Here is a 56,217-nt window from a genome sequence, read left to right as displayed (position 1 = left end):
TCTGGCCGCGCCCGGTCACCGTGACGACCATCCGGGCGGGGACACCCGAGTCGTTGCGGTAGCAGTGCGGGGTGCCCGCCGGGACGAACACGGGGCCGTCCGACACGGACTCCTCCGACTCCCCGGCGACGATCGTGACCGTCCCCGCGACGACGTGGAAGAGCTTGTCCGCGGTGAGCGTGTGCCGGGGTGATCGCGCTCCGGGCCCGAGGCGGAGCTCGAACTGCTCCCAGGCCTCACGGGTGTCGTCCGCGGTGGCGAGGACGACCGCCTGGGCGCCCATCAGGGGGAAGCTGTCGAGGTTCTGGGTCATCATCATGTACTCCCGGTGAGAGATGGTGTGTCATCGACCTCTCGAAGGTAGTAAGGCGGAGGGTCTCGACCCCATCCCCAGTCCCAGGGGGGTACTCACCGTGATCGATCTCGATCCCGAGGGCGGGCACGTCGCCGTCCGCGACCGGGCGGCGGCCGCCCTCGCGGCCGAGGTCGGGCACGACCTCGCGGTCTGGGCGACGGTCGACCCGGCCACCGTGATGACGACGTCCTGCCGCCTCTACGGCGCCTCCCGCGACCGGGCCCTGGAGGCCGACGTCCTCGCCCACGAGTACGCGCCCGATCCCGACGTCCTCTGCTACGCCGACCTCGCGGCGGGACCCCTGGTCGGCACCGTGCACCGCGCCACCGCCGGCGACCCCGCCCGCAGCGCGCGGCACCGGGAGGTCCTCGCCCCCCGCGGCTTCACCGACCACCTGCGTCTCGTGCTCCACGACGGCCGCACCGCCTGGGGCGTGGTCGACCTCCTCCGGGCCGGCAGTGTCTTCGACGACCGGGAGGTCGCGACGGCGGTGGCGGCCGGCCGTCCGGTGGCGCTGGCCCTGCGGGCGGCGATGACGAGCGCCCGGGCGGCGGGTGCCCCGACGGACGCCGTGACCGCCGCGGTCGACGTCGAGGGCTCGGGCCTCGTGCTCTGCGACCGCGACGGGCGCGTGCTCGAGGTGAGCGCGGAGGCCCGCGAGCTGCTGGGCGCCGAGGACCTGCCGGCCGCGGTCACCGCGCTGGTCGCCGCCCGTCGGTCGCGCGCCCCGAGACCGCCGAGCCTGAGCGCCCCGACGGTGGCCGGGCGGTGGCTGACCTTCGCCGCGACCGATCTCGGCGCCGGTCACGTCGCCGTGGTCGTCGACCCGATCCGGCCGTCCCGCTTCGCCGACGTCGTGGCGCGGGCGCGCGGCCTGTCCGGCCGCGAGCAGGAGGTGCTCGCCGAGCTCGCCCGGGGGCGGTCGAACAAGCAGATCGCCCGGGCCCTGCGCCTGTCGGAGTGGACGGTGCAGGACCACGTCAAGGCGGTGCTCGGGAAGTTCGGCGTCTCCGGGCGCAGCGAGCTGCAGGCCGCCCTGTACTCGGGGCACTACGCCCCGCTGCACCCCTGAGCGGGGAGTGCTTCGACCGCACGGGGGAGTCGTTCGCGAACGGGCGACGACAATTCATCGTCAGTTGTTCGCAATCGGTCCAACCGTCGCGGGAATCGTGAGTAGCGGTATCCCGGGGCGGGTGCGGGCCGTAGTCTCGCGCGCACGGCGTCGAGGCCGACGACCGCGCGACGCGAGAGGACACGACGTGGCCAAGAAATCCGGCGACCGGACCGACGAGGTCCTCGAGGGACTGCAGCAATTGGTCGATGCCGGTCGCGTGGCCGAGGTCGAGGAAATGCTGACGACGATCGTCGAGACCGAGCCGGAGAAGGAACCGACCGCCAAGGAGCGGGAGACGCGGTCCTACGCCGAGGGGATGCGCGACGGGATCTCGCTCGCCCGCGGACTCTCGTCGTGAGCACGGCCACCGCCGAGGCCCCGACACGACGCACGAAGCCGTCCCGGCCGTCCAAGCCGTCGACGTCCGCCGGACCGACCACGTCGTCCGGCCCCCGGAAGGCGCAGACGCCGCCGGCACCCGAGGACGACGGCCGGGTGCACAGCGCGACGCTCTCGGAGAGCCTCCAGACGCTCGCGGCCACGGCCCTCGATCGCCTGGCGGGAGCCGCGGCCGACAAGGTCGAGGAGCTGGCGGGATCGCTGAGCAGCCTCGCCGCCGACCCCTCGAAGCTCCTCAGCGGGGCGCTCGGTGGCGCGCTGGGCGGTGGCGGCGTGCTCGGCAGCGCGGTCGTCGCGGGCGGCATGGCCAAGCTGCAGGGCAAGAACCCGGTGACGGCGGCCCTCAAGGCGGGCGTGGGCGCCATGAGCACGAAGACGAAGGTCATTGTCGGGCTCCTGCTGATCCTCACCGCCGTCCTCGCGCCGGTGGTGCTGCTCGTGGTCGCCCTCGGCTTCGTGATCGCGGCGATCGCGGGCGCGGTCTCGAGCTGACGGCGGTCGGCGTCCCCCCGGGGCGGTCAGCCGCCCCGGGGGCGTTCAGCGGTCCCGGGGCAGGAGCGGGCCGAGCGGCCCGAGGTCGAGGTTGAGGTCCTCGGGCGTGAGGTCGAACTGCTCGGTCAGCTCGTCCATGGCGTCCTGCAGGTGCATGAGCGCGTTCCCGAGGTCCTCCTCCTGGTCCTCGGTGAGGTCGCCCTGGTCGACGCGGCGGATGGCCTGGCGCTCCATGAGCTGGCGGAGCAACTCGACGATCGTGAGGACGAGCTTCATGAGGTCGCGGCGCACCGCGTCCTTGTCGATCTCCACGCGCCGCGACGGTCCCGCCGAGCGCGGCTCGTCCGGCTCAGCCATCCCCCGCCTCCAGGGCGGGCCGGTCGACCACGGCCGTGACGTCCCGCAGCGGGCCCGCCGTCGACTCGACGGGGGCGATCGAGGTGATGAGGGCCCGCAGCGACACCCGGACGAGGTCGACGCCCGCGAGCGAGATCGTCAGGTCGCCGACGAGGACGACGCCCCCGGCGAGCAGCCGGTCGAGGAGGTCGACGAGGGCGACCTCCTGGTCCCCGAACAGCGACGCCGGTCGGAACTCGTCCTCCCGGGGCGTCATGCCGACTCCCCCCAGCGGACGAACGAGTACGGCACCCAGGGCCCGGTGAGCTCCAGTCGGACGTCGTCGCGGCCCGCCCACGACTCCACGAGCTCGCGGAACGCCGCCGCGTCGGCCTCGGCGACGAGGTAGGCGCCGTTGAGGACCATCGGGTCGCTCGCGCCCGACAGCGACGCGTCCTGCAGGCGGTGCCGCCGCGAGTCGGAGGCCAGCGCCTCGGCCGCCTCGTGGAAGCGCTCCGCCGCGTGGATCGCCGCCTCCTGCGTGTCGTTCCCCTCGCGCAGCGCCCGGCGACGCGCCCGCAGGTACTCCGCGCCCGAGCGGGGCCGCTCCTCCCGTTGCGCGCGGCGGGCCGGCGCCGCGAAGGCCTTCACGCCCCACTCGCCGCGGCCGGCCAGGCGATCGAGGACGCGCTCGAACGCGGGACGACCCGCCTCCAGGACCTCCCGGACCCGGTCGTCGTCGAAATACACCGTGGCCAGGGCCAGCGGTGCCACGACGTGGACGTGCCCGACGGTGTCGACGACGTGGTGGTGGGCCCGCACCGTCGCCTCCAGCCAGACGAGGTCCTCCAGGTGCTCCTCGAGGGCGCGCGTCTCGAAGTCCGCCCGGTCGACGTCGGACGTGACGGCCTGCAGGTCGCCGGAGGCGACCAGCCGCACCGGGCCCCCGTCGATCCCGACGAGGCCGTCGAGCTGCGCCGGGTCGGCGCCGCGCGTGACGGCGTAGACGTAGCTGAGCGAGTCGCTCACGCGGACCCCCCGCCGGTGTCCCGCCGGGTCGACCGGCGGCGGCGCGGAGCCGGCTCGGGTTCGGGTTCCGGCTCGTCCTCGACGATGTCGGCGTCGTCGATGTCGGCCTCGTCGGGCTCCGCCGCCGGCTCCTCGACGTCCTCGACCTCGGGCTCGGCGTCGTCGAGCTGGGCGGCGGGCCGACCCTCCAGCGCCTCGAGCCGCTCGCGGAGGCGCCGGTTCTCCTTCTCCAGCTCGGAGTGGCCGGAGGACAGGGTGGGATCGCGCTCCCACCAGTCGATCCCCATCTCCTTGGCCTTGTCCACCGACGCGACGACGAGTCGCAGCTTGATGGTCAGCAGCTCGATGTCGAGGAGGTTGATCTGGACGTCGCCCGCGATGACGATGCCCTTGTCGAGGACGCGCTCGAGGATGTCGGCCAGGTTGGTGCCGCCCCCGCCGTTGCTGCTCGGGGCCGGCTGCTGCTGCTGGCGGGCCGACGGCATCCGGCCGTTGTAGCCCACGGGATCACTCATCGGACGTACCGCCTGCCCGGCCCTGTGGCCGCGTCATTCGTCGTCACTGCGTCCACGGACGTAGCGCTTGACCCGGCGGTAGCTGACCAGCTCACCCTCGGTGTCCATCTCCGCCTCGTAGACCGCCAGCATGTCGGTCGACGACGGCACGCGGCGCGCCTCGACCACCTCGAGGCCGACCGTCCAGCCCTCGTCCTCCCGGCGCACCGAGGTCACGCTCTCGGTCTCCTTGCCGGTCATCTCCATGACCTGCTCGGCCGCCCAGCGGGCCACCTTGCGGGCGGGGATGCGCTTCGGCGTCGGCTCGGGTTCCGGCTCGGGCTCGGGTTCCGGCTCCTCGTCCTCGGGCTCGCCGTCGTCGACGTCCTCGGGCTCGCCGTCGTCGACGTCCTCCTGCTCGACGACGTCGTCCTCCTGCTCGACGACGTCGTCCTCGGGCTCGTCCTCGAGGTCGTCGTCAACGTCCTCGGGCTCGTCGTCGACCGGGCGTTCGTCCTCGTCCGGGGCCTCGGCCGTCTCGTCGACGGGGCGACGTCGCCGGCGGGGGCGTTCCTGGTCGGTGGTGTCTTCCCCGTCGGAGGTCGCGGTGCGTCGGCGGCGGGGGCGTTCCTGGTCGGTGGTGTCTTCCCCGTCGGAGGTCGCGGTGCGTCGGCGGCGGGGGCGTTCCTGGTCGGTGGTGTCCTCGCCGTCGGAGGTCGCGGTGCGTCGGCGGCGGGGGCGTTCCTGGTCGGTGGTGTCCTCGCCGTCGGAGGTCGCGGTGCGTCGGCGGCGGGGGCGTTCCTGGTCGGTCGTGTCCTCGCCGTCCGAGGACGCGGCCCGACGGCGGCGCGGTGTCGCCGACCCGTTGCCGTTCGACGAGGCCGTGCGGCGTTGCCGCGGGCGTTCCCGGTCGTCGGCGGGGGAGGCGTCGGCAGTCGAGTCGTCGGCGGGGGAGGCGTCGTCGGGCCCGTCCTGCGGCGTCTCCGCCTCGTCCGTCGCGGCGGCCCGGCGGGCGCGTCGGGGACGTGCGGACTCACCCGAGGAGGCGCGTCGGCGTCGGGGCCGGTCGCGCTCGTCGGTCTCCTCGCTCTCCGTGGAGGCGCTCATCCCTGTCCTCCTCCGATGAGTCGGGACAGCAGGACCTCCTGCTGCTCGTCCCGCTCGTCCTCGGTGATCTCGCCGTTCTCGAAGGCCGTGTCGAGGGCGTCGATCTCGGCCCGGATCACGGCCGGGTCGTTGAGGCGGCGGTCGACCTCCCCCTCCACCTGTTCCGCGATCCAGACGACACCGCGGACCGGGGCGAGGGGGAGCAGGAGCAGCTCGGTGAAGAACCCCATGAGTTCAGCCGTCACCCCCGTCGGGCGCCTCGTACTCGGGCAGGAAGTCGAACGCGGCCGTGGGGCCGACGAGCCGCAGGGTGACCCGGCCCTCCCAGGCGTCGCCGAGGTCGTCGACGGCCCGCTCGAAGTCGGTCCGGTGGTCCTCGCGCACGAGGAACGCCACGTGCACGGCGCCGTTCTCGCCACCCGCCTCCTTGACCACGGTGGAGACGGCGAACCGCTCGAGCGCGTCGAGGGTGGCGTCGGCGTCCTGCTGGCGCAGGCTGTCGAACGCGTGCGAGATGGCCTCGCCGAGCTTGATGCGGTCGTAGTAGGCGGCGTCCTCGTCGACCCCGGCAATCTGCCGGCGGAGCCGGTCGATCTCCGGGTCCTCCTGCACGATGCGCGCGAGGACGGCCTCCTGCACGTAGTCGCCGCGCAGGTTGAACTGGGTCAGGCCCGTCATCTGCTCGAGCGCGCGCACGAAGTAGTCCTCGTGGGGCGCGAGGAGCTCGTCGGCCACGGCGTCGTCGTCGGCCACGACGGCCCCGAAGCGCATCGGGAGCACCGCCGAGTTCTGGGCGAGGGCGTTGAGGACCCGCTCGTGGGCGGTGAGGTCCTTGCGCGTCCCGAGCGGGCGGTCGGTCGCGACGTCACTGACGACCGCGGCGACCCGGCCCGACGTGACGAGGCCGAGACCCTCCTCGCCGTCGTGGGGGACGGGCTCGAGGTCCTCGGGCAGGCGGGTGCCGGCCGGGACGATCCCGTAGACGTAGGAGCCCACCGCCTCGGTGGTGGCTGCGGGCTGTTCCTCGGTGGTGGTGTCCATGTTCGCCTCCCCGCTCATCGACGGCTCTTCTGCGAGGTCTGCTTCTCGTCGTCGGTGCCGCGGATCTCGTCCCACTTCTCCTTGCCCGCGTCCAGCATCCCCTTGGTCTTCCCCTTCGCCCCGCCCTGGGTAACGCCCTGCGTCATGTCACCCATGAACTGGCCGAGGTCCTTGCCGCCCTTCTCGTGCAGATCGAGGCGGTTGGTCGCCTCGGCGAAGCGCAGGTAGGTGTCGACGCTGGCGACGACGATGCGGGCATCGATCGTGACCAGCTCGATCCCCACCAGCGAGATCTTCACGAAGATGTCGATCACCAGACCCTTGTCCAGGATCAGATCGAGAATCTCCGCCAACTGGCCGGACGGCTCCTTCTGGACGCCGCTCCCGCCCTGACGCTGGCTGACCGTCATCGGCTCTCCTCACGTTGCACGGACGACGGTCCGGGCCCGGCAGGATGCCGGACCCGGACCGGGGACGCCACCCCCGGAGGGGCGGCACGACACAGCTAGACCGCGGCCTTCGACCGCCGGCGTCCACGACGCGGGCGGGGCTCAGGCTCCTCCTCGGGGACGTCCTCGTCGACCGGCTCGTCCTCGGGCTCCGCCTCGTCCTCGGGCTCGTCGACCTCGTCGGCCGGCTCGTCCTCGTACTCGTCCTCGGCCTCGAGGGGCTCGCCGTCCTCGTCGACCGGCTCGTCCTCGTACTCCTCGTCCGCGTCGAGGGGCTCGCCGTCCTCGTCGTACTCGTCCTCGGCGAGCTCGTCGTCCTCGACCTCGTCCTCCGGGGCGAGCTCGTCCTCCTCGGACTCCTCGGACGACTCGAGGGCGGCCTGCTCCTCCTCCATGGCCTCCTCGTGGGTCTTGACGACCTCGCTGTCCCGGATCTCGCCGCGCCAGCCCTCGAGCTCGTCCCGGTTGATGAGGGTGTCCATCATGACGTGACGGCAGAAGTGCTTGAACTCGAGACGGGCCCGGCGCCCGACCGCGCGCCAGAGGTTGCCGGTCTTCTCGAAGAAGCCCTGCGGGTAGTACTCGAGGATCAGGATGATGCGCGTCATGTTCGACGCGAGCTCGTGGAACGAGACGAATCCGTCCGCGTAGCCCTTCGCGCCCGACGCGACCCAGAGGATGTGCGAATCGGGGACCTGCTCGCGGATCGTGGTGCTCCACGAACGACGCGACCAGAACACCTTCGCGGTCCAGGTCGACTTCTCGTCGGACTCCTGGTTCACGCTCTCGAGCCGCTTCATGAAGCTCGGGAAGTCGGCGAACTGCGTCCACTGGTCGTACGCGACCCGGATCGGCACGCCGACGTCCTGGGTCTCGTAGATGTTCATGAACTTGAACTTGCCGCGGGCCCCACCGGCCCCGCCGCCGCCGGACGAGCCGTCGCCGTCGCCGTCCGCGTCCTCGTCGTCGTCGTCGCTGCCGCTCATCCCGGGGATGACGTTGCCGATGGCGTCCTTGACCTTCGACGCGCCGGACTTCAGGGCGCCGCCGATGCCGCCACCGCCGCCGCCCTCCTCGTCGTCGTCGTCACCGCCGCCTCCGCCGAAGACGGAGCCGATCCCCTTGCCGCCGTTCTCGGCGACGTCGGTGAGCCGGTTGGTGAGCCCGTCGACCTGGTCGATCGCGGCACCGACCGCCTTCTGCGACGCGGCCTTGAGCAGCGTCCGGGCGGCGTCCTTCAGGCGGTCGACCGGCAGCGAGCTGCCGTTCTGGTTCTCCGTGGTCTCAGTCATCCGAGCGCGCACCCCCACGACGCCCGCCACCACTGGCGGCGGCGGTCCGCGAACCGGACCCGTTGGAGGTCGTCCGCGAACCGGACGACCCGTTCGACCCGGAGGTCCGGCCCGCCGTGCGCGAGCGCGAGGACCGGGTGGTGCCCGAGGACCGGCCCGAGGAGCGGGTGCCCGTGGACTTCGTGGACCCGCCGCCCTGCCGGCGGCGGGCCGGGGCCTCGTCGTCGGCGTCGTCGTCGTCCTCGGCGACGGGTGCCTCGTCGGCCTCCTCGGTCTCCGGGGCCTCCTCGTCGGCGCCCTCGGTCTCGTCGACCTCGTCGTCCGCGAGCTCGTCGTCCGCGAGCTCGTCGTCGGTCGGCTCGTCCTCGGCGACCTCGTCCTCGGGCTCCGGCTCCGGCTCGGGGGCCCGGCGCTTGCGGCCGGTCGCCTTCGAGGCGGCCCCACCGACGGCACGGCCCGCGCCACCCGCCACGTCACCGACGGCGCCGGCGGTCTCCCCGACCGCGTCGCCCGCCGCGCCGGCGGTCTGCCCGGCGGCCTGCCCGGCGGCGTCCGCGGCACCGGCCGCGGGCTTGCCGAGGTTCTCGACCCGGTCGACGAGGCTGTCGGTGAGCGACTCCAGGCGCGAGCTGGCGACGGCCAGCGCGGCGTCCTTGCCGGCCTCCAGGAGGCGCCCGCGCACCGCGTCGTTCAGGCGCTGCACCTCGGGCGACTGACCGGCGAGCTTGCCGACCATCGACAGCAGTTCCGCCGGGTCGGTGGAGATCTTCTTGCCGGCGAGCGCGCCACCGACCACGATGGCGAGCTTCAGTTTCTTGGTGCGTCCCAAGAAGTATCCGGCGACGATCGCAGCGGCCAGTTTCGGCGCATTCATGTCTCGTTCCTCCGTCCGTCGACCGTCCTTCGACCGCCGCTCGGTGCTGTGCGTCCGACCGGCGTACCTGGGGTAGGGACCGCCGACGAAACTCATGATCCACATGTGCGGCGGACCACAGTCCGCCGCAGTGCGGGGCGGACACTACCTCTGTGGAGTGACGATGGCGCGAGGTGCAAAAAGATCAATGTGCGCATTACGTCATGTGGCCCACGAGGCCACGCATTCGGCTTCTTAATCGGCGCGAACGGCCGTCGGGAATCGTGTGGCAGCCGTGGGCCGGAAGGCGAAATCCCGGGGCATCCGGACGTACGGGCCTCTCCGGGAGGAACTGTTCCGCGTCGAGTCAAGGTAGCAGGATTAGGCCGTTCGGGGGAACCCCTGAGAGGCTTCGAATCGCGCGCCTGGGCCGTCCGGGCAGGCGACCCGTCCCGGCGGCCGCATCGGACCCCCGGGAGCGGCCACGTCATTCGGAGTCGTTCAGCGCGATCACGCCGTCGACCGCACGCGCGAACGTCCGCCACTGCCGGACGCGCGCGTCGACGGCGCGTCGGCCGGCCTCGGTGAGGGCGTAGCGCGGTCCGCCGCGGGGTCCCGGGGCGACCCGGCGCAGGAGCCGGTTGCGGGTCAGCCGGTGCAGCGTGGTGTACATCGTGCGCTCGGGGGCCTCGAGGGTCCCCCCGCTGCCCGCGTGCAGCCGCTCGATGATGCCGCGGGCGTGGTTCGGGCCGGGTACGAGAGCGGTCAGCACGAGGAAGTCCACGTGCTCCCGCGAGGTCACGCGTGCCATGCCCCACCTCCGGTTTCCGGTCGACCCGCGGGTCGGCGCCTTCGATCCGCCGGTCGACGGACGCGCCGGGGTGGCGACGCGTGCGGCCGGGGGTGCCGCGGGCCTGGTGCGGGAGGGGCTGTCGCCCGGCGGGGTCCCGTCGGGGGTGGTGCCGCGCGCGGTCGTCGCCCGGTGCATGCGCGGCGCGTCGTCGTCGGGCGGGGACGTGGCGTCCCCGGGGGGCGGCGGGGCGGGGTCCGGGCCGTCGTCGGTCTCGCGTCCACGCCGCGGGAGCAGCCCCCGCAGACGCGCGCTGGCGGGCTCGCCGAAGGCGGCGGACAGGTCGAGGGTCATGGTGCGACCTCCGTGGCAGTGCGTTGCTCCGGGATGGCGTCCGGCCCGGGGGCCTCCGTCGCGTCCTCGGTCTCGCGCAGGGCGGTGAGCAGCTCGACGGCCAGGTCGCGGTAGTCCTCCGCGACGCCGGCGGCGGTGGGCGAGACGCGGGGGCCGGTGGTGCCGCCCTCCCGCAGCGCCGCCCACCAGGCCGGTTGGGCCGCGACCTCCCGCTCGAGTTCGTGGGCGAGCTTGCCGAGTCGTCGCGCGTCCTGGGCCGTGCGCTCGGCGTGGCGGATCGCGGTGTCGAACAGGGGCGAGTGGCCGCCGAAGGCCCGCTCGACGGCGTTCCGGACCTCGGCGTGCACCGCGCGCGAGCGGCTGCCGGTCCCGAAGAGCACCGCCCCCAGGAGTCCGAGGCGCGGGTTGAGCTCCCGGGCGAGGGTGAACCGCTCGCTCACCAGTCGCATCCCGAGCAGGCCGGCCACGTCGGAGCGCGTCGGCATGAGGACCCAGCGCGCGGCGGCCAGCGCCAGGTCGGTGAGGATCGTCGACTCCGGGGGGCAGTCGACGAAGACGATGTCGTAGTCGGGCGCGACGGGGGCCAGCGCGGCGGCGAGGGCGAGGAACGCCGGACGGCCCTCGTCCTGCAGCCGCCCGACCATGAGCGGCACCAGGTCGGAGAGCCGGGCCCCGCCGGGCACCACGTCGAGCCCCGGGCGCACGTCGGGCACGGGGACGAGGGCGGACCGCCCGACGAGGCTCATGAGGAGGCCCGCGCCGTGGTCGTCGCGGTCGTCGTCGCGGAACCCCAGGTCGTCGGCGAGGTTCGCCTGCCGGTTCAGGTCGACGAGCAGGCAGCGGTAGTCGGCGGCCGCGAGCTGGCCGGCGAGGTTCGCGACGAGCGAGGTCTTCCCGACGCCGCCCTTGTCGTTGACCATCGCGATGACCCGTCCGAGGGCGTCCGGTGGAGGGTCGGCGGCACCATCACGGTCGGGCACGGGCGGGAGCGTGACAACCGCGTCGGCACCGACACAAGGTCGCCACGCATTCACACCCGGGATTGGACCGACCGCCGGGGTCGCTACTCCCCGGTGGCCGTTCTGTACTGTTCCGTTCGGCGTAGTTGACGGGCGAATGCGTCAACGCGGTTTCGCCGCCGCCTTGCTGATGTATTTCTCGACGACCTCGCGCGCCTCGTAGATCGTGCGCGCGCCGCCCCACACCGAGACCTCCAACGGGTTGTGCGTCCAGCCGCCGGGAGGCATCCGCGTCCCGAGCGTCAGACGACCGACCTGGCGGTCCCACAGGATTTCGGCCTGGAGCCCGCGCGGGTCGTCCCAGCGCCACGAATAGCCGTATTCCTCGTTCTCCTCGAGAACCTCGAGACCGTCGATGTCCATCCGTGCTCCTCGGTGTCCTCGGCGACCTGACGCCCTAGGATCGGCCCGCGCCGCGACCGGGAGTGTGCACCGATCGGCCCATTTCTCCTCGCGGGCAGCCCAACGTCGAACCGTCGATCAGAGGAACTCCGTGACGACGTACGTCCATGTGGCCCAGATTCCCCTGACACTCAAGTTCGAGGAGCCGCACGACGCGGTGCTCGACCATTTCCGTGAGCTGATCACCGACGGGGCCGTCCACCGCTACGAGGTCGGGCCCCGGAGCTCCGTGGTCGTCAACTACGGCGTCGTCGCGGCCGTCACCGTCACCGAGGGCCACCGCGCGCTCGACGTCTCCGAGCTGCACCGCGGGCTCCCCGCGACCATCGGCGACGACGACCCGGGCGCCCCCGACCGCGTCGAGACCTGACCGCCGGGACCCGACCGCGCCGGGGTTGATCTCGGGAGACCGGACGCCGGGCGAGGGATACGATGGACCCACGCGCCCCGGCGATCGCCGGGGCGCGTTTCTCGTCGACGAGAGAACGGGTGAGCACGGTGCCGACCGGCAAGGTCAAGTGGTACGACGCCGAGAAGGGGTTCGGCTTCCTCTCCCAGGAGGAGGGGGCCGACGTCTACGTCCCCAAGGGGTCGCTGCCGCGCGAGGTGGAGGCCCTGCGGGCGGGCCAGCGCGTCGAGTTCGGGATCGCCGAGGGCCGCCGCGGGCCGCAGGCCCTGCAGGTCCGTCTCGTCGACCCGCTGCCCTCGGTCGCCGAGGCCAAGCGCCGCTCGCCCGACGAGCTCCACGGGCTCATCGAGGACATGATCAAGCTCCTCGAGGTGAAGGTGCAGCCCGACCTGCGGCGCGGCCGCTACCCCGACCGGCGGAGCACCAAGAACCTCGCCGAGGTGGTCCGCGCCGTGGCCCGCGAGCTCGAGGGGTAGCTCACGCCGGCCCGGACGGGTGGCTCACGCCAGGGCGGTGAGCACCCAGGTCGAGCGGGTGGAGAACAGGGAGCCCTGCGCCGTGGCGACCTGCGCGGCCCCGAACTGCTGGACCTCGACGCGCTGCAGGCGCCAGCGGTCGTCGGGAAGGGTCAGCCGGAAGGTCGCCCGGGCGCCGGGGGCGAACACCTGGCTCCGCCCGCTCTGCTGGGCGCCGTTCTCGTCGAGGTAGGCGAAGGCCACCTGCCACGGGGTGGCGAGGACGGCGTCGGGCACGGTCACGTCGACCGTGGCCCCCGCCGGCAGCGGCAGCCCGGCCACCGCGGAGGGCTCGGTGGTGCAGTCGGTGACCTGGAGGTCGCAGTAGACGGTGGGCTCGGCCTCGATCGAGGCCCCGGCCACCGCGAAGGTGACGTCCCCGGGGGAGTCGGGGCCCGAGGTGACGACGAGGACGGTCACCGTCACCGCGACCACCACGACGATCGCCACCACGGCGAGCCACACCCACCGCGGGACCGCCCGGAGCCTCGTGATCACGCGGCGGACCGCCGGCGGGGGACGAGGGAGCGGCCGCGCGAGGTGAGCACGGTCTGCACGGTACCGACCGCCAGCACCGCGCTGATCACGGTGAACCCGATCCACCACGTGGGCGGCAGCAGGACCCCGAGCGCGCCGCCGAACACCCACGACAGCTGCAGGATCGTCTCCGACCGCCCGAAGGCCGACGCCCGGGCGGACTCCGGCATGTCGCGCTGCACCACGGCGTCCAGGCAGACCTTGAGCAGGGCCGACGAGGTCGCCCCCACCAGCCCGACGACGGCCGCGGTCGCGAGCCCGACGACGACGGCCGCGGTCACCGTCGCGGCCAGCGTGGCGACGAGCGCCGTGATCAGCAGCACGTCGGGGCGCTCGAAGGTGCGGCGGGCCCCGAGCGCGTTGCCGAGGAAGCCGCCCGCCCCGGCCGCCGCCCCGACGACGCCGAGGAGCAGCAGCTGGCGTCCGGGCGTGCCCTCCGTGGCGGCCTTGACGACGAAGGCGGCGAAGAGCGTGAGGAACCCCGTGAGGCTGCGGATGGTGCCGTTGGCCCACAGCGCCGTGACCACCTGCGAGCTCATCGGGACGCGGGGCCGGCGGGCCCGGCGGGTCCCCGGCCGCCGCACGAGCACGGTCTCCGTCTCGCCCTCGGTGACCTCCACCCAGCGCGGGATCCGCAGGCACAGCCACACCCCGACCCCGCAGATCGCCGCGGTGAGCCACGCGGCGCCCGGCGAGCCGAACAGGTAGGAGACGCCGGCCGCCAGCGCGCCGAACACCCCGGAGGCGACGAGCCCGAAGACGGTGAGGCGGGAGTTCGTCGTGACCAGCGTGATCCCCGGCGGGAGCACCCGGGGGGTCACGGCTGCCTTCAGCACCCCGAACGACTTCGAGAGCACCATGATCCCGAGCGCCGCCGGGTAGAGCGCCCAGGTGTCCATGTACAGGGCGAGGACCACCGCGAGCACGCCCTGACCTGCGGTGGAGAGCGCGAGGGCGAGGCGGCGGCCGCGCTGGATCCGGTCGAGCAGCGGGCCGATGACCGGGGCGACGAGGGCGAAGGGTGCGACGGTGATGAGCAGGTAGAGCGCGACCTTGTCCTTGGACTCCGCGCTCGCCGCGGAGAAGAACAGCGTGTTGGCCAGGGCGACGGCGAGGGTGGCGTCCGAGGCGTAGTTGGCCATCCAGGCGTAGGTCAGCGCGGTCAGCCCGGAGCGGTCGGCGCCGTCGGCGGACGCGGCCCGGTGGAAGGCGCGGACCCCGGCCCGGGTGAGGGTGCGGGCGCGCCACGCCGCGACGCGGGTGACGGTGATCTTGCGGGGGCCGGGGTCGTCGTCGTCCTGGCCGGTCAGCCGCCGGGTGGTCGTGTCGGCGTCGTCGTCGGTGTCCGCGGTGGCACCTTGCCGACCCTCGGTGTCCGCGGTGGCACCTCGCTGCCAGGAGGTGTCCGCACTGCGGCCATGCTGACGCCCGGTGTCACGATCGCCGCCACCACGGCCGCGCCGCCGCCCCGCCGACCAGCCGGGGCGGGCGTCGTCCGGGGCGGGATCGGAGCGGGCCACCGGCCCATCGTCGCCCACGGGCCCCCGGCCCGGGGAAGCCCGGAGACCGTCGGGGTGTTCTCGTAGACTGGCAAGTGATTCCTCCCCGCCTTTCCCAGGATGTGGCTCTCGGGTGTCCTCCCCCGCTCTTCTGTCCGGTCTGACCACCGCGCTCCTCGCCGACCCCGGGCTGCGCCAGGTCGTCGACGCCGCGGGACGCGACGCCGCCGTGGAGGGGCCCACCGCGCTGCGCCCGCTGCTGGCGGCGGCGCTGGCCGACACCGACGCGGGGGCCGGGCGCACCGTCCTGGTCGTCTGCGCCACCGAGCGGGAGGCCGACGACCTCGCGACCTCGGTCGGCGAGCTGATCGGCGAGGAGTCGGTCGCCTACCTGCCGAGCTGGGAGACGCTGCCGCACGAGCGGCTGTCCCCGCGGGCCGACACCGTCGGGCGCCGCGTCGCGATCATGCGCCGCCTCACCCACCCCGGGGCCGAGGCCGGGGCGCCGTTGCGGGTCGTCACGGCCGCCACCCGCAGCCTCATCCAGCCGCTGGTCCCCGGGCTGGGCGACCTCGAGCCCGTGGTGCTGCGCGAGGGCGTCGAGATCGAGCTGGGCGACCTCGCCGAGCGGCTGGTCGACCTCGCCTACGCACGGGTCGAGATGGTCGAGAAGCGCGGCGAGTTCGCCGTGCGCGGCGGCATCGTCGACCTGTTCCCGCCCACCGCCGACTCCCCGGTGCGCATCGAGTTCTGGGGCGACGAGGTCTCGGAGATGCGCTGCTTCTCCGTGGCCGACCAGCGTTCGCTGCCCGACACCGCCGCGCGCCCCACCGAGGTCGTCGCCCCGCCGTGCCGCGAGCTGCTGCTCACCGCCGCGGTGCGGGAGCGGGCTGCGGCGCTGCAGGCCGTGCACGGCACCGACCAGGCGCTCGGCGAGCTGCTCGGCAAGGTGGCCGCGGGCATCCCGGCCGAGGGCATGGAGTCGCTGATCCCCGCCCTGCTGCCGGGCGAGCTGCAGCTGCTCCCGGAGCTCCTGCCCGCCGACGGGCACGTCGTCCTCTGCCACCCCGAGCGCGTCGAGCGCCGCGCCTCCGACCTGGTGCGCACCGGCCAGGAGTTCCTCGAGGCGAGCTGGCTCGTGGCGGCCGACTCGACCGACGGCCGCGCCCCGATCGACCTCGGGGCCTCCGCCTACCGCGACCTCGCGGAGGTCCGGGCGGGCACCCGTGCCGCCGGCCACCCGTGGTGGACCCTCTCCAGCCTCGCCACCGATCCCGACATCGAGGACGACTCCCACACCCGCGACGGCGTGCGCGTGGTGCGCACCGGGATCGCGGGCGTCGACTCCTACCGGGGCGACTGGGAGAAGGCGGCCGTCGACCTGCGCGCCCACGCGGCCACCGGCGGCGCGGCGCTCGTCGTCGTGCCGGCCGCGGGCACCGCCGAGCGCGCCGTCGAGCAGCTGCGCGAGTTCGTCGGCGAGGAGGTCCCCGTCGTGGCGGGGACCGCGGAGCCGCGGCCCGGCAGCATCGTCGTGACCCGCGGGCGCCTCGGCGACGGCTTCGTCGCCGAGCAGTCCCGCCTCGTCGTCGTCACCGAGGCCGACCTCACCGGCGCCCGCGCCACCCACGGCGACACCCCCACGAAGCGCGCAGCGGTCAAGCGGCGCAACGCCGTCGACCCGCTGACGCTGCACCCGGGCGACCACGTGGTCCACGCCCAGCACGGCATCGGCAAGTTCGTCGAGATGACCCAGCGGACCACCGGCACCGGCAAGGCCGCGACCACGCGCGAGTACCTCGTGCTGGAGTACTCGAGCTCGAAGCGCGGCCAGGCGAGCGACCGGCTGTTCGTGCCCACCGACCAGCTCGACCAGATCAGCCGCTACGTCGGCGGCGAGCTGCCGACGCTGAACAAGCTCGGCGGCTCCGACTGGTCGAAGACGAAGTCGAAGGCCCGCAAGGCCGTCAAGGACATCGCCGCGAGCCTCGTGCAGCTCTACGCCGCCCGCCAGGCCGCGCCCGGGCACGCGTTCGCGCCCGACAGCCCCTGGCAGCGCGAGATGGAGGACGCCTTCCCGTTCACCGAGACGCCCGACCAGGCCTCGGCGATCGACGAGGTGAAGGCCGACATGGAGAAGGCCGTCCCGATGGACCGGGTCATCTCCGGCGACGTCGGCTACGGCAAGACCGAGATCGGCGTGCGCGCGGCGTTCAAGGCCGTGCAGGACGGCAAGCAGGTCGCGGTCCTCGTCCCGACGACGCTGCTGGCCCAGCAGCACCTGCAGACGTTCACCGAGCGGATGCGCAACTTCCCGGTGACCGTGAAGGGCCTGTCCCGGTTCACGCCGGCCAAGGAGGCCGACGCGACGATCCGCGGGCTCGCCGACGGGAGCGTCGACGTGGTCGTCGGCACCCACCGGCTGCTGCAGACCGGGGTCACCTGGAAGGACCTCGGGCTGGTGATCATCGACGAGGAGCAGCGCTTCGGCGTCGAGCACAAGGAGCACATCACCGGGCTGCGGGCCCACGTCGACATGCTGTCGATGTCGGCGACGCCCATCCCGCGCACCCTGGAGATGAGCCTCGCCGGCATCCGCGAGATGTCGACGATCCTCACCCCGCCCGAGGAGCGGCACCCGACGCTGACCTACGTCGGGGCCTATGACGAGAAGCAGGTCGCCGCGGCGATCCGGCGCGAGCTGCTGCGCGACGGGCAGGTCTTCTACATCCACAACCGCGTCAACTCGATCGACGACTCGGCCGCGAAGCTGCGCCGGCTCGTCCCCGAGGCCCGCATCGCCACCGCCCACGGGCAGATGCCCGAGGAGCGCCTGGAGCGCACCGTCAACGAGTTCTGGGAGCGCGAGCACGACGTCCTGGTCTGCACGACGATCGTCGAGAACGGCCTGGACATCTCCAACGCCAACACGCTGATCGTCGAACGGGCCGACGCCCTCGGCCTCTCGCAGCTCCACCAGCTGCGCGGCCGGGTGGGCCGCGGCCGGGAGCGCGGCTACGCCTACTTCCTCTACCCCACCGACAAGCCGCTGTCGGAGACCAGCCACGAGCGCCTCGCGACGATCGCGCAGCACTCGGAGCTCGGGGCGGGGACCGCGGTCGCGATGAAGGACCTCGAGATCCGGGGCGCGGGCAACATCCTGGGCGCCGAGCAGTCGGGCCACATCGCGGGCGTCGGGTTCGACCTCTACGTCCGGCTGGTGGGGGAGGCCGTGGAGGCGTTCAAGTCCCACACCGGCGCGGGCTCGGAGGCCGACGAGCCGCTCGCCGAGGTGCGGGTCGACCTCCCGATCGACGCGCACGTCCCGCACGACTACGTCGACACCGAGCGGCTGCGCCTCGACGCCTACCGCAAGATCGCCGAGGCGGCCGACGGCGCGGCGCTCGACGCCGTGCGTGAGGAGCTCGTCGACCGCTTCGGCGAGCCGCCGACGCCGGTCGACAACCTGCTCGCGGTCGCCGCCTTCCGCCAGGCGTGCCGTCGCTACGGCATCACCGAGGTGTCGGGGCAGGGCAACCTGATCCGGTTCGCACCGGTCGAGCTGTTCGACTCCCAGCAGATGCGGCTCAAGCGGCTGCACCCGCGCGCCCAGCTCAAGACGGCGTCGCGGACGTTGTCGCTGCCGAGGCCGACGGAGGGTCAGTCCGGGGGCGGCGGGCAGAAGGGCCCGGTGCGCATGGGCGCGGCCCCGATGCGCGACCTGGAGCTGCTGGCCTGGTGCGAGCAGCTGTTCGTCGCGCTCTTCGGGGAGCGTCCGGCGCCCGAGCGGGTCCCGGCCCGGGTCTAGCCGAGGAGCGGGAACAGCAGGAGGAGCACCGTCCCGGTGGTCTGACCGTTCCCGCCGCCCCCGGTGGCGGACGCGGACATGTAGAGGACCACGCCGAGGATCACCAGCACGACGAAGAAGAGACCGGCGATCACGCCGACGGCGAGTCGGCTGCGGCCCCCGGAGGGCTTGGTCGGGGCGCTTCCCGGCTTCTCGAACGGGGTCTGGTCCTTGTCGGTCGTCACCTGGACGGCTACCCGTCGCGCCGCCGCGCACGCCCTAGGGTCGCCGAACGTGACCATCGCCCTGCTCGCCACCGGCGGGACCATCGCCACCCGCGCCACCGACCGGGGCCGGGCCGTCGGGGCGGACGCCGCCGACCTGCTCGCCTCCGTCGGCGACCCGGCCGGCGTCACCGGGGTCGACGCCGCCGGCCGGTTGAGCTTCGCCGCCACCCCCGACGACCTCGCGACCCTCGCCCGCACCGTGCGCGAGCACTGCCGCATCCACGACGGGGTCGTCCTCACCCACGGCACGGACACGCTGGAGGAGACCGCCGCGCTGCTCGCGCTGACCCACGACGGCGCCACCCCGGTGGTGCTCACCGGGGCGCAGCGCCCGTTCGACGACCCGGCGCCCGACGGCCCGACGAACCTCGCCGCGGCCCTGGCGTGGGCGACGCTGGGGCGGCCCGGGGTGACGGTCGTCTTCGACGGGCGGGTCCTGCCCGCGATCGGCGTCCGCAAGGTGCACACCTCGGCCCTCACCGCCTTCGCCGCCCCGGGACGGGGCCCGCTCGCGAGCATCGACGGCGGCGGCGTCCGGGAGCACGCGACCGCGCCGCCCACCGGTCTCGCCGACCCGCCGGAGCGGCTCCCGCGGGTCGACGTCGTCGCCCAGTACGTCGGGGCCGACGCCCACGCGATCGACGCGGCGGCCGCGGCGGGCGCCGAGGGGATCGTCATCGCGGCGTTCGGCGCGGGCAACGCGACTCCGCCCGTGGTCGCCGCGGCCGAGGCGCTGATCGGGCGCGGCGTGCCGGTGGCGGTGGCGAGCCGGACGGGGGAGGGCGCGGTCGAGGGGCTCTACGCGGGCGGGGGAGCCGACCTCGCCCGGGCGGGGGCCCTGTTCGCCGGGGACCTCTCCCCGTGGCAGGCGCGCCTGCTGCTGGCCGTGGCGATCGCGGGCCACCCCGACGACCCGGTGGGCGCCGCGCGGGAGTGGCTGGGCCGGGTCGGGGCCACCGGGTAGGTGACGGCGGTGGTGCGGCCGGGGGTGTGACGTACGCACGTGAGAAGGTGTCGCGCGTGCTGCGCCGGATCGTTCCCGCCCTGCTCGCGGGGCTCACCCTCCTCACCGCCTGCTCCACGGCGACCGGGCCGCAGGTCGGGCCCGGGGTGGCGGCGGTCGTCGGGAACCAGGTGATCCCGTCGGAGCTGATCGACCAGCGCCTGCGCACCGCGGCGCCGCAGATCGGCGAGGCCCTCGCGCAGCAGGCGCAGGAGCAGGGTCGGCCGAGCACGGGCATCGACGCGAGCACCCTCGCCGACCAGAGCCGCGAGCTGCTGACCGCCGCGATCCTGCACGCCGTGATCGTCGAGGCCGGGCGCCGCGAGGGCGTCGTCGCCGACCCCGCGCAGATCGAGCAGCGCCTGCAGGCCGCCGGCGGGGAGCAGGCCGCCGCGGGCTCGGGGTACGACCTCGCGACCCTGCGCGAGCGCTTCGCCGACCAGCTCGTGGTCGCCGAGATCGGCCGCCGGCAATTCGACCGGCTCCAGGCCACCGTGGACGTCGGGACGTACCCCGACAAGGCGGCCGCCCAGCGCGCGGCCGCGCAGCTCGCCGCCGACCCCGGGGTCGGGCCGCTCGCGGCGCTGCCGGAGGACGCGCGGCTCCTCGCCACCACCCTGCGGCCGGGCGCGGTGCAGCCCGGTGAGCAGGTGCGGACGGCCTCGTCGCTGCTGTTCGGCCTCCCGGGGCGCACCGTGAGCATCTCCGCGCCGCAGCCCGAGGCCACCCCCGGCGCCCCGAAGCCCGACCCGAGCACCGAGCCCTGGACCGTCGTCCGCGTGCGCGACCGCTCGCTGACCGCGCCGCCGCCCGGCGGGAACACCGTGCCGGCCGCGCTCGTCGACGCCCGCACGCTGACCCAGTTCGGGCTGCGCGCCGTCCAGCCGCTCGCCACCGAGCTGGCCGTGCAGGTCAACCCCCGCTACGGCACCTGGGACCCGACCCAGGTCAGCGTGGTCGCCCCGCCGGCGACGGCCGGGACCGTGACGCCGCTGGCGCCCACGGTGACCTTCGCCCCGGCCGCGACCCCCGCCCCGGCCCCCGCTCCCGGGCCCGCCCCGGCCCCCGCCCCGTGAGCGCTCCGATCCCGGTGGTCGTCGACCCCCGGCTCGGGGCGGTCCTGCCCGCGGGCGCGGTGCGGGTCGTGGCGGCGGCGCCGGTGGTGCTGCTCGACCCGGCGCTGCCCGACCCGGTGGCCCGCCGGTTCGCCGACGAGCTCGGCGCCCGGCCCGCGGGTCCCGACGAGCCGCCCCCCGGTGCGGTCGTGCTCGTCCCCGGCCGCGACCTGCAGGCCCCGTCGGGCACGGAGCTGCTCGCGGCGGTCGCGGTGATGGACCGGCTCCGCTCCCCGGGCGGCTGCCCGTGGGACGCCGAGCAGACCCACGAGAGTCTGCTGCGCTTCCTCGTCGAGGAGACCTACGAGCTCTACGACGCCCTCGCCGACGGCGACGTCGACGCCACGCGGGAGGAGCTCGGCGACGTCCTGCTGCAGGTGCTCTTCCACGCGCGGGTCGCGGCCGAGTCCGAGGGCTTCGACGTGGACGACGTCGCGGGGGAGCTGGTCGCGAAGCTCGTCGGGCGCCACCCCCACGTCTTCGCGGGCGGCGAGGCCGTCGCGACCGCCTCGGACCAGGACCGGCGGTGGGAGGAGCTCAAGGCCGCGGAGAAGCAGCGGGCCTCGATCCTCGACGGGGTCGCGCTCGCGCAGCCCGGGGCGGCGCTGCTCGCGAAGTACGTCAGCCGCGCGCGGCGCGCGGGGGTCCCCGACGACGTGCTGGGAGACCTGGCGGCCGACCTGCCGGCCCTGCCCGCGGCGGTGGTGGCGGCGCCGAAGGGCGCCGACCCGGAGGGGGAGCTGCGCTCCGCGGCCACCCTCCTCGCCGCCCGCCTGCGGGCCCTCGAGACGGCCGGGGCGTCCGTTTCGGGCGATTCGTCCCGGGGCGAGCAGTTCTGGCGCGACGCAGCGCGACGGAGCGACTCCGGGGCGTGATCCCGGGGCCCGACGCTTCCACCGGCGGGAGGCGAAGGCTAGCCTCACCTCACCTTCGAGGAATGAGGACGGGACATGCTGGGTAACGCGCTCATCGGGCTGCGGGAGGGCCTCGAGGCCTCCCTGGTCGTGAGCATCCTCGTGGCCTTCCTCGTCCAGACCGACCGACGCCGCGAGCTGCCCCGCGTGTGGGCCGGCGTCGCGCTCGCCGTGGCGGTCAGCGTCGGCGTCGTCCTCGTGCTGACGCTCACCGAGCAGGCGCTCACGTTCGAGGCCCAGGAGGCCTTCGGCGGCGGGCTCTCGATCGTCGCCGTCGGGTTCGTCACCTGGATGATCTTCTGGATGCGCAAGGCCGGCCGGTCGATCTCCGCGCAGCTGCGCGGCGGCCTGGAGCGCGCGGTCTCGATGGGCCCGGTGGCGGTCGTCGTGATGGCCGCCTTGGCCGTCGGCCGCGAGGGCCTCGAGACGGCGATCTTCTTCTTCGCCGCGGTCCAGGCGGCGGGCTCCACGACGGGGCCGCTCATCGGCTTCCTGCTCGGGATCGCCCTCGCGGTCCTCATCGCCTACCTGATCTACCGGGGCGCGCTCAGCCTGAACATGGGCCGCTTCTTCACCGTCACCGGCGTCCTGCTGATCTTCGTCGCGGCCGGCATCCTCGCCTACGGGGTGCACGACCTGCAGGAGGCGCGGATCCTGCCCGGCCTCTACACGCTGGCCTTCGACGTCAGCGGCGCCATCCCCGCCGACTCCTGGTACGGGACGCTGCTCAAGGGCGTCTTCAACTTCTCCCCGCAGACCACCGTGTTCGAGGCGGTCGTCTGGGTGGCCTACGTGGCCGTCGTCCTCACCCTGTTCCTCAAGCCCGCGCGTCGCACCGAGGCCCCGCCCCGCGACGCCGCGGCCCCGGCCTCCAGCACCGCCTAGTCAGCCCCCCGAACCCGCTTCGACAGGAGACCTGTGTCCGCCCGTCCCGTTCTCGCCGCGCTCGCCGCGACCATCGCCGCCGGCTTCCTCGCCGGCTGCACGAGCACCGCCCCGACGGCGTCGGCCCCCGGCGCGCCCGGGCCGGTCACCGTCACCGCGTCCGACACCGCCTGCGACCTGTCGGCCACCTCGGCCCCCGCCGGCACCGTGTCCTTCAGCATCCGCAACGCGGGCAGCAAGGTCACCGAGTTCTACGTCTACGGCGCCGGCGACCGGATCATCGGCGAGGTCGAGAACATCGGCCCGGGCCTCACCCGCCCGCTGTCGGTCGAGATCCCGCAGGGCGGCACCTACACGACCGCGTGCAAGCCCGGCATGGTCGGCGACGGCCTCCGCGCGCCGTTCACGGTCACCGGCAACGCCGCCGCCGCGGTCGAGGGCGACGCCGCCCTGGCCGCCGCCGTCACCGGCTACCAGCGCTACACCAACTCGCAGATCGAGGCCCTCGTCGCGAAGACCGGGGAGTTCTCCGAGGCCGTCAAGCGCGGCGACGTCCCGGCCGCCCAGGCCCTCTTCCCGGTGAGCCGCACCTACTGGGAGCGCGTCGAGCCCGTCGCCGAGTCCTTCGGCGACATCGACCCGAAGATCGACGGCCGCGAGGACGACGAGCGCGACCCGGGCGTCGAGTTCACCGGCTACCACCGCCTCGAGAAGGACCTCTGGGTCACGGGGCTGCAGCCCGACTCGGCCGCCATGGCCGACCGCCTCATGGCCGACGTCCGCGACCTGCAGGCCCGCACGGCGGGTGTGCAGCTGACGCCGCTGCAGCTCGCGAACGGCGCCAAGGAGCTCCTCGACGAGGTCGCCACCGGCAAGATCACGGGCGAGGAGGACCGCTACTCGCACACCGACCTGTGGGACTTCCGCGCCAACGTCGACGGGTCGCAGGCCGCCATCTCGGCCCTGCGCCCCGTGATCGACGAGCGCGACCCGGTGCTCGGCCAGACCCTCGACGCGCGCTTCGCCGAGCTCGACCGGCTCCTCGAGACCTACCGCCAGGGCGACGGGTTCAAGCTCTACACGCAGCTCACCCCCGACGACACGCGGAAGATGACCGAGTCCGTCGACGCCGTCAGCGAGCCCGTCAGCCAGGTCGCGGGGATCATCGCGGCATGAGTTTCCGCGGTTTCACCCGGCGCCGGCTGCTCGGTGCAGCCGGCGCCGGCACGGCCCTGATCGGCGCCGGGGCGGCGGGCGGGTACCTCGCGGCGTCCTCGGAGTCCGAGGCGCCCGGCCCCGCCGAGGCCGTCGTGCCCTTCCGCGGGGTGCGGCAGGCCGGGATCGTGACGCCGGCCCAGGACCGGCTGCACTTCGTGGCGCTCGACGTCACCGCGACCGGGCCGATCGTCCGGGCCGCGGTGGTCGCCCTGCTCAAGCGGTGGACGACCGCCGCGGAGCGGATGACGGCGGGCGCCGAGGCCGCTCCCGGCGGCGCGGTCAACCGCAACCCGGCGGCCCCGCCCACCGACACGGGCGAGGCGCTCGGGCTCCCCGCCGCGTCGCTGACCCTCACCTTCGGGATCGGGGGCACGCTGCTCGACAAGCTCGGCATCCCCCGCCCGCCGGGCCTGGCCGACCTGCCGCCCTTCCAGCGCGACCAGATCGACCCGGCCCTGTCCGGCGGCGACCTCTGCATCCAGGCCTGCGCCGACGACCCGCAGGTCGCCGTGCACGCCGTGCGCAACCTCGTCCGGATGGGCTTCGGGACCACCGCGGTGCGCTGGTCGCAGCTCGGCTTCGGGCGGACGTCGTCGACCTCCACCACGCAGCAGACCCACCGCAACCTCTTCGGCTTCAAGGACGGCACCAACAACCTCAAGGCCGAGGACGCCGCGGGTCTCGACGAGCACGTCTGGGTGCCGGCGAGCGAGGGTCCGGCGTGGCTCGCCGGCGGCACCTACCTGGTGGCCCGGCGGATCCGGATGCACGTCGAGACCTGGGACCGGACGTCGCTGACGGAGCAGGAGTCGCTCACCGGCCGGCTCAAGGGCAGCGGCGCGCCGATCGGGGCGACCGACGAGTTCACGCCCGTCGACCTCGCCGCCCCGGGCCCGGACGGGACGCCGGCGATCGCCGAGGACGCGCACATCCGCCTCGCGTCCGCGTCCAACCTGGGCGGGGTGAAGATCCTGCGCCGCGGCTACAACTTCGTCGACGGCAGCGACGGCGCCGGCCACCTCAACGCAGGGCTGTTCTTCGTCGCCTTCATGCGCGACCCGCAGCGGCAGTTCGTCCCCATGCAGAGCGCGCTCGCCCGGCGCGACCGCCTGATGGAGTACATCGAGCACACGGGCTCCGCGGTCTTCGCCTGCCCGCCCGGACTCGCCGACGGCGCCTACTGGGGTCAGTCGCTGCTCGAGGGCTGAGGGGCGGGCCGGGCGGGGGCCGGAGTGACCGGCCCGTAACCTGCTTCCCGATGAGCACGAGCGTCGACTCCCACATCGGAGCGGGCCCGTCCGGCGAGGACGGCGAGCCCGACGACGTGACGAGCCCGCTCCGCCGTCCCGAGCCCGACGACACGAGCACCGAGCGCTTCCCCGCCCCCGGGCGCGAGGAGGTTCCCGACGAGGCCCCTGCCGCCGCGCCCGCCCGGCCGCGCCGGCGCTCGCGCGGTCTGCGGGTCCCGTCGGCCCCGGCGGCTCCGCCCGTCCTTCCCGACGACGAGGCCGCCGGTTCCCGCGCGGAGGCGCCGGCCCCGGCCACCGCGTCGACCAGCACGATCGACATCGGTGGGGCGGAAGCGGGCGGGGACCGGACGGTCCGGCACACCGAGGTCGATCACGGCCCGGACGAGGCCGCCGACACCACCGCGGTGACCGTCGCGCCGCCGGTGTCCCCAGCGCCGATGTCCCCGGCGCCGGTGTCCCCGGCGCCCGCGCCCCCGACCGTCGCGTCCCCGAGCCCGACGCCCCGCCCGCGCCCCACCCCGAGGCCCCGCCCCGCCGCGGCGCCCGGGACCGCCGGCCCGCCCGTCGCCGGCCCGCCCGTCGGCGGCCCGCCCCCGTCGACGGCCGTGAAGGAGCCGCCGAAGAAGCACACCGCGGCCCTCGGTCGGCTGGCACTGGTGCTCGTGCTGGTCGCCGCGGTCGTCGGGACGGTGGTGGTGCTCCAGCAGCGCAGCCAGTTCGGGCGCACCGACGCGGGCCCCGAGGAGATCCCCGCCCTCGAGGTGGCGCCCGCGCAGGTCGACCTGAACACCGTGGGCCAGCCGAACGCGATCGCCCCGCCCTCGGCGCTCCTGCCGGGCACGGCGACCGCCCCTCAGCCCGGCCGCGCGCCGACCATCTCCGCCTGGGCGAGCGGGTTGGCCCCGAAGACGAACATCCCGGCGGTCGCGCTGCAGGCCTACGGCATGGCGGACCTCTCGATGCGCCAGGTCGACCCGGGCTGTCACCTGAGCTGGGTGACGATCGCGGGGTTGGCCCGCATCGAGTCGAACCACGGCCGCTACCGCGGCGCGCAGGTGCTGCCCAGCGGCGACGTGACCCCGCGCATCATCGGCGTGCCCCTCGACGGCACGAGCGGCAACCGGACGATCACCGACACCGACGGCGGCGCCCTCGACGGCGACCCGACCCTCGACCGCGCCGTCGGCCCGCTCCAGTTCATCCCGTCGACCTGGGCGAGGTGGCGCTCGGACGGCAACGGCGACGGGCGCGCCGACCCCAACAACGTCTTCGACGTGGCCCTCGCCGCCGGCCGCTACCTCTGCGCGGGCGGCCGCGACCTCGCGACGGGCGAGGGCTGGCGCAGCGCGGTGCTCTCCTACAACTACTCGGACGACTACGGCCGCCGCGTCTACGCCGCCGCCCAGGCCTACGCCAACAGCACGACGCCCTAGCCCGGGCTCAGGCGCCGGGGCGCAGGGCGATGGCGGCGAGCACCTCGCCGAGGGCCTCCTGGTACTCCGGGCGCGGGTCCATGGCGGCGGCCATCCGCAGCTGGGTCCGCGCCTCGGAGAGCCGCGACTGCCGCTGCAGGCACCGCCCGAGCGCGAAGCGCGCGTAGTGGTCGGCCGGGTCGAGCTCGAGGACCCGCAGGAATCCCGCCTCGGCCCGCCGCAGCTGGGCCGACGCGAGGTACGCGCGGGCCGCCAGGAGCTGCACCGAGGCGGCCTCGCTCTCGGTCTCCACCAGCGGGCCGAGGGCCTTGAGCGCGTCGAGCGGCCGGCGTTTCTCGAGCAGCTGCTCGGCGCGCCGGAAGGCGCCGACCCCGGAATCGTCGGGCCGGTGCTCGGAGGCTGATCGCGGCGACGACATTCCCGCACGGTAGGACGGAGTCGCCCGCGACGCGAGACCAGCCACTCGGGTGGCAGTCCCCACCCGGGACCGTGACGCTGCGTGGCGCGGCCCGATCACGCTGGCGATGCGGTTAGCATCGGCGCCCGTCCAACGTGCACAACCCAGGAGGCGGAGCCCGTGGCGGTCATCGAGCAGGTCGGCGCTCGGGAGATCCTCGATTCACGAGGCACCCCGACGGTCGAGGTGGAGGTGGCGCTCGACGACGGCACCCTCACGCGCGCCGCCGTCCCCAGCGGGGCGAGCACCGGTGAGCACGAGGCCGTGGAGCTCCGGGACGGCGACAAGGGCCGGTACCTCGGCAAGGGCGTGGAGCGCGCGGTCGGCGGCGTGCTCGACGAGATCGGCCCCGGCATCGTCGGGATGGACGCCACCGAGCAGCGGGTGGTCGACCAGAAGCTGATCGACCTCGACGGCACCCCCGACAAGTCCCGCCTCGGCGCCAACGCGCTGCTGGGCGTGAGCCTCGCCGTGGCGCGCGCGGCGGCCGAGTCGGCCGAGCTCGACCTGTTCCGCTACATCGGCGGGCCGAACGCGCACGTGCTGCCGGTGCCGATGATGAACATCCTCAACGGCGGCGCGCACGCCGACTCCGGGGTCGACATCCAGGAGTTCATGATCGCGCCGATCGGCGCCGACACCTTCCGCGAGGCCCTGCGCTGGGGCGCCGAGGTGTACCAGGCGCTGAAGTCGGTGCTCAAGCAGAAGGGCCTCTCCACGGGCCTCGGCGACGAGGGCGGGTTCGCGCCGGCGCTGCCGAACAACCGGGAGGCGCTCGACCTCATCTCGACCGCGGTCGGGCAGGCCGGGCTCACCCTCGGGCGCGACGTGGTCCTCGCCCTCGACGTGGCCGCGAGCGAGTTCTTCTCCGACGGCACCTACACCTTCGAGGGGCAGAAGCGGTCGTCCGCGCAGATGAGCTCCTACTACTCGGAGCTGCTCGACGCCTACCCGCTGGTCTCCATCGAGGACCCGCTCGGGGAGAACGACTGGGAGGGCTGGACGCGGATGACCGCCGACGTGGGCGACCGCGTGCAGATCGTCGGCGACGACCTCTTCGTCACGAACATCGAGCGCCTCGAGGAGGGCATCGAGCGCCGGGCCGCGAACGCGCTGCTGGTGAAGGTCAACCAGATCGGCACGCTCTCGGAGACCCTCGACGCGATGAGCCTCGCCGGCCAGTACGGCTACCGCTCGATGATGAGCCACCGCTCCGGCGAGACCGAGGACACGACGATCGCCGACCTCGCCGTCGCGACGAACTGCGGCCAGATCAAGACGGGCGCGCCGGCCCGGTCCGAGCGCGTGGCGAAGTACAACCAGCTCCTGCGCATCGAGGAGGCCCTCGGGGACGCCGCGCGCTACGCCGGCGACCTCGCGTTCCCGCGCTTCGACCCGGAGAGCTGAGCCGGGCGGTGCCCAGAACCAGCTCGGAGCCCGGCGACCCGGCGGCCGGCCCCCCGGCCGCCGGGTCGAAGGTCGCGGGCGCCAAGGCCGGGGCCCAGAAGGCCGGGGCGAGCGCGTCCGGCTCGAGGACGACGGGGCGCAGCCGGGTCCGCGCCCGGCAGGGCCCGCGGCGCGACCCGCAGCGGGTCGTCCTGCGCCGCCACCCGCTCTCGGGCCGGCGCGCCGGCACCACCCCGGCCGCGGCCCAGGCGGCGGCCCGGGCGGTCCAGGCCACCCGCGGCGCCCTCGGGCTCTCGACGGCCCGGCGGGCGGCGCTGCTCGCCGTCGTCGTCTGTGCGCTGGCCCTGACCGTGGCCGTGCCCCTGCGCAACTACGTCTCCCAGCGCCACGAGCTCGCCGCGGTCGCCACGCAGCAGCAGCGGCTCGATTCCGAGGCGGCCCAGCTGCGGACCGAGCGGGCCGCGATGGACGACCCCGCCCACGTCGAGGCGCTCGCCCGCGCCCGCCTCGGGTACGCCCGGCCCGGCGAGACGCCCTACCGGGTCGAGCTGCCCGGCGACGCCACGGCCGTCCCCGAGGTCGACCCCGACCTCGCGCCGTCGGCGGCCGAGCTGCCCTGGTACACCCGCGTGGCCCGCGGCACCCTGGGCACGGCGCCGTGACGACGGAGACGCCCCACCCCCCGGAACCGCTGCGCGAGGGCGACCGCGAGGCGGTGGCCGCCCAGATCGGGCGGAACCCGCGCGGGCTGCGGGCCGTCGCGCACCGCTGCCCGTGCGGGCTGCCCTCGACGGTGCAGACCGCCCCGCGCCTCGAGGACGGCACGCCGTTCCCCACGCTCTACTACGCGACCTGCCCGCGCCTGACGTCGCGCATCGGCACGCTCGAGGCCGACGGGCTGATGCGCGAGCAGACCGACCGGCTCGCGACCGACCCGGAGTTCGCCGCGCGGTACGCCGAGGCCCACCGCGCCTACCTGGCCGAGCGCGACGCGATCGACCCGCTCGGGACCGACGTGAGCGCCGGGGGGATGCCCGACCGGGTGAAGTGTCTGCACGTGCACGTCGCCCACACCCTCGCCCACGGGCCCGGGATCAACCCCGTGGGCGACGAGGCCCTGGCACAGCTGCCCGAGTGGTGGCACGCCGGACCGTGCGTGACGCCCTGAAGATCCCCGTTCCGTGCGTGGGGGGACGAACTTCTCGGACACCCTGACGGACACCCAGCGTGGCGAGGGCTCCCGGGTGGGGTGATCCCGCACCACGGGTTGGTGTCGGTACCGGTTCCGGATTGCCCTGCGGGCAACGCGCAGGTCACCATTGACCCGTCGCCGGGAGGATTCCCGACGACCTCGGTTCCCCGGTGGTGCGGACGGCCCACCGGCGACCGTGGGGTCCTCCGCCGGATTCCACGGACGCGAGGACCGGCTACCGGGCGGCGGCACCCGCCGTCCGCCGCTCGGTAGCCCGTCCCCGGCCGACTAGTAGCGTGCGTGGGCGAAGCTTCCCCACCACCCCAGGAGCGCCCATGCCGCGCGTCGCGGCCATCGACTGCGGGACGAACTCGATCCGGCTCCTCGTCGCCGACGTCACCGTCCGCGAGGACGGATCGCAGTGGCTGCGCGACGTGCACCGCGAGATGCGCGTCAACCGGCTCGGCCAGGGTGTCGACGCCACCGGGCGCCTCGCGCCCGAGTCGCTCGCGCGCACCCGGGAGGCCCTCTACGCCTACGGCGAGATGCTGCGCCGCACGTCGACGAGCACGGTCCGGCTCTGCGCCACCTCCGCGACGCGGGACGCGGAGAACCGCGAGGAGTTCTTCGGGATGGTCCGCGACATCCTGGGGATCGACGCCGAGGTGATCACCGGCGACGCCGAGGCCCGGCTGTCCTTCGCCGGGGCCGTCGCCGACCTCGACCCCGACGAGGGCCCGTTCGTGGTCGCCGACGTCGGCGGCGGCTCGACCGAGCTCGTCACGGGCACCTGGGACGCGGTGCACGCCGACGTCGCGGCGGCCTACTCGTCGAACGTGGGCTGCGTGCGGCTCACCGAGAAGATCCTGCACGACGACCCCCCGGGCCCCGACCAGATCCGCGAGGCGGAGGACTTCACCCGCGCCACGCTCGCCGCGGCCTTCGACGCCGTCGACGTCGAGCAGGCGCAGACGTGGGTGGCCGTCGCCGGGACCGCCACGACGATCGCCGCCGTGGCGATGGGCCTGCGCTCCTACGACGCCGACCGCATCCACCTCGCGCGCCTCGGGCTCGACGAGGTCCGCGAGACCTGCCGGCGGCTGGAGTCCATGCCCCGCGCGGAGCGCGCCGACCTCGGCCCGATGCACCCCGGGCGGGTCGACGTCATCGGCGCCGGCTCCCTGGTGATCCGGGTGCTCGCCGACGAGCTCGCCGAACGGGCCGGGGTGACGGAGCTGGTGATCAGCGAGCACGACATCCTCGACGGCATCGCCCGGGAGGCCGCCCGCCCGCCGCAGGCCGACCCGGAGCCCGCCCCGGACGAGGAGCCGGACCCGGAGGCGTGACCGCTCTCGGGGAACTCGACGCCGAGATCACCGCCTGCCGCGCCTGCCCCCGCCTGGTGGCCTGGCGCGAGCAGGTGGCGCGCGAGAAGCGGGCCGCGTTCCGCGACCAGACCTACTGGGGCCGGCCCGTGCCCGGGTTCGGCCCCGCGGACGCGTCGCTGGTGATCGTCGGGCTCGCGCCCGCCGCGCACGGCGCCAACCGGACCGGCCGGATGTTCACCGGCGACCGCAGCGGGGACGTCCTCTACGCCGCCCTGCACGCCGTGGGGCTGGCCTCGCAGCCCACCGCCACCCACGCCGGTGATGGGCTGGAGCTCCTCGGCACCCGCATCGTCTCGCCGGTGCGGTGCGCGCCGCCGGAGAACAAGCCGACCCCGGCCGAGCGGGACACCTGCCGGCCCTTCCTCGAGCGCGAGCTCGGGCTGCTCGGGGCGGCCCGGGCGGTCGTCGTGCTCGGCGGGTTCGGGTGGCAGGCGCTGCTCCCGGTCCTCGACGACTCCTGGGTGGTCCCGCGGCCCCGGCCGGCCTTCGGGCACGGGGCCCACGTGGCGCTCGCGCCGCGCGCCCGGCGGGCGCCGCTGCAGCTGTTCGGCTGCTACCACGTCAGCCAGCAGAACACCTTCACCGGCCGGCTGACCCCCGCGATGCTCGAGGAGGTCCTGGCCGCGGCCGCGCGGGCGGCGGGGCTCCCCGCGCGCGAGGAGCCCCGGTAGCGTCGCCCCGGGCAGCCCCTGTAGCCCAATCGGCAGAGGCAGGCGACTTAAAATCGCCGCAGTGTGGGTTCGAGTCCCACCGGGGGCACGTCGTCCGTCGTTCACCTGCCGGCCGCCCCGTGTGGGGCGGGCCGTCGTCGCCCGGACGCCGGATCGTCGCTCCGCCGTGGGGTCGCGGTCGGGCCGCCCTCATCCGGGTGCGCGACGCTGGTGCGGACGGAAACGATGCAGGTGGCAGTCCGTGACCGTTCGCGTCGTGACCCGAACCGTTCGGCGTTGTCGCCTCGTTGCTGCTCCGAACGGGCGAGGTCCGTGGTCCAGAATCTCGACGGGGAGGTGAGCGAGGTGGCTGACTTCGACGGCGCGGTCGGTGCCGAGCACCGGCCGGACGCGGCCGGATCCGCGGCGGTCCGTCCGCCGTGGCAGGAGCTCGAGTCCCTGCGTCCCCTCACCCTGCGGTCGTGCCGCCGGATCGTCGTGGTGGCACCCCATCCGCGCGACGAGATCCGCGCGGCGGGCGGCCTGCTGCGCCGCCTCGGGTCGCGGCACGCCGAGGTCGACGTCCTGAGCCTCACCGAGCGGCCGACCCGCTCCTGCCCCGTCCCGTCGTACGACGGGGACGACCCGGCCGGGCGCGGGTTCACCCTCGCCGACCTCATGGCCGGCGCCCTCGACGACCTCCCCGAGCCCGACGACGCGGCGGGCGACGCCGGCGACGACGCCCCGTCCGACGATCCCGACGAAGCCGCGGCCGAGGCGGCCTACCGGGCGCTCGGGCTCTCGGTCGTGCGGCGACACCGGCTCGGGCTGCCCGACGGCGGGGTCGCGCAGGCCGAGGCGGACGTCGTCGCGGCCATCAGCGAGATCGTCGGGTTCGCCGACGACCCCGAGGGCCTCTGCGTCCTCGCGCCCTGGTCGGGCGACGGCGACGACGACCACGAGGCCGCCGGCCGGGCCGCCGAGGTGGTCACGGCCGCCTACCGCGTCCGCCTGGTGCGCTGGCTCGACCGGGCGTGGACCTGGGCGGGCCCCGACTCGTCGGAGGTGCCCTGGCGGCGCGCCCGCCAGGTCCTGCTCACCGACACCGTGATCGCGCGCAAGCACGCCGCGAGCGCGGCCTTCGCCGCCGCGCTCGGCCGCACGACGCCGGAGGGCCACGACGACGACCTCCCGGAGGGCTGGGCGCCCGGTCCGCGCGAGGTCTTCCTCGTCTGAGGGGCGCCCCACGATCCGAGGGATGTCGGGCCGGAGGGGCGGGGATTGACTAGGCTGCTCCCGATGACCGGGAGGGCGAACGGCGACAGTGCGGTGCACGCCACCGGCCCGGCTGCCGTCGACCACGGGCAGCCGACGCGACACGGGACGGTCCCGACCGCGCACGGGATCGAAGGAGTGGATGCGGTGGGGGCAGGGGCGGAGACGGGCTACGACGACGCCCCGATGGCCGAGGAGGCCGCGCGGGTCCGCGACACGGTCACGGTGCAGTCGGCCGGGTCCGACCTCCCTCAGGTCCTGCACACCGCGCCCGCCGCGGTGGCGCTGATCGACCTCGACGCCGGCACCGTGACCTACGCGAACGGCTCGGCCCAGGAGCTCACCGGGGGCCGGGCGACGCTCCCGCTCGACGTCGACGCGTGGAGCGAGGCCGCGGGCCTCACCGACCTCTCCGGGCGGCCGATGCGCGACACGGCGTCGCCGCTCTCGCGCGTCGCCCAGGGCATGCCCGTCTCCGGCGAGCCGGTGGCCGTGTCCGACGCCGCCCGCAAGGGGTCGGAGGCCACGCTCGAGGAGCGCGAGGAGGCCGAGGGCCGCCTGCTCTGGGTCACCGGGTTCCCGCTCTCCGAGGCCACCGACGTCATCGGCGGCGACCTCGTCGACGACGACCACCCCGCGCCCGACCGGCTCGCCCTCGTCGTGTTCCTGCAGCTCTCCGGGGCCGGCGCCCAGCGCCACCTCGAGATGATGCGCGACCGCGCGGTCGTCGCCACCGAGCTCTCGTTCACGATCTCCGACCCGGCGCGCGGCCAGAACCCGCTGGTGTGGGTCAACCCGGCCTTCACCCGCCTCACGGGGTACGACCTCGACGAGGTCCTCGGCCGCAACTGCCGCTTCCTGCAGGGCCCGAACACCGACCCGACGTCGATCTCGCGCATCCGCAGCGCGCTGGCCGACGAGCGCCCGATCACCGAGGTGCTGCTCAACTACCGCCGCGACGGCACCGCCTTCTGGAACCAGGTGTCGATCTCCCCGGTGTTCGACGGCGGCGGCCGCGTCGTCAACTTCGTCGGGGTCCAGGCCGACGTCACCGAGCGGGTCATGGTGGAGAACGAGCGCCGGGCCGCGCTCGCCGCCGCCGAGGAGACCCGCGAGCAGCTGCGGCTGCTCACCGACTCCACGGCCGCGATGACGGCGTCGCTCGACTCGGGCGGCGCCGCGCGGGCCCTCGCCCGCATCGTCGTGCCGGCCCTCGCCGACTACTGCTGCGTCGACCTCCTCGACGAGGTCGGCGACCCGGCGTCGTCGACCCGGGTGGCCGTGAACCACCGCGACGACTCCAAGACCGACACCGTCGCCGCCCTCGGCCGCTGGATCACGCCCACCGAGGACGGCGACCCCGTCGACCGCGTGCTCGGCGGCGGGAACCCCTCGCTGCTGCCCGAGCTGCCGGTGCGCCCGGAGGGTCTGCGCGGCGACTCCGACCTGCTCGCCCGCTACGAGCAGCTCCGGCCGCGCTCGGCCATCGTCGTGCCGCTGCGCGCCCGCGGGCAGGTGCTCGGTGCGCTCACCCTGGGCACCGAACTGCCCTACGGCCGGCGCTACTCCCAGCGCGACCTGTACCTGGCGAGCGACCTCGCGGCCCGCGCCGGCCTGGCCGTGGACAACGCCCGGCTCTACGCCCGCGAGCACGGGGCGGCGGAGACGCTGCAGCGCAGCCTCCTGCCCGCCGTCCCCGACGTACCCGGGCTGACCGTCGCCTCGCGCTACCTCGCGGCGACCGACGGGGCCCAGGTCGGCGGCGACTGGTACGACCTGCTGCCCCTGCCCGACGGCGCCGTCGGGGTCGCGGTCGGCGACGTCGTCGGCCACGACCTGCGGGCGGCGGCGGCGATGGGGGAGCTGCGCGGGGTGCTGCGCTCCTACGCCTGGGAGGGCCTCGGCCCCGACACCGTGATCGACCGCTGCAACGACCTCGTCCAGGGGCTCGGGATGGCCGCGATGGCCACCGCGATCTTCGGGCGCCTGGTGCGCGACGACGACCGCAACGGCTGGCTGCTCGGCTACTGCAACGCGGGGCACCCGCCGCCCCTGCTGCGCCGCGGCGACGGCACGGTCGAGCTGCTCACCGGCAACCTGTCGCCGCTGATCGGGGCCACCCGCGAGGTGGAGCGCGACTGCACGGAGGTGCACTGCCTGCCGGGAGACCTGCTGGTGCTGCACACCGACGGCCTGATCGAGGGCCCGAACATGGACCCCGACGAGCGCACCGACCTGCTCGTCCGCACGCTGGCCGAGCAGACCGACGTCGAGGACGTGGGCGCCATCTGCGACCGCATCCTCGAGGTGCTCGGGGCGGACGGGCTGCGCGACGACGCGGTGCTGCTCGCGATCCGCCTGGGCTAGACAGCAGAACGGCCGACGCCCCGGGTGGGGCGCCGGCCGTGGATCACTGCTGCGGCGGGGGCGGCGGGGCCTGCTCGCCGGCGGGCGGCGGGGGCGGGGCCTCACCGGGCGGCGGCGGGGCCTGCTCGCCCTGGGGCCCGTGCAGGTAGTCCTTGGCCTTGTTGCCGAACTGGTCCACCTGCGACTCGTGGCCGGCGAACCGGCTGTTGACCGCGGCCTCGCCCTTCTCGACGAATCCGTCGGCCTTCTCGGGGTTCTGCCCCGCCCACTCCTTGGCCTTGTTCACCATGTCGCCGAGTCCTGCCACGACGAACCTCCCGTACCGATCGGGGACGCACTCCGGACAGGGGCAGAGTGACCCGGCCCCCGGGGTTCCATGCACCGACGGGCCCGACGAGGGACACCGATTCGCCCGTACGCTTGAGTAGGTCACGCAGTGCAGCGACCCGGTGCCCGGATCGTCCGGTCCTCGGCAAAAATTCTTTTACCCGCCCGGGAACCGGGAGCCGGGGTCGCGCGTTGGACCAGATGGAGAGCGGTCGACCGCCGCAGGGGAACCACCTGCGGTCGGGCCCACGGCAGGGCGGCCGCCTCCCGCACGTGGAGGAGGACGAGTGCGCACCAGCAGCAACCCGGCGTTCCGCAACCTGCCGACGTCACCCGGTGGGTACGCGCGGTTCGGCGACGCACCGGCCGGCCTGGGTGGCGGCTTCGGCGCCGGCCCCGGTCAGGGCCCGGTCGCGGGTGCTTCCGACCGGCCGCTCACCGTCGACGACGTCGTCCAGAAGACCGCGCTCAACGCCGTCGTCACCATCGGCGCCGGCGTGCTCACCGCGATCAGCGGCATGTACTGGCTCGGGATCCCCGGCTTCATCGTCGGCCTCGTGGTCTCGCTGATCATCATCTTCAAGCAGAGCTCCAACCCGGCGCTCGTGCTCACCTACTCGGTGGCGCAGGGCATGGCGCTCGGTGCCATCACCGGGCTGCTCGAGTCGTCGAGCTCCAGCTACGCGGGCATCGGCTTCCAGGCCATCGTCGGCGTGGTCGGCGTCTTCATCGGCATGCTCGTGGTCTACAAGACCGGGGCCATCCGGGTCACGCCGCGCCTCACCAAGATGGTCATCGGCGCCGCCATCGGCGTCGTCATCCTGATGCTGGTCAACCTCGTCGTCGGCTTCTTCACCACCGGCGGCATCGGCCTGCGCGACGGCAGCCCGCTGGCGATCATCTTCTCGCTGGCCTGCATCGCGATCGGCGCGTTCATGCTGCTGCTCGACTTCGACCAGGCCGACCAGGCCGTCAAGGCGGGCGTCCCGGCGAAGTTCGCCTGGTACCTGGCCTTCGGGTTCATGACGACGCTGGTCTGGCTCTACATCGAGATCCTGCGCCTGCTGAGCTACTTCCGCGGCGACTAGGTCCGAGCTGCACGACGAGGGGCCGTCCCGGAGCGATCCGGGGCGGCCCCTCGTGCTGTCCGGGGGCAGTCCGGGGTCAGGAGAGGCGCTCGAGCACCATCGCCATGCCCTGCCCGCCGCCGACGCACATCGTCTCGAGCCCGATGGTGCCGTCGGTGGCCCGCAGCCCGTTGAGCAGCGTCGTCGCGATGCGCGCGCCGGTCATGCCGAACGGGTGGCCGACGGCGATCGACCCGCCGTGCACGTTGAGCTTGGCCTCCATCGCCGAGTCCGACATCCCGATCCCGTGCGCCGACGGGATCACCTGCGCCGCGAACGCCTCGTTGATCTCGACGAGGTCGACGTCGTCGATGCCCAGCCCGGCGCGGCGCAGCGCCTGCTCCGACGCCCCGATCGGGCCGAGCCCCATGATCTCGGGCGAGAGCCCGGTGACCCCCGTGGAGACGATCCGGGCGAGCGGCGTGATCCCGAGGTCGGCCGCCCGCGTGGAGGACATCACGACGAGGGCCGCCGCGCCGTCGTTGAGCGGGCAGGCGTTGCCGGCCGTGATGCGCCCGTCGGGCCGGAACACCGGCTTGAGGTCGGCGATCGCCTCGTAGGTGGTGCCGGCGCGCGGGGAGTCGTCGGCGGACATCACCGAGCCGTCGGGGAGCGTCACCGGAGTGATCTCGCGGGCCCAGAAGCCGTCGCGCTGCGACTGCTCGGCGAGGTTCTGCGAGCGGACCGCGAACCGGTCCATGGCCTCGCGGGAGACGCCCTCGGCGAGCGCCACGTTCTCGGCGGTCTGGCCCATGGAGATGTAGGCGTCGGGGAGCAGGCCGTCGGCGCGCGGGTCGTGCCACTCGTCGGCGCCGGCCGCCGCGACCTCGGCGGTGCGGGCCTGGGCCTCGTCGAACAGCGGGTTCTGGGTGCCCGGCAGCCCGTCGGAGCTGCCCTTGTCGAACCGCGACACGGTCTCGACCCCGGCGGCGACGAACACGTCACCCTCGCCGGCGCGGATCGCGTGGGCGGCCATCCGCACCGTCTGCAGCGACGACGAGCAGTAGCGGGTGATCGTCGTGCCGGGCACGGTGTCGAGGCCGAGCTGGACCGCGACGATGCGGCCCATGTTGTAGCCCTGCTCGCCGCCGGGCAGGCCGCAGCCGAGCATGAGGTCCTCGACCTCGGCGGGCGGCAGCGACGGCACGGCGTCGAGGGCGGCGCGGACCATCTGGGTGGCGAGGTCGTCGGGACGCATCCCGGCGAGCGTCCCCTTGCGGGCGCGGCCGATGGGGGAGCGGACGGCGGACACGATCACGGCGTCGGGAGTGGCCATGAGGGCACGATAGGCGGGTGGTGGGGTCCCGGTCGGCGGTGATTCGCACGACAGCCGCGTCCTGGCCGACCGCTCCGGGCAGGATGGACGCATGCAGTACGCCGAACATGTCGCCGACCTCGTCGGCCACACCCCCCTGGTGAAGCTCAACAAGGTCGTGCCGACGGGGCCGGACGCGCCCCTCGTCCTCGCCAAGGTGGAGTACTTCAACCCCGGCGGCAGCGTGAAGGACCGCATCGCCGAGCGGATGATCGACGCCGCCGAGGCCTCGGGCGAGCTGAAGCCGGGCGGGACCATCGTCGAGCCGACCTCGGGCAACACCGGGATCGGGCTCGCCATCGTCGCCCAGCAGCGCGGGTACCACTGCATCTTCGTGTGCACCGACAAGGTCTCGCCCGCCAAGCGCGACGCGCTGCGGGCCTACGGGGCCGAGGTCGTCGTGTGTCCCGCGGCCGTGGAGCCGGACGACCCCGAGTCGTACTACATGGTGTCCGACCGGCTGGCCCGCGAGACCGAGGGCGGCTGGAAGCCCAACCAGTACGCGAACCCGGCCAACCCGGCGTCGCACGTGGCGTCCACCGGCCCGGAGATCTGGGAGCAGACCGAGGGGCGGATCACGCACTTCGTCGCGGGCGTCGGCACCGGCGGCACCATCTCGGGCACCGGGAAGTACCTCAAGGAGGTCTCCGACGGGCGGGTGCAGATCATCGGCGCCGACCCCCTCGGCTCGGTCTACTCCGGCGGCGACGGGCGCCCCTACCTCGTCGAGGGCGTCGGCGAGGACTTCTGGCCCACCACCTACGACCGCGAGATCGCCGACCGCATCGTCGCGGTCTCCGACGGCGACTCCTTCCACATGACCCGCCGCCTGGGCCGGGAGGAGGCCCTGCTCGTCGGGGGGTCGTGCGGGATGGCGACGGTCGCGGCCGCGAGGATCGCGGCGGAGCTCGGTCCCGACGACGTCGTGGTCGTCCTGCTGCCCGACGGTGGCCGCGGGTACCTCTCGACGGTCTTCAACGACCAGTGGATGCAGTCCTACGGGTTCCTGCAGGCCGACACCTCCGAGTACACCGTCGGCGACGTCCTGCGCGGCAAGGACGGGTCGATCCCCGACCTCGTGCACGGCCACCCCAACGAGACGGTCTCCGACATCGTCGGGATCATGCGGGAGTTCGGCGTCTCGCAGATGCCGATCGTCAAGGCCGAGCCGCCGGTGATGATGGCCGAGGTGCGCGGCGCCGTGACCGAGCGCGACCTGCTCGACCGGCTGTTCACCGGCAAGGCCCAGCTCACCGACAAGGTCGCCGACCACGTGGCGCCCGCGCTGCCCTCGGTCGGCATCACCGAACCGCTGTCCGAGGCGATGGAGAAGCTGCAGGGCGGCGACGGCCTGCTCGTCATCTCCGACGGACGCCCCGCCGGCATCGTCAGCCGGGCCGACGTGCTCGCGTTCCTCGCCGGACGGTAGGAGACGCAGCGGAGCGGAGCTCGACCATCGGTATAGAGGAGACTTCAGAATCGTGACTGGTTTCGCCACCCGCGCCATCCACTCCGGGCAGGAGCCCGACCCCCTCACGGGGTCGGTCGTCGTCCCCGTCCACGCGACCTCGACGTTCGCGCAGGACGGGGTCGGCAACCTGCGATCGGGCTACGAGTACGCCCGCACCGGCAACCCCACGCGCACCGCGCTCGAGGCCCAGCTGGCCGCGCTCGAGGGCGCGCGCTTCTGCCGGGCGTTCGCCTCGGGCATGGCCGCCGAGGACACGCTGTTCCGCGCGCTGCTGCGCCCGGACGACCACGTCGTCATCCCCATCGACGCCTACGGCGGCACGTTCCGGCTGGTCTCGACGGTGCTGGCCGACTGGGGCGTGCGCTTCAGCGCCGTCGACCTCTCCGACCTCGACGCCGTCCGGGCCGCGATCCTGCCCGAGACGAAGCTCCTGTGGTGCGAGACGCCGACCAACCCGCTGCTCTCCATCGCCGACGTGTCGGCGCTCGCGTCGATCGCCGACGAGGCCGGCGTGCGCCTCGCGGTCGACAACACCTTCGCGTCGCCCTACCTGCAGCAGCCGCTGTCGCTGGGTGCCTCCGTCGTCGTCCACTCGACGACGAAGTACCTCGGCGGGCACTCCGACGTGGTCGGGGGCGCCGTGGTCACCTCGGACGAGGAGCTCGCCGCCGACCTCGCCCGCCTGCAGAACGGCATGGGCGCCGTGCCCTCGCCGTTCGACTGCTTCCTGACGAGCCGCGGGATCAAGACCCTCGCGGTGCGCATGGAGCGCCACTGCGACAACGCCGAGCGGGTCGTCGAGGCGCTGGAGTCGCACAGCGCGGTGAGCTCCGTGCTCTACCCCGGGCTCCCCGCCCACGCGAACCACGAGGTCGCCGCGAAGCAGATGCGCCGCTTCGGCGGGATGGTGTCGGTGCGCCTCGCCGGGGGCGAGGAGGCCGCGCGCGCCCTGTGCGCCGCGACGAAGGTGTTCATCCTCGCGGAGTCGCTCGGCGGCGTGGAGTCCCTCATCGAGCACCCGGGGGCGATGACGCACGCGTCGACCGTCGGCTCGCCGCTGGAGGTCTCGGCCGACCTCGTCCGGCTCTCCGTGGGCATCGAGGACGGCGACGACCTCGTCGAGGACCTGCTCCAGGCCCTCGCGACGCTGTAGGACGCGAAGCCCGGCGGGACTCCTACCCCCGTCGGGCGGCGGCCTCGTCGTCGGCGGTGCCGTGCGGCGCGGTGTGGCCCGGCGTCACGAGGCCGGGCAGGCTGCAGCCCCCGACGAGGACGGGGCCGTGCTGCGTGGGCACGAGGCGGCCGGGATCGTCGCAGCCGGCCTCGGAGACCGTGAACACGGCGGCACCGGTGAGAGCGGCGGCCACGACGAGCGGGGCGACGAACCCGAGACGCGCGAGGCGGCGGCTGGTCTGCATCAGGTTCTCCCCCCGGAGCGTCGGGCTCACGCTCTTCCCACAGGCTACCGACCACGTCCGTGGCCGGGCCGCGATCGGTTCGGTCGGTCCGCCCGGCGTCCGCGACGGCGCGGCGACCGGACCGTGGGACGTCCCCGGTCGACGATCGGTTGCCCGCCCGCCGAGGACCCGAACCGGTCGCCGACGTCACCTCCGTGCCGGGAACTCGGCCGCGGGCGGGCGTATCGACGGTCCGGCTCCGCTGCGCTGCGCGTTCCTGCGGGACGATCGGGGACGTGAGCACCCTCGTGACCCGCGCCGACGTCGAGGCCGCCCGCGGCGAGCAGCACGGGGTGGTGCGCCGGACCCCGGTGGAGCCGTCCCGGGTGCTCGCGGAGCCGGCGGGGGGACCGGTGCACCTCAAGTGCGAGAACCTCCAGCGCACCGGCAGCTTCAAGATCCGGGGTGCCTACCGGCGCATCCAGCGCCTCACCGACGACGAGCGGGCCCGGGGGGTCGTCGCGGCCAGCGCCGGCAACCACGCGCAGGGCGTCGCGCTCGCCGCCGGGCTGCTCGGGGCCCGGGCGACCGTGTTCATGCCCGCCGGGGCGCCCCTGCCCAAGCTGGCGGCGACCCGGGGCTACGGCGCCCACGTCGAGCTCGTCGACACCTTCGACGCCACGCTGACCGAGGCGCAGGCGTTCGCCGACCGCACGGGGGCGGTGCTCATCCACCCCTTCGACCACCCCGACATCATCGCGGGCCAGGGCACCGTGGGCCTGGAGATCCTCGAGCAGGTGCCCGACGTGCGGACGGTCGTCGTCTGCACCGGCGGCGGCGGGCTGGTCGCCGGGATCGCGGCGGCGCTGGAGGGCACCGGCGTCCACGTGGTGGGGGCGCAGGCGGAGGGCCTGGCCGCCTGGCCGGTGTCGCTGGCCGCGGGGCACCCGGTGGCGGTGGCCGGGGCGACGATCGCCGACGGGATCGCGGTGCCGCGGCCCGCCGAGCTCACCTTCGCGCAGGTCAGCGCGCAGGTCGACGAGGTCGTCACGGTCAGCGAGGAGGCCCTGAGCCGGGCCGTGCTGCAGTGCCTGGAGCGCGGCAAGCTGCTCGTCGAGCCTGCGGGGGCGGCCGCCGCCGCGGCGATCGCCGAGTACCCGGGCCGGTGGGAGACGCCGCTCGTCGGGGTGGTCTCGGGCGGCAACGTCGACCCGCTGATGCTCGCCGAGATCGTGCGCCGGGGCATGAGCGCCGCCGGGCGCTACGCGGGGCTGCGGGTGCGCATGCCCGACCGGCCGGGCTACCTCGCCGACCTGCTCGCGCACCTGGGGCGGCTCGGCGGCAACGTCGTGGACGTCGAGCACCGCCGGATCGGCGCGTCGGGCGACCTCGGCCCGCTCGGGATCGGGGCGGTGGAGGTGGCCCTCACGCTCGAGGCGCGCGGCAACGACCACCGCGAGGCCATGCTCGCCGCCCTCCGCGACGCGGGCTACGCCGTCGCGGAGGGGGCGGTGTGACTCGTCGGCCGGAGCCGGTCAGGGGGAGTACGGCTCCGCCGACACCAGCGTGACCTCCATCGACCCGCCGTCGGGCAGGTCGTAGCTCACGGTGTCGCCGACCTTCGAGCCCATCAGCGCGGAGCCCAGCGGGGAGTTCGGCGAGTAGACCTCGATGGTCCCCGACGAGCCCTCCTCGCGGGAGCCGAGCAGGAAGGTCTCCGTGTCGTCGTCGCCCTCGAACCGCACCGTGAGCACGGTGCCGGGGGCGGCGATGCCCGACTCGGTGGGCGTCTCGCCCACCTTCGCGGTGTGCAGCAGCTCCTGGAGGTGGCGGATCCGCGCCTCCATGACGCCCTGCTCCTCGCGGGCGGCGTGGTAGCCGCCGTTCTCCTTGAGGTCGCCCTCCTCGCGGGCGGCGTTGATCTTCTGCGCGATCGCGGGCCGCTGCCCCACCAGATCGTCGAGCTCGGCCTTCAGGCGGTCGTGGGCGTCCTGCGTCAGCCACGTCACCTGGGTCTGCGTCTCGGTCACGGCGATCAACTCCTCGGAGGTCCGGGCCCGCCCGTCGCGGGTCGGCGGCCTGCACGTCGACGGCCCCGGCGTGAACCGGGGCCGCAGGCGTCCACAGACGGAAAAACACGCCCCGGGCATGCGGGCCGTGTCGGGCGACACTAACACGGTCGGGGCCCCGCACGACCCGTACGAACTTCTCCCGCGAGAGGTTCCCGGATCTCCGGGGAAAGTCACAGGGCCTTCCCCACCTGCGACGACGTCCCCCGTCCGGCCCTGCGCGGGCCTCCGGGCGGGAGTCCGCGGGCAGGCTGTCGGGGGGTCGGGGGATGATGGTGGACGTGGGAGATCAGCTGCGTCTCATGACGGTGCACGCGCACCCCGACGACGAGTCGAGCAAGGGCGCCGCCACGTGCGCGCGCTACGTCGCCGAGGGCGCCGAGGTCATGGTCGTCACCTGTACCGGGGGGGAGGCCGGGAGCATCCTGAACCCGGCCATGGACCGGCCCGAGGTGCTGGCCGACATGGTGGGGGTGCGCCGCGAGGAGATGCGCCGCGCCGCCGAGATCCTGGGTGTCGAGCACCGGTGGCTCGGCTTCGTCGACTCCGGGCTGCCCGAGGGCGACCCGAAGCCGCCGCTGCCGCCGGGCTGCTTCGCGCTCGAGCCCCTCGAGGTGCCCACGGAGGCCCTCGTACGGGTGATGCGCGAGTTCCGCCCTCACGTCGTGGTGACCTACGACGAGAACGGCGGCTACCCGCACCCCGATCACATCCGCTGCCACGAGGTGTCGATCGCCGCGTGGGAGGCGTGCGGGGATCCCGACCGCTTCCCCGAGGCCGGCGAGCCCTGGCAGCCGCTCAAGCTCTACTACTCGCACGGCTTCTCCAAGGCCCGCATCGTCGCCTTCCACGAGGCGCTCATCGCGGCCGGCATGGAGTCGCCGTGGGCGGAGTGGCTGGAGAACTGGAAGGACGACCGCCCCGACCCGGGCGTCCGCGTCACCACCCGGGTGCGCTGCGGCGAGTACTTCGGGCAGCGCGACCAGGCGCTGCTCGCGCACGCCACCCAGATCGACCCCAACGGCCGCTGGTTCTCGATGCCGATCGAGATGCAGCAGCAGGTGTGGCCCACCGAGGAGTACGAGCTCGCGCGGTCGCTGGTGGGGGAGAAGGACGAGACCGAGTCGCTCACCGACGGCGATCTGTTCGCCGGCGTCCGCGAGCGGGTGCTCACCTCGTGATCACGGCGCTGCCGGCGGGGCTCGTCATCCTGCTCGGCCAGGCACCTCCGGCCCCGGGGGCCGACCGCGGCGAGGAGTTCGGCAAGACCTCGCCGATCGCCCTGGTCGTGGTCCTGCTGCTCGGCCTCGCCACGGCGCTGCTCATCCGGTCGATGACCAAGCGGCTCCGCAACGTCCCCGCGTCGTTCGACCCGCCGGCCGAGCCCGAGGGGCCGGACGAGGCCGGGCCGCACGACCCCTCGCCCGGCCCGGCCGACACCCCCACCTCCCCGGGAGGACGGTCCGGCCCCGAGGGCTGACGCCCTCCGGGCCGGTCGGGGGCGTGGGACCATCGGCGCCATGGCCAACCGGCTCGCCGACTCGACCAGCCCGTACCTGCGCCAGCACGCCGACAACCCGATCGACTGGCGGCCGTGGGAGCCCGCCGCGTTCGCGGAGGCCCGCGAGCGCGGGGTCCCGGTGCTGCTCTCGGTCGGCTACTCGGCCTGCCACTGGTGCCACGTCATGGCGCACGAGTCCTTCTCCGACCCGGCCGTCGCGGCCTTCGTCAACGAGCACTTCGTGTCGGTGAAGGTCGACCGCGAGGAGCGGCCCGACGTCGACGCGGTCTACATGGAGGCCACCCAGGCCATGACCGGCCAGGGCGGCTGGCCCATGACCTGCTTCCTCACCCCGGGCGGCGAGCCCTTCCACTGCGGCACCTACTACCCGGCGGAGCCGCAGGGCGGGATGCCGTCGTTCACCCAGCTCGTCGCGGCGGTGGTGAAGGCCTGGGAGACCGACGGCGACGCCGTGCGCACCGCGGCCGGGCGGATCGCCGAGCGCCTCGCGGGGGTGGCCCCCTCGCTGCCGCCCGCGCCCGTCGACGCCGGCGTGCTCGCGGAGGCCGTGGCCTCCCTGGAGTCGGCGTTCGACGTGGTGAACGCCGGCTTCGGGGGCGCACCGAAGTTCCCGCCGTCGACGGTCGTCGAGTTCCTGCTGCGCCACCACGAGCGCACCGGCAGCCCCGCGGCCTGGCGGATGGTCACGGCCACCCACGAGCGGATGGCCCGCGGCGGGCTGTTCGACCAGCTCGCCGGCGGGTTCGCGCGGTACTCGGTCGACGCCCGCTGGGTGGTGCCGCACTTCGAGAAGATGCTCTACGACAACGCGCTCCTGCTGCGCAGCTACGCCCACGAGGCTCGGCTGGCCGGCCCGGGCCTCGCGTGGCGGGCGACGGAGCTGACGGCCGCGTTCCTCCTGCGCGACCTGCGCACCACCGAGGGCGGGTTCGCCTCCGCCCTCGACGCCGACGCCGCGGGCGAGGAGGGCTCGACCTACGTGTGGTCGCCCGCCGAGCTCACCGAGGTCCTGGGGCCCGACGACGGCGCCTGGGCGGCGGCGCTGCTCGGGGTCACCGCGCAGGGCACGTTCGACGAGGGCCGCTCCACGCTGCAGATGCCGGAGGACCCCGACGACACCGGCCGCTGGCAGGCCGTCCGCCGGGCCCTGCTCCTCGCCCGGGCCGAGCGTCCCCAGCCCGCCCGGGACGACAAGGTCGTGGCCGCCTGGAACGGCCTCGCGATCACGGCGCTCGTCGAGGCCGCCGGTGCGCTCGGCCGCCCCGACTGGCTCGCCGCCGCCCGCCGGGCGGCGGGTCTGGTGCTCAGGGTGCACGTGGTCGGCGGCCGGCTGCGGCGGACCTCGCGCGACGGTGCGGTGGGCGACGCGCCCGGGGTGCTCGAGGACCACGCGGCGCTCGCCGAGGCGATGCTCGCCCTGCACCAGGCCACCGGCGAGGGGCGCTGGCTCGACGAGGGCTGCCGGCTGCTCGACCTCGCGCTCGACCACTTCGCCGACCCCGACACCGCGGGCGCGTTCTTCGACACCGCCGACGACGCCGAGGTGCTCGTCAGCCGCCCCCGGGAGATCACCGACGGCGCCACCCCGTGCGGGTCGTCGGTCCTGACGTCCGCCCTGCTCACGGCGTCGGTGCTCGTCGCCCCGGAGCGCTCGTCGCGGTACCGCCGGGTGGCCGAGGCAGCGCTCACCACGGCCGGGACCCTGCTCGCCCGGCACGCCCGCTTCGGCGGCGGGTGGGCGACGGCGGCCGAGGCGGCCCTCGCCGGGCCGCTGCAGGTGGCGGTGGTGGGGGAGGACGCCGACGAGCTCGTGGCCTCGGCCCGGCGGGCGGCCCCCGGCGGCAGCGTGGTGGTCGCGGGCGCCCCGGACGCCGAGGGCGTGCCGCTGCTCGCCGACCGCCCGCTCGTGTCCGGCCGGCCCGCGGCCTACGTGTGCCGGGGCTTCGTCTGCGACCGCCCGTCCACGACGCCCGACGAGCTGGTCGCCGCCCTCCGCCGGGGCTGACCGACTCCGTGTCAGCGATGGCACTCCGCTGACGTCCAGCGTCCGGATCCGTCCATCCTCGCGGCCGTCCACCGTCGGCGAACAGGCTCGACCACTGCGCACGTGTAATGCTGTAATTGCTGCATCGCACGACGGAGGAGCCGAACATGATGGTGGGACGAGGACACCGGGGACGCCCCGGAGGCGGCGGACGAGTGGGCCGCGGCGGCCGTCCGGCGGGCGACCTGCCCGCGACGGACGACCTGACGGCCTGGCTGACCGGCCGGCTGCCCGACGGATGGTTCGTCGAGGCCCCGGAGGTCACGGTCGACCGCGAGGAGATCCTGATCGTCGGCCGCCTGGCGGCGCCCGAGGCCGGCGGGGACGACGCGGCCCGGGCCGCGAGCGCCACCGGACGCATCAGCCGTTTCCGCGAGGAGACCCGCGAGGACCGGATGGAGATCGCGCGGCAGGCCGAGCACCGCTACGGCCGCAAGGTCGCCTGGGGCGCGCGGATCGGCGACGACGAGGGCGGGGTCGAGGAGCTCTTCACCACCCTATCGGTGCCGGTGATGACGCGGCTGCGCCAGCCCGAGCGCCGGGTGCTCGACACCCTGGTCGACGCGGGGGTCGCCCGGTCCCGCTCCGAGGCGCTGGCCTGGGCGGTCGCGCTGGTCGGGGAGCACACCGAGCCGTGGCTCGCGGAGCTGCGCGAGGCCATGAGCACCGTCGACGAGCTCCGCACCAAGGGTCCGCGCCTGGACCCGCCGGAGACCGAGGGCGCCCCCGACGCGGCCGCCGGGGACGATCAGGCGTAGAGCACGAGCCAGATCGCGATGTAGTGGCAGATCGCGGCGACGACGGTCGCCGCGTGGAAGAACTCGTGGTAGCCGAACGTCGCCGGCCATCCGACCGGGCGGCGGAGGGCGAAGCCCACGGCGCCGACGGTGTAGAACGCACCGCCGACGATCAGCAGGACCAGGGCCGCCACACCACCGCGGTGGAGCAGGTCGGGCAGCACGAACACCGCGACCCACCCCAGGGCGAGGTAGATCGGGACGCCGACCCACCGCGGGGTGTTCGGCTTGGCCAGCTTGAGGGCCGCGCCGGCCAGGGCGCCGCCCCAGACCACGGCCAGCACGACGAGCCCCGTGGTCTCGGGCATCGCGAGCACCGCGAACGGGGTGTAGGTCCCCGCGATGAAGATGAAGATCATCGCGTGGTCGAGGCGCTTCATCACGGTGCGCGCGCGGACCGAGACCCAGGTCCGGCGGTGGTAGAGCGCGCTGACGCCGAACAGGCCCAGCACCGTCGCGGAGTACACGGCGACCGCCGCGGCGGCCTCGCCCGACACGGTGGCGCCGGCGAGCGCGACGAGGGTCGCCCCCGCGGCGATGCCGACCGCGAAGGACCACAGATGCAGCCACCCGCGCAGGCGGGGCTTGACCGGGGTCTGCTCGGCGGGAGAAGACTCGGCGACGCTCACGGACGCCAGGGTAGGCCAGCGGACCGGGGACTCCGGCGAACGTTCACCGACCTCCGGGTGACGAGGGGGACGGAACGCACCCGCGGCGGCGTAGCCTGGCCGCCCGTGAGCGCCCGCGACAACATCCGTGAGGTGGCCTACTCGCTCTACGAGCGACGGCTGCGTCGCCGGGTCGCGGCCAGCCACCCGCCGCGGCACATCGGCGTCATCCTCGACGGCAACCGGCGGTGGGCCCGCGAGGTGGGCCTGACCGATCCGAGCGACGGGCACCGGGTGGGCGCCCGCAAGATCGTCGACATGCTCGACTGGGCCGACGAGGCCGGGGTCGAGGTGGTGACGCTGTTCCTGCTCTCCACCGACAACGTCTCCCGGCCGGCCGAGGAGCTCGACGCCCTCCTCGAGATCATCGCCACCGCCGTCGAGGGGCTCGCCGCCCCCGACCGCGACTGGCGCCTGCGCATCGTCGGGGCCCCCGACCTGGTGCCGGCGGCCACCGCGGCCCGGCTCGCGGCCGCGGCCCAGTCGACCGAGGGGCGCACGGGCCTGCAGGTCAACGCCGCCGTGGGCTACGGCGGCCGGCAGGAGATCGCCGACGCCGTGCGCAAGCTGCTGCTGCAGCACGCGGAGGCGGGCACGACGATCGAGGAGCTCGCCGAGGTCCTCGACGTCGACCACATCGCCGAGCACCTCTACACCACGGGGCAGCCCGACCCCGACCTGGTGATCCGCACCTCGGGCGAGCAGCGGCTCTCCGGGTTCCTCATGTGGCAGTCGGTGTACTCGGAGTTCTATTTCACCGAGGCGTTCTGGCCGCAGTTCCGGCGCATCGATTTCCTGCGCGCCCTGCGCGACTATTCCGAGCGCAACCGCCGCTACGGCGGATAGCGCGCACACGACAAAACACCGGCGCACCCGTGCCATCCCCCGATGGGCACGGATACGCCGGTGTCTCTCGTGGTGCGAATTGACGAGACATCACGACGGCGGGTGCGGGTCCGCTCCCGGGACCCGGCACCCGCCGTCGGGGAGAATCAGCCGCGGATGTCGCTCAGGAGGCCGACCACGGCGCTGATCGGCGCCTGGACGTTCGTGTTGCCGACGTTCACCAGACCGGACTGCCGCCCGAAGCTCTGGTCGCCGCTGCGGGCCGAGGGGCTGTAGTCGTCGTCGCTGAGGTCGACGGAGTAGTCGTCGTCGCCGAAGCGGACGTTCGTGTCGCCACGGTCGCGGTCGTTGTCGCGGTCCCAGCCACCGTGGTGGTGGTGGTGGCCGTGGTCGTGGCCCGAGGGAGTAGCAGAGGCCTCGCCGGCGAACGCAGTACCCGAGAGCGCCGCCACGCCCGCCGCGGTACCCAGGACGATCATTCCCGCCTTCTTGAGCAGCATGTCGAGAATCTCCCTCAGTGAGTGTGTGCGGCGCCCGATTCGGGGTCGAGCCGTTCCGCTTCCGTGTTTTCCGATCTCACGGACGGTGTGACCGGATGACATGAAACTTAACGAAGCTCCCCGGGCGGGGTCACGTCGGAAACCCGATCGAGTGGCGGGCAATTCGCTCCGCGACTTGAGTGCTTTCTCCGGGTGAGACGGGGAGCGGAAAAGGGGTCCTCGGTGCTCGCAGGGAGCATTCATCGCGCGCTCGGTCACCCACCTCGACACCCGCTCGTCGTATTCAGCGACGCGGTGTCCGCTCCGAGGGCCCGCGGGGGCCACGAGGGGTAACGTCGATCCGCGGTGGATCACGACGGACTCGACGAGCTCGCACGGGCCTACGTGCGCCTCGGGCTGCGGCTCGGGCACGTGGTGCCCGAGCTGGTCGACGCCCACCTCGGCGACCCGGCCCTCGCCCGCGCGGTGGCGGCCGAGCCCCGGTTCGACCCGCTCTCCCTGCGCGCCGAGGCCGAGGCGCTCCGGCGCCGCCTCCCCGCCACGGGCCGCCGGGCCGAGTACCTCGACGCCCAGCTCGCGGCGTGCGCCGTGGTGGCCGCCCGGGCCGGTGGCGAGCCGGTCGGGTTCGTCGCGGAGGTCCGGGGCTGCCTGGGGGTCGACGTCGCCCCCGGCCACGAGGACGACTACGACGCGGCCCACGCCCACCTCGCCGACGTCCTCGGGGTGCCGCGCCGCCGGCTCCCGGCCGCGGTGGCGGCCTTCCGGGAGCGCGACCGCGTACCGCACGAGGACCTGCTCGCCGGGGTCACGACGATGCTCGGGGCGCTGCGGGCGGCCACGGCGGAGGCCGTGGGGCTGCCCGCGGGGGAGCAGCTGGACGTCGAGGTGGTCGCCGACGTGCCGTGGGCCGGGTTCAGCCGCCGCGTGGGCCGGGCCCGGTCGGTGATGCAGGTGGCCCGCGAGGCCGGGCACCGGTGGAGCCACCTGCCGCTGCTGGTCGCGCACGAGGCCTACCCGGGCCACCACACCGAGACCGCGCGGCTCGAGGGCGCCGTGGAGCCCGAGCGCACCCTGCTGCTCGCCCGGACGCCGCGGAGCCTCGTGGCCGAGGGGGCGGCGGAGCTCGGCCTCGACGCGGTCGTCGGGCCGGGGTGGGGGCCGTGGGCGACGGCGCACCTCGCCGCGGCCGGGCTCGGGGGCGGGACCGCCCCGGGCGCGCTGGGGGAGGCGGTCGAGGCGGCGATGGACCCGCTGGCCGCGGTGCGCCAGGACGCGGCCCTCCTCGTGCACACCTCCTCCGCGGCCGACCGCGAGGACCGGGCGCTGGACCACCTGACCCGCTGGCTGCTGGTCGACGACGCCCGGGCCCGCCGGATGCTCGGCTTCCTCGCCCACCCGCGCTGGCGCATCCACACCACCACCTACGTCGAGGGCGTCCGCGTCGTCCGGCCCTGGCTCGCGGCCCGCCCGCCGGGCGAGACCGTGGGCCGGCGGTTCGCGCGGCTGCTCGACGAGACCTGGACGCCGGCGGCGCTGCGGCGGGAGGCGGCCGGGTCCGGCGCTGCTCCGACCGGCGGATGTGGTGCGCCGTTCAGCGGTGAGCGGTACCCGCGCCACGCCGACGACACACCGATGTCACCGACCGCGTGACCCACGTCACCTAGTCGTCACGTTCGGCGCGCGACAACGACCGGCCACCGGATGTAGCGTCCGCGACGACGGGCCGTAGCGGATGCGGACCGTCCGGGGAGGCCGGAGAACGTGACGGGTCGGAACGGATCGCGGTGCCACGGCATCGTCGGGACGCGGGCGGGACGGCCGGTCGCGGCCTCCCTCCTCCTCCCGGCGGAGCCCGGTGCCGTCGCCCGGGCCGGCACGGCGGGAGGGCCGGCACCCGGTCCTCGCGCACGGAGCCGGAGAGGCAGGTCCCCCGGCGGGGGCCCGCCCCACCGGTCCCGCATCACGACGTAGGTCACCTCGACACACTCGAGGAAACCGTGGTCGTGGGTGCCGCGACCGCTCGAGGGAGTAGCCGTGAGCGCAGAGCACGTCGAGCACCCCCCGTCGGTCCACCCCCGTCCGGACCAGGTGTCCCCGCCTCCGGGGACCACGTACGTCATCGACACCTCGGTCCTGCTGAGCGACCCGTGGGCCCCCACGCGCTTCGCCGAGCACGAGGTGGTCGTCCCGCTGGTCGTCATCACGGAGCTGGAGGGCAAGCGCCACCACCCGGAGCTCGGCTGGTTCGCCCGCGAGGCCCTGCGCCTGCTGGACGACCTGCGGATCCAGCACGGACGTCTCGACCAGCCGATCGCGATCACGCCCGAGGGGGGCACGCTGCGCATCGAGCTGAACCACACCGACCCGTCGGTGCTGCCGGCCGGCTTCCGGACCGGGGAGAACGACTCCCGCATCCTCGCCTGCGCCGCGAACCTCGCGAAGGAGGGCTCGTCGGTCACCCTCGTCACCAAGGACATGCCGCTGCGGGTGAAGGCCGCCGCCGTGGGCCTGCCCGCCGACGAGTACCACGCCCAGGACGTCGTCACCTCCGGCTGGACCGGCATGGCCGAGCTGGCCGCCGACCCGTCGGAGATCACCGACCTGTTCGCCGAGGGCGTCGCCGACGTCGAGGCGGCCCGCGAGCTGCCCTGCCACACCGGCCTGCGGCTGCTCGGCGGTGGCTCGTCCGCCCTCGGGCGCGTGACGCCCGACAAGCAGGTGCGCCTCGTGCGCGGCGACCGGGACGTCTTCGGGCTACACGGCCGCTCCGCCGAGCAGCGGATCGCGATCGACCTGCTGACCGACCCCGAGGTCGGGATCGTGTCGCTCGGCGGCCGCGCCGGCACCGGCAAGTCGGCCGTCGCGCTCTGCGCCGGGCTCGAGGCGGTGCTGGAGCGCCAGCAGCACCGCAAGATCGTCGTGTTCCGCCCGGTGTACGCCGTGGGCGGGCAGGACCTCGGCTACCTGCCCGGCGGCGAGAACGAGAAGATGGCGCCCTGGGCCCAGGCGGTGTTCGACACCCTCGGTGCTCTGGTCTCCACCAACGTCGTCGAGGAGGTCATCGAGCGCGGGATGCTCGAGGTGCTCCCGCTGACCCACATCCGCGGGCGGTCGCTGCACGACGCGTTCGTCATCGTCGACGAGGCCCAGTCGCTGGAGCGCAACGTGCTCCTCACGGTGCTCTCCCGGCTCGGGACGAACTCGCGGGTGGTGCTCACCCACGACGTCGCCCAGCGCGACAACCTGCGGGTGGGCCGCCACGACGGGATCGCGGCGGTCATCGAGAAGCTCAAGGGCCACCCGCTGTTCGCCCACGTGACGCTGACCCGCTCCGAGCGCTCGCCCATCGCGGCGCTGGTCACCGAGATGCTGGAGGGCGAGGCGCCCTAGCCGGTCCACCTCCGCGGAGCGAACGGCACTCCCGCTGCTTCTAGGTGAGCGGAAGTGCCGTTCGCTCCGACGGGGTTCACCAGCCCGTCGGCAGCGGCCGTCCCTCGGCGAACCCCGACGCGGACTGGATGCCGAGCACCGCGCCGGCGTGGAACTCCTCGAGGGTCGACGCGCCGGTGTAGGTGCACGCCGACCGGACGCCCGCGCAGATCGAGTCGAGCAGGTCCTCCACGCCGGGGCGGGCCGGGTCGAGGCGCATGCGCGAGGAGGAGATGCCCTCCTCGAACAGGCCCTTGCGGGCGCGGTCGAACGCCGAGTCGGTACGGGTCCGGGCGCTCACCGCGCGCTTGGAGGCCATGCCGAACGACTCCTTGTACGGCGCGCCGTGCTCGTCGCGCTGCAGGTCGCCGGGCGACTCGTAGGTGCCGGCGAACCACGAGCCGACCATCACCGCCGACGCGCCCGCGGCCAGGGCCAGCGCGACGTCGCGGGGGTGGCGCACCCCGCCGTCGGCCCACACGTGCGCGCCGCGCTCGCGGGCGGCCGCCGCGCACTCGGCGACCGCGGAGAACTGCGGGCGCCCGACCCCGGTCGCCATCCGCGTGGTGCACATGGCGCCCGGGCCGACCCCGACCTTGACGATGTCGGCGCCCGCCTCGATGAGGTCGACGGTGCCGGCGGCGGTCACGACGTTGCCCGCGACGAGGACCGCCTGCGGCGCCGCCTCGCGCACGGTGCGCAGCGCGGAGATCGTCTTCTCCTGGTGGCCGTGCGCGGTGTCGACGACGAGCACGTCGACCCCGGCCGCGGTGAGCTCCTTGGTCCGCGTGGCGACGTCGCCGTTCACCCCGAGGGCCGCGGCGACCCGCAGCCGGCCGTCGTCGTCGAGCGCGGGGGAGTAGACCTCGGCGCGCAGCGCGCCGGTGCGGCTCAGCACCCCGGTGAGGCGGCCGTCGTCGTCGACGCCCAGGGCGAGGTCGCCCGCGCCGGGGGCGGAGAGCTCGTCGAACACCTGCCGCGGCTCGGTGGTCACCGGCACCGTCACGGCGGGGACCAGCACGTCGGCGAGGCGGGTGAACCGGTCGACCCCGGCGCAGTCGGCCTCGCGGACCACCCCGAGCGGGCGTCCGCCGTCGTCGACCACCACCACCGCGCCGTGCGCGCGCTTCGAGACGAGGTTCAGCGCGTCGGCCACGGCCTCGCCCGGGTGCAGGACGACGGGGGTGTCCCAGACCGCGTGCCGCGACTTCACCCCGGCGACGATGTCGGCGACCGCGGCCGGGTCGACGTCCTGCGGGATCACCGCCATGCCGCCGCGGCGCGCCAGCGTCTCGGCCATCCGCCGCCCCGACACCGCGGTCATGTTCGCCGCGACGATCGGGATCGTGGCCCCGCTCGGGTCGGCGACCGCGAGGTCGACGTCGAACCGGGAGGCGACGTCGGAGCGCTCGGGGACGAGGAAGACGTCGTCGTAGGTCAGGTCATGGGCCGGGGCGTGGCCGTCGAGGAACCGCACGTGCGCACAGGCTACCGGCTGCGGCCGGTCGGGTCAGCCGCCCAGCGGTCGACGGTGCAGCGTGGCGAGGTGCCGGTCCAGCCAGTCGCCGTCGATCGGGGGCAGGGCGAGCATCGCGCGGTGTGCGGCCCGCACGGTCGTCCGGACGGTGCGGTCGGCGAGGACCGCGGCGACGGCCGTCGCGACGTCGTCCGGGGTGGCCGTCCCGGCCGGGGGCACGCGGGCGCCGAGGCCGAGGGCGGCGATGCGGTCGGCGTTGTGGTCCTGGTCGCCGAACTGCGGGACGACGACCATCGGCACGCCGTGCCGGACGGCCTCGCGGATGCCGTTGTAGCCGCCGTGGGTGACGAACAGGTCGGCGGACTGCAGCACCAGGGTCTGCGGCACCCAGTCGGTGACGTGCACGTGCGGCGCAGGGTCTCGCCATTCCGGCTCATCCGCTGGCTCGAGTCGACCTCCACCGCCCGGGTCGTTGCCAACCTCGCCGCCGCCGGCGAGCCGGTCACCCACGCCGCGCTCGACGCACAGCTGCCCGACGGCTCGGTCCAGTTCCTACGAGCCGCCCTGGTCAACCACGGAGTCCTCGCCTCCCGCGACGAGAATCTCGCGCTCGAGCGCTGGCCCGACGAGTTCTGCTCGAGCATCTCCGACGACGTCGACCGCAAGCTGCTCCGCGGCTACGCCACCTGGCACCACCTGCACCAACTCCGCACCCGCTCCACCCCCGCCGGAACAAGCGAGGGTCAGCTCGCCAACATTAAGAGCGAGCTGCGCGCCGTGCGGACGCTGTGCGACTGGCTCGATACTTGCGGGCGAAGCCTCCGTGCTTGCACCTAGGACGACATCAACCTGTTCCTCGTCGAGCAACCCGTCCTTCGCCAGCGCGCACGGGGACCTTTGACCTGGGCCTCAGCGCACCGCTACACCCCCGCCGAGATCTCCATCGCCCATCGCACTGCGGCGCCGCCGACTCAGTTCATCGCCGATGACGATCGCTGGCATCAAGCCCCGCCAGCTCATTCACGACGAAGTCATACCCGCCGTCGACCGCCTCGCAGGTCTCCTGCTACCGCTCTACGCCCAGCCACCCGGCCGAGTCAGCCGACTGCAACTCGCCGACGTCCGCGAACACAACGGAAAAGTCCAGGTCCTGCTCGAAAATACGCCGCTGAACCTTCCGCGCCCGATCGACGGACTCGCCCGCGATGTTGTGAGGACAGCGCACCGGCCGATTCGTCTTAGGCCACCACGACCAGCGCCCCTGGCTCATCCCTGGTGAGATTCCTGGCCGACCCATGTCCGCCGCGCCCTCGCCCGACGACTCAAGAGAGAGACGGCATCGACCCCCGGAAAGCCAGGAACACTGCGTTAATCGACCTCGTTGGCCAGCTTCCCGCAGCGGTCATCAGTCAACTACCTGGACGCGACAACCAAACCGCCAGCAAATCGGCTTCCTACGCCAACGTCAACAGCTCCAAATACGCCCGCGCCGTCATCGACAGATGCAGATAATTGACGAAACTGAGCCAGTCACAGCCACACCTGCTCGCTGCGCATCACGACAACCCAAGACCCGCCCACTGGTCGCTGACAGCCAGTAAGCACTCGTACTCGTAAGCGCCCAACGCGCACGGCCTCCCGATGCCAGTCAAGGAGGCACGCACGCGTGGACGTCAGAGGCCCTATCCGAGCTAGAACAACGCCTCTATAAGAGGTTGTAGTAGCACCAAACCCGATACTACCGCTCGTTCGTCAACGCCCTGACCTGGGTTTTTGCCGCTGCGGTCGCTTCACGCTGCCACGCCTCGCGACGCGCACGGCCTCCCGATGCCAGTCAAGGAGGCACGCACGCGTCGACGGCAGAGGCCCTATCCGAGCTAGAACAACGCCTCTACAAGGGGTTGTAGTAGCACCAAACCCGATACGACCGCAGGTTCGTCAACGCCCTGACCTGCAGTCTTGCAGCAACGCTTCCGCGGATCCCACTCACTGAGGACGCCCCAAAGCTAGCGCGGGGGGCCGCAAGCCACCCGCGCCTGCAACTGTCGAGCTCTATCACAGCCGGCTGAAGAGACCCGAGGAGGCGCTTAATGTGAGCGATGGCGCCCGGGAGG

Annotated in this window: 58 protein-coding genes and 1 tRNA gene (1 of these 59 only partly in view); 33 read left to right on the top strand and 26 right to left on the bottom strand. The window is 74.3% G+C overall.

Annotated elements, in window-relative coordinates:
- A protein-coding gene (locus ACFPBZ_RS08350; protein ID WP_378035554.1) for a cupin domain-containing protein crosses the window boundary here: on the bottom strand, positions 1–319 show its 5' portion. Its footprint begins 107 nt before the window's first position; only the first 319 of its 426 coding nucleotides appear in the window; the start codon lies at positions 317–319; its stop codon lies off the left edge, out of view.
- Between the two features lie 94 nt (positions 320–413).
- Between ACFPBZ_RS08350 and ACFPBZ_RS08345 the strand changes: the two genes are divergently transcribed.
- From ACFPBZ_RS08345 to ACFPBZ_RS08335, 3 genes are all read left to right on the top strand, one after another.
- Entirely contained in the window at positions 414–1,427 is a 1,014-nt protein-coding gene (locus ACFPBZ_RS08345; RefSeq protein WP_378035553.1) for a helix-turn-helix transcriptional regulator, read from the top strand.
- A 187-nt stretch (positions 1,428–1,614) separates the two neighbouring features.
- Positions 1,615–1,827, top strand: coding sequence for a hypothetical protein (locus tag ACFPBZ_RS08340; protein ID WP_378035552.1), 213 nt, complete (start codon positions 1,615–1,617; stop codon positions 1,825–1,827).
- A complete protein-coding gene (locus ACFPBZ_RS08335; protein WP_378035551.1) occupies positions 1,824–2,360 on the top strand; it encodes a hypothetical protein in 537 nt (178 codons plus the stop codon). The genes ACFPBZ_RS08340 and ACFPBZ_RS08335 overlap by 4 nt, the downstream gene beginning before the upstream one ends.
- Positions 2,361–2,405: 45 nt before the next feature.
- On the opposite strand, the gene ACFPBZ_RS08330 is transcribed toward ACFPBZ_RS08335, so the two are convergent.
- From ACFPBZ_RS08330 to ACFPBZ_RS08270, 13 genes are all read right to left on the bottom strand, one after another.
- A complete protein-coding gene (locus ACFPBZ_RS08330; RefSeq protein ID WP_378035550.1) occupies positions 2,406–2,717 on the bottom strand; it encodes a gas vesicle protein K in 312 nt (103 codons plus the stop codon).
- On the bottom strand, positions 2,710–2,973 hold the full coding sequence (locus tag ACFPBZ_RS08325) for a gas vesicle protein (RefSeq protein ID WP_378035549.1): 264 nt from the start codon (positions 2,971–2,973) through the stop codon (positions 2,710–2,712). Before ACFPBZ_RS08325 ends, ACFPBZ_RS08330 begins: the two co-directional genes overlap by 8 nt.
- On the bottom strand, positions 2,970–3,725 hold the full coding sequence (locus tag ACFPBZ_RS08320) for a GvpL/GvpF family gas vesicle protein (RefSeq protein WP_378035548.1): 756 nt from the start codon (positions 3,723–3,725) through the stop codon (positions 2,970–2,972). Before ACFPBZ_RS08320 ends, ACFPBZ_RS08325 begins: the two co-directional genes overlap by 4 nt.
- Positions 3,722–4,240, bottom strand: a complete 519-nt coding sequence (locus ACFPBZ_RS08315) for a gas vesicle protein (protein WP_378035547.1) — start codon at positions 4,238–4,240, stop codon at positions 3,722–3,724. The genes ACFPBZ_RS08320 and ACFPBZ_RS08315 overlap by 4 nt, the downstream gene beginning before the upstream one ends.
- A 33-nt stretch (positions 4,241–4,273) precedes the next feature.
- Positions 4,274–5,326 (bottom strand): gas vesicle protein GvpO, encoded by a 1,053-nt coding sequence (gene gvpO, locus ACFPBZ_RS08310; RefSeq protein ID WP_378035546.1) that lies wholly within the window; start codon positions 5,324–5,326, stop codon positions 4,274–4,276.
- Positions 5,323–5,571, bottom strand: coding sequence for a gas vesicle protein GvpG (locus ACFPBZ_RS08305; protein ID WP_378035545.1), 249 nt, complete (start codon positions 5,569–5,571; stop codon positions 5,323–5,325). The genes gvpO and ACFPBZ_RS08305 overlap by 4 nt, the downstream gene beginning before the upstream one ends.
- A complete protein-coding gene (locus tag ACFPBZ_RS08300) occupies positions 5,561–6,385 on the bottom strand; it encodes a GvpL/GvpF family gas vesicle protein (RefSeq protein WP_378035544.1) in 825 nt (274 codons plus the stop codon). The genes ACFPBZ_RS08305 and ACFPBZ_RS08300 overlap by 11 nt, the downstream gene beginning before the upstream one ends.
- Complete coding sequence (gvpJ, locus tag ACFPBZ_RS08295) at positions 6,382–6,777, bottom strand: gas vesicle protein GvpJ (RefSeq protein WP_378035543.1); 396 nt, start codon at positions 6,775–6,777, stop codon at positions 6,382–6,384. The genes ACFPBZ_RS08300 and gvpJ overlap by 4 nt, the downstream gene beginning before the upstream one ends.
- A gap of 95 nt (positions 6,778–6,872) precedes the next feature.
- The gene (locus tag ACFPBZ_RS08290) at positions 6,873–8,108 is read right to left on the bottom strand and encodes an SRPBCC family protein (RefSeq protein ID WP_378035542.1); all 1,236 of its coding nucleotides are present in this window, start codon (positions 8,106–8,108) and stop codon (positions 6,873–6,875) included.
- Positions 8,101–8,982, bottom strand: a complete 882-nt coding sequence (locus tag ACFPBZ_RS08285) for a hypothetical protein (RefSeq protein WP_378035541.1) — start codon at positions 8,980–8,982, stop codon at positions 8,101–8,103. The genes ACFPBZ_RS08290 and ACFPBZ_RS08285 overlap by 8 nt, the downstream gene beginning before the upstream one ends.
- Positions 8,983–9,448: 466 nt before the next feature.
- Positions 9,449–10,105, bottom strand: a complete 657-nt coding sequence (locus ACFPBZ_RS08280) for a PadR family transcriptional regulator (RefSeq protein WP_378035540.1) — start codon at positions 10,103–10,105, stop codon at positions 9,449–9,451.
- Positions 10,102–11,085 carry a ParA family protein gene (locus tag ACFPBZ_RS08275; protein WP_378035539.1) on the bottom strand — a complete coding sequence of 328 codons (984 nt, stop codon included), beginning with the start codon at positions 11,083–11,085 and terminating at the stop codon, positions 10,102–10,104. The genes ACFPBZ_RS08280 and ACFPBZ_RS08275 overlap by 4 nt, the downstream gene beginning before the upstream one ends.
- 141 nt (positions 11,086–11,226) lie before the next feature.
- Positions 11,227–11,487, bottom strand: a complete 261-nt coding sequence (locus ACFPBZ_RS08270; protein WP_378035538.1) for a hypothetical protein — start codon at positions 11,485–11,487, stop codon at positions 11,227–11,229.
- A gap of 130 nt (positions 11,488–11,617) precedes the next feature.
- Between ACFPBZ_RS08270 and ACFPBZ_RS08265 the strand changes: the two genes are divergently transcribed.
- Together ACFPBZ_RS08265 and ACFPBZ_RS08260 are read left to right on the top strand one after the other, a co-directional pair.
- The gene (locus tag ACFPBZ_RS08265; protein WP_378035537.1) at positions 11,618–11,896 is read left to right on the top strand and encodes a hypothetical protein; all 279 of its coding nucleotides are present in this window, start codon (positions 11,618–11,620) and stop codon (positions 11,894–11,896) included.
- Positions 11,897–12,024: 128 nt separating this feature from the next.
- Positions 12,025–12,411 (top strand): cold-shock protein, encoded by a 387-nt coding sequence (locus ACFPBZ_RS08260; RefSeq protein ID WP_378035583.1) that lies wholly within the window; start codon positions 12,025–12,027, stop codon positions 12,409–12,411.
- Between the two features lie 24 nt (positions 12,412–12,435).
- On the opposite strand, the gene ACFPBZ_RS08255 is transcribed toward ACFPBZ_RS08260, so the two are convergent.
- The gene (locus tag ACFPBZ_RS08255; protein WP_378035536.1) at positions 12,436–12,948 is read right to left on the bottom strand and encodes a DUF2771 family protein; all 513 of its coding nucleotides are present in this window, start codon (positions 12,946–12,948) and stop codon (positions 12,436–12,438) included.
- A complete protein-coding gene (locus tag ACFPBZ_RS08250) occupies positions 12,945–14,507 on the bottom strand; it encodes an MFS transporter (protein ID WP_378035535.1) in 1,563 nt (520 codons plus the stop codon). Before ACFPBZ_RS08250 ends, ACFPBZ_RS08255 begins: the two co-directional genes overlap by 4 nt.
- A 112-nt stretch (positions 14,508–14,619) precedes the next feature.
- Here ACFPBZ_RS08250 and mfd point away from each other — a divergent pair, with 112 nt between their 5' ends.
- Positions 14,620–18,294: a transcription-repair coupling factor gene (gene mfd, locus ACFPBZ_RS08245; protein WP_378035534.1), complete on the top strand. Its 3,675-nt coding sequence runs from the start codon at positions 14,620–14,622 to the stop codon at positions 18,292–18,294.
- On the opposite strand, the gene ACFPBZ_RS08240 is transcribed toward mfd, so the two are convergent.
- A complete protein-coding gene (locus ACFPBZ_RS08240) occupies positions 18,291–18,518 on the bottom strand; it encodes a hypothetical protein (RefSeq protein ID WP_378035533.1) in 228 nt (75 codons plus the stop codon). The genes mfd and ACFPBZ_RS08240 overlap by 4 nt on opposite strands.
- 49 nt (positions 18,519–18,567) lie before the next feature.
- On the opposite strand from ACFPBZ_RS08240, the gene ACFPBZ_RS08235 reads away from it, so the two are divergent.
- From ACFPBZ_RS08235 to ACFPBZ_RS08205, 7 genes are all read left to right on the top strand, one after another.
- On the top strand, positions 18,568–19,524 hold the full coding sequence (locus ACFPBZ_RS08235; RefSeq protein WP_378035532.1) for an asparaginase: 957 nt from the start codon (positions 18,568–18,570) through the stop codon (positions 19,522–19,524).
- Between the two features lie 26 nt (positions 19,525–19,550).
- Positions 19,551–20,639 carry a hypothetical protein gene (locus tag ACFPBZ_RS08230; RefSeq protein WP_378035531.1) on the top strand — a complete coding sequence of 363 codons (1,089 nt, stop codon included), beginning with the start codon at positions 19,551–19,553 and terminating at the stop codon, positions 20,637–20,639.
- A complete protein-coding gene (locus ACFPBZ_RS08225) occupies positions 20,636–21,553 on the top strand; it encodes a nucleoside triphosphate pyrophosphohydrolase (RefSeq protein WP_378035530.1) in 918 nt (305 codons plus the stop codon). The genes ACFPBZ_RS08230 and ACFPBZ_RS08225 overlap by 4 nt, the downstream gene beginning before the upstream one ends.
- 75 nt (positions 21,554–21,628) lie before the next feature.
- The gene (gene efeU / locus ACFPBZ_RS08220; protein WP_378035529.1) at positions 21,629–22,477 is read left to right on the top strand and encodes an iron uptake transporter permease EfeU; all 849 of its coding nucleotides are present in this window, start codon (positions 21,629–21,631) and stop codon (positions 22,475–22,477) included.
- 33 nt (positions 22,478–22,510) lie between these two features.
- Complete coding sequence (efeO, locus tag ACFPBZ_RS08215) at positions 22,511–23,653, top strand: iron uptake system protein EfeO (RefSeq protein WP_378035528.1); 1,143 nt, start codon at positions 22,511–22,513, stop codon at positions 23,651–23,653.
- A complete protein-coding gene (efeB, locus tag ACFPBZ_RS08210; protein WP_378035527.1) occupies positions 23,650–24,903 on the top strand; it encodes an iron uptake transporter deferrochelatase/peroxidase subunit in 1,254 nt (417 codons plus the stop codon). The genes efeO and efeB overlap by 4 nt, the downstream gene beginning before the upstream one ends.
- Positions 24,904–24,953: 50 nt before the next feature.
- On the top strand, positions 24,954–26,378 hold the full coding sequence (locus tag ACFPBZ_RS08205; protein WP_378035526.1) for a lytic transglycosylase domain-containing protein: 1,425 nt from the start codon (positions 24,954–24,956) through the stop codon (positions 26,376–26,378).
- A gap of 7 nt (positions 26,379–26,385) precedes the next feature.
- Here ACFPBZ_RS08205 and ACFPBZ_RS08200 read toward each other — a convergent pair whose 3' ends face one another.
- The gene (locus ACFPBZ_RS08200) at positions 26,386–26,796 is read right to left on the bottom strand and encodes a tetratricopeptide repeat protein (RefSeq protein ID WP_378035525.1); all 411 of its coding nucleotides are present in this window, start codon (positions 26,794–26,796) and stop codon (positions 26,386–26,388) included.
- 159 nt (positions 26,797–26,955) lie between these two features.
- On the opposite strand from ACFPBZ_RS08200, the gene eno reads away from it, so the two are divergent.
- From eno to ACFPBZ_RS08160, 8 genes are all read left to right on the top strand, one after another.
- Positions 26,956–28,242: a phosphopyruvate hydratase gene (eno, locus tag ACFPBZ_RS08195; protein WP_378035524.1), complete on the top strand. Its 1,287-nt coding sequence runs from the start codon at positions 26,956–26,958 to the stop codon at positions 28,240–28,242.
- An 8-nt stretch (positions 28,243–28,250) separates the two neighbouring features.
- A complete protein-coding gene (locus ACFPBZ_RS08190) occupies positions 28,251–28,904 on the top strand; it encodes an FtsB family cell division protein (RefSeq protein ID WP_378035523.1) in 654 nt (217 codons plus the stop codon).
- A complete protein-coding gene (locus tag ACFPBZ_RS08185; protein ID WP_378035522.1) occupies positions 28,901–29,410 on the top strand; it encodes a DUF501 domain-containing protein in 510 nt (169 codons plus the stop codon). Before ACFPBZ_RS08190 ends, ACFPBZ_RS08185 begins: the two co-directional genes overlap by 4 nt.
- 359 nt (positions 29,411–29,769) lie before the next feature.
- The gene (locus ACFPBZ_RS08180; protein WP_378035521.1) at positions 29,770–30,780 is read left to right on the top strand and encodes a Ppx/GppA phosphatase family protein; all 1,011 of its coding nucleotides are present in this window, start codon (positions 29,770–29,772) and stop codon (positions 30,778–30,780) included.
- Entirely contained in the window at positions 30,777–31,493 is a 717-nt protein-coding gene (locus tag ACFPBZ_RS08175) for a uracil-DNA glycosylase (protein WP_378035520.1), read from the top strand. The genes ACFPBZ_RS08180 and ACFPBZ_RS08175 overlap by 4 nt, the downstream gene beginning before the upstream one ends.
- Positions 31,494–31,507: 14 nt before the next feature.
- Positions 31,508–31,581, top strand: a tRNA-Leu gene (locus ACFPBZ_RS08170).
- A 257-nt stretch (positions 31,582–31,838) separates the two neighbouring features.
- Positions 31,839–32,708 carry a PIG-L deacetylase family protein gene (locus ACFPBZ_RS08165; protein WP_378035519.1) on the top strand — a complete coding sequence of 290 codons (870 nt, stop codon included), beginning with the start codon at positions 31,839–31,841 and terminating at the stop codon, positions 32,706–32,708.
- A 186-nt stretch (positions 32,709–32,894) separates the two neighbouring features.
- Complete coding sequence (locus tag ACFPBZ_RS08160) at positions 32,895–35,114, top strand: SpoIIE family protein phosphatase (protein ID WP_378035518.1); 2,220 nt, start codon at positions 32,895–32,897, stop codon at positions 35,112–35,114.
- Between the two features lie 43 nt (positions 35,115–35,157).
- Here ACFPBZ_RS08160 and ACFPBZ_RS08155 read toward each other — a convergent pair whose 3' ends face one another.
- Positions 35,158–35,421 (bottom strand): antitoxin, encoded by a 264-nt coding sequence (locus ACFPBZ_RS08155; RefSeq protein WP_378035517.1) that lies wholly within the window; start codon positions 35,419–35,421, stop codon positions 35,158–35,160.
- 307 nt (positions 35,422–35,728) lie between these two features.
- Between ACFPBZ_RS08155 and ACFPBZ_RS08150 the strand changes: the two genes are divergently transcribed.
- A complete protein-coding gene (locus tag ACFPBZ_RS08150) occupies positions 35,729–36,529 on the top strand; it encodes a Bax inhibitor-1/YccA family protein (RefSeq protein ID WP_378035516.1) in 801 nt (266 codons plus the stop codon).
- Positions 36,530–36,605: 76 nt separating this feature from the next.
- On the opposite strand, the gene ACFPBZ_RS08145 is transcribed toward ACFPBZ_RS08150, so the two are convergent.
- Positions 36,606–37,844: an acetyl-CoA C-acetyltransferase gene (locus ACFPBZ_RS08145; RefSeq protein WP_378035515.1), complete on the bottom strand. Its 1,239-nt coding sequence runs from the start codon at positions 37,842–37,844 to the stop codon at positions 36,606–36,608.
- A 91-nt stretch (positions 37,845–37,935) separates the two neighbouring features.
- Between ACFPBZ_RS08145 and ACFPBZ_RS08140 the strand changes: the two genes are divergently transcribed.
- Complete coding sequence (locus ACFPBZ_RS08140; protein ID WP_378035514.1) at positions 37,936–39,312, top strand: cystathionine beta-synthase; 1,377 nt, start codon at positions 37,936–37,938, stop codon at positions 39,310–39,312.
- A 49-nt stretch (positions 39,313–39,361) separates the two neighbouring features.
- A complete protein-coding gene (locus ACFPBZ_RS08135; protein WP_378035582.1) occupies positions 39,362–40,507 on the top strand; it encodes a cystathionine gamma-synthase in 1,146 nt (381 codons plus the stop codon).
- 22 nt (positions 40,508–40,529) lie between these two features.
- Here ACFPBZ_RS08135 and ACFPBZ_RS08130 read toward each other — a convergent pair whose 3' ends face one another.
- Positions 40,530–40,802, bottom strand: a complete 273-nt coding sequence (locus ACFPBZ_RS08130; protein ID WP_378035513.1) for a hypothetical protein — start codon at positions 40,800–40,802, stop codon at positions 40,530–40,532.
- Positions 40,803–41,047: 245 nt separating this feature from the next.
- Here ACFPBZ_RS08130 and ACFPBZ_RS08125 point away from each other — a divergent pair, with 245 nt between their 5' ends.
- Entirely contained in the window at positions 41,048–42,268 is a 1,221-nt protein-coding gene (locus ACFPBZ_RS08125; protein ID WP_378035512.1) for a threonine ammonia-lyase, read from the top strand.
- 18 nt (positions 42,269–42,286) lie between these two features.
- Here the strand turns inward: ACFPBZ_RS08125 and greA are convergent, their stop codons facing one another.
- Entirely contained in the window at positions 42,287–42,781 is a 495-nt protein-coding gene (gene greA / locus ACFPBZ_RS08120) for a transcription elongation factor GreA (protein ID WP_378035511.1), read from the bottom strand.
- A 311-nt stretch (positions 42,782–43,092) separates the two neighbouring features.
- Between greA and mca the strand changes: the two genes are divergently transcribed.
- From mca to ACFPBZ_RS08100, 4 genes are all read left to right on the top strand, one after another.
- Entirely contained in the window at positions 43,093–44,001 is a 909-nt protein-coding gene (gene mca, locus ACFPBZ_RS08115) for a mycothiol conjugate amidase Mca (protein WP_378035581.1), read from the top strand.
- Positions 43,998–44,300: a hypothetical protein gene (locus tag ACFPBZ_RS08110; RefSeq protein WP_378035510.1), complete on the top strand. Its 303-nt coding sequence runs from the start codon at positions 43,998–44,000 to the stop codon at positions 44,298–44,300. Before mca ends, ACFPBZ_RS08110 begins: the two co-directional genes overlap by 4 nt.
- Positions 44,301–44,340: 40 nt before the next feature.
- The gene (locus ACFPBZ_RS08105; RefSeq protein WP_378035509.1) at positions 44,341–46,347 is read left to right on the top strand and encodes a thioredoxin domain-containing protein; all 2,007 of its coding nucleotides are present in this window, start codon (positions 44,341–44,343) and stop codon (positions 46,345–46,347) included.
- Between the two features lie 149 nt (positions 46,348–46,496).
- Positions 46,497–47,144, top strand: coding sequence for a hypothetical protein (locus ACFPBZ_RS08100; RefSeq protein WP_378035580.1), 648 nt, complete (start codon positions 46,497–46,499; stop codon positions 47,142–47,144).
- Here ACFPBZ_RS08100 and trhA read toward each other — a convergent pair.
- Entirely contained in the window at positions 47,135–47,812 is a 678-nt protein-coding gene (gene trhA / locus ACFPBZ_RS08095) for a PAQR family membrane homeostasis protein TrhA (protein WP_378035508.1), read from the bottom strand. The two genes, ACFPBZ_RS08100 and trhA, sit on opposite strands and share 10 nt — an antisense overlap.
- 123 nt (positions 47,813–47,935) lie before the next feature.
- Between trhA and ACFPBZ_RS08090 the strand changes: the two genes are divergently transcribed.
- Positions 47,936–48,697 carry an isoprenyl transferase gene (locus ACFPBZ_RS08090; RefSeq protein WP_378035579.1) on the top strand — a complete coding sequence of 254 codons (762 nt, stop codon included), beginning with the start codon at positions 47,936–47,938 and terminating at the stop codon, positions 48,695–48,697.
- A 146-nt stretch (positions 48,698–48,843) separates the two neighbouring features.
- Here ACFPBZ_RS08090 and ACFPBZ_RS08085 read toward each other — a convergent pair whose 3' ends face one another.
- Positions 48,844–49,197, bottom strand: coding sequence for a hypothetical protein (locus ACFPBZ_RS08085; RefSeq protein WP_378035507.1), 354 nt, complete (start codon positions 49,195–49,197; stop codon positions 48,844–48,846).
- 345 nt (positions 49,198–49,542) lie between these two features.
- Here ACFPBZ_RS08085 and ACFPBZ_RS08080 point away from each other — a divergent pair, with 345 nt between their 5' ends.
- Entirely contained in the window at positions 49,543–50,847 is a 1,305-nt protein-coding gene (locus ACFPBZ_RS08080; RefSeq protein ID WP_378035506.1) for a DUF885 domain-containing protein, read from the top strand.
- Between the two features lie 438 nt (positions 50,848–51,285).
- Complete coding sequence (locus tag ACFPBZ_RS08075) at positions 51,286–52,587, top strand: PhoH family protein (RefSeq protein ID WP_378035578.1); 1,302 nt, start codon at positions 51,286–51,288, stop codon at positions 52,585–52,587.
- Positions 52,588–52,663: 76 nt separating this feature from the next.
- Here ACFPBZ_RS08075 and ACFPBZ_RS08070 read toward each other — a convergent pair whose 3' ends face one another.
- Positions 52,664–54,103, bottom strand: coding sequence for a GuaB1 family IMP dehydrogenase-related protein (locus ACFPBZ_RS08070; RefSeq protein WP_378035505.1), 1,440 nt, complete (start codon positions 54,101–54,103; stop codon positions 52,664–52,666).
- A 33-nt stretch (positions 54,104–54,136) separates the two neighbouring features.
- A complete protein-coding gene (locus tag ACFPBZ_RS08065) occupies positions 54,137–54,508 on the bottom strand; it encodes a nucleotide disphospho-sugar-binding domain-containing protein (protein WP_378035504.1) in 372 nt (123 codons plus the stop codon).
- On the opposite strand from ACFPBZ_RS08065, the gene ACFPBZ_RS08060 reads away from it, so the two are divergent.
- Positions 54,509–54,940, top strand: coding sequence for a hypothetical protein (locus ACFPBZ_RS08060; protein WP_378035503.1), 432 nt, complete (start codon positions 54,509–54,511; stop codon positions 54,938–54,940). It abuts the gene before it with no gap.
- The last annotated feature ends 1,277 nt before the right edge of the window (positions 54,941–56,217 follow it).

Origin of the sequence: Actinomycetospora atypica, from assembly GCF_042653685.1 — a bacterium.
GTDB lineage: Bacteria > Actinomycetota > Actinomycetes > Mycobacteriales > Pseudonocardiaceae > Actinomycetospora > Actinomycetospora atypica.
Note: the sequence above shows the minus strand (reverse complement) of the source record. Positions and strands in the feature narration are given on the sequence as shown.

Coding starts and splice junctions, on each gene's coding strand:
- ACFPBZ_RS08330 (WP_378035550.1), bottom strand. CDS start 2,717: ATGGCTGAGCCGGACGAGCCGCGCTCGGCGGGACCGTCGCGGCGCGTG.
- efeB (WP_378035527.1), top strand. CDS start 23,650: ATGAGTTTCCGCGGTTTCACCCGGCGCCGGCTGCTCGGTGCAGCCGGC.
- ACFPBZ_RS08270 (WP_378035538.1), bottom strand. CDS start 11,487: ATGGACATCGACGGTCTCGAGGTTCTCGAGGAGAACGAGGAATACGGC.
- ACFPBZ_RS08285 (WP_378035541.1), bottom strand. CDS start 8,982: ATGAATGCGCCGAAACTGGCCGCTGCGATCGTCGCCGGATACTTCTTG.
- gvpO (WP_378035546.1), bottom strand. CDS start 5,326: ATGAGCGCCTCCACGGAGAGCGAGGAGACCGACGAGCGCGACCGGCCC.
- ACFPBZ_RS08085 (WP_378035507.1), bottom strand. CDS start 49,197: ATGCTGCTCAAGAAGGCGGGAATGATCGTCCTGGGTACCGCGGCGGGC.
- ACFPBZ_RS08145 (WP_378035515.1), bottom strand. CDS start 37,844: ATGGCCACTCCCGACGCCGTGATCGTGTCCGCCGTCCGCTCCCCCATC.
- ACFPBZ_RS08325 (WP_378035549.1), bottom strand. CDS start 2,973: ATGACGCCCCGGGAGGACGAGTTCCGACCGGCGTCGCTGTTCGGGGAC.
- ACFPBZ_RS08180 (WP_378035521.1), top strand. CDS start 29,770: ATGCCGCGCGTCGCGGCCATCGACTGCGGGACGAACTCGATCCGGCTC.
- ACFPBZ_RS08200 (WP_378035525.1), bottom strand. CDS start 26,796: ATGTCGTCGCCGCGATCAGCCTCCGAGCACCGGCCCGACGATTCCGGG.
- ACFPBZ_RS08300 (WP_378035544.1), bottom strand. CDS start 6,385: ATGAGCGGGGAGGCGAACATGGACACCACCACCGAGGAACAGCCCGCA.
- ACFPBZ_RS08290 (WP_378035542.1), bottom strand. CDS start 8,108: ATGACTGAGACCACGGAGAACCAGAACGGCAGCTCGCTGCCGGTCGAC.
- ACFPBZ_RS08100 (WP_378035580.1), top strand. CDS start 46,497: ATGGTGGGACGAGGACACCGGGGACGCCCCGGAGGCGGCGGACGAGTG.
- mca (WP_378035581.1), top strand. CDS start 43,093: ATGGTGGACGTGGGAGATCAGCTGCGTCTCATGACGGTGCACGCGCAC.
- ACFPBZ_RS08140 (WP_378035514.1), top strand. CDS start 37,936: ATGCAGTACGCCGAACATGTCGCCGACCTCGTCGGCCACACCCCCCTG.
- gvpJ (WP_378035543.1), bottom strand. CDS start 6,777: ATGACGGTCAGCCAGCGTCAGGGCGGGAGCGGCGTCCAGAAGGAGCCG.
- ACFPBZ_RS08205 (WP_378035526.1), top strand. CDS start 24,954: ATGAGCACGAGCGTCGACTCCCACATCGGAGCGGGCCCGTCCGGCGAG.
- ACFPBZ_RS08280 (WP_378035540.1), bottom strand. CDS start 10,105: ATGACCCTCGACCTGTCCGCCGCCTTCGGCGAGCCCGCCAGCGCGCGT.
- ACFPBZ_RS08315 (WP_378035547.1), bottom strand. CDS start 4,240: ATGAGTGATCCCGTGGGCTACAACGGCCGGATGCCGTCGGCCCGCCAG.
- ACFPBZ_RS08105 (WP_378035509.1), top strand. CDS start 44,341: ATGGCCAACCGGCTCGCCGACTCGACCAGCCCGTACCTGCGCCAGCAC.
- efeU (WP_378035529.1), top strand. CDS start 21,629: ATGCTGGGTAACGCGCTCATCGGGCTGCGGGAGGGCCTCGAGGCCTCC.